General features: G+C 60.3%; 54 protein-coding genes. 29 read left to right on the top strand and 25 right to left on the bottom strand.

What is annotated here, in order from left to right; translation table 11 throughout:
* The 7 genes from QZW03_RS16075 to QZW03_RS16045 all read right to left on the bottom strand — a co-directional run.
* Positions 1-226, bottom strand: a 226-nt coding sequence (locus tag QZW03_RS16075; protein WP_296511041.1) for a tripartite tricarboxylate transporter TctB family protein, incomplete at its 3' end; no start/stop codon positions are given.
* A 53-nt stretch (positions 227-279) separates the two neighbouring features.
* The gene (locus tag QZW03_RS16070) at positions 280-2,070 is read right to left on the bottom strand and encodes a type II/IV secretion system protein (RefSeq protein ID WP_296511040.1); all 1,791 of its coding nucleotides are present in this window, start codon (positions 2,068-2,070) and stop codon (positions 280-282) included.
* Complete coding sequence (locus QZW03_RS16065) at positions 2,067-2,825, bottom strand: spermidine synthase (RefSeq protein ID WP_296511039.1); 759 nt, start codon at positions 2,823-2,825, stop codon at positions 2,067-2,069. The genes QZW03_RS16070 and QZW03_RS16065 overlap by 4 nt, the downstream gene beginning before the upstream one ends.
* 6 nt (positions 2,826-2,831) lie before the next feature.
* Complete coding sequence (locus tag QZW03_RS16060) at positions 2,832-3,677, bottom strand: TatD family hydrolase (RefSeq protein WP_296511046.1); 846 nt, start codon at positions 3,675-3,677, stop codon at positions 2,832-2,834.
* Positions 3,678-3,693: 16 nt separating this feature from the next.
* Positions 3,694-4,872: an ABC transporter substrate-binding protein gene (locus tag QZW03_RS16055; RefSeq protein ID WP_296511045.1), complete on the bottom strand. Its 1,179-nt coding sequence runs from the start codon at positions 4,870-4,872 to the stop codon at positions 3,694-3,696.
* Positions 4,873-5,020: 148 nt separating this feature from the next.
* Entirely contained in the window at positions 5,021-5,689 is a 669-nt protein-coding gene (gene lolD, locus QZW03_RS16050; RefSeq protein WP_366481820.1) for a lipoprotein-releasing ABC transporter ATP-binding protein LolD, read from the bottom strand.
* Between the two features lie 97 nt (positions 5,690-5,786).
* Entirely contained in the window at positions 5,787-7,043 is a 1,257-nt protein-coding gene (locus QZW03_RS16045; protein WP_296511037.1) for a lipoprotein-releasing ABC transporter permease subunit, read from the bottom strand.
* Between the two features lie 60 nt (positions 7,044-7,103).
* Here QZW03_RS16045 and QZW03_RS16040 point away from each other — a divergent pair, with 60 nt between their 5' ends.
* The 8 genes from QZW03_RS16040 to QZW03_RS16005 all read left to right on the top strand — a co-directional run bounded on the left by QZW03_RS16040 (position 7,104) and on the right by QZW03_RS16005 (position 16,555).
* Positions 7,104-8,048 carry a phosphoglycerate mutase gene (locus QZW03_RS16040; RefSeq protein ID WP_296511036.1) on the top strand — a complete coding sequence of 315 codons (945 nt, stop codon included), beginning with the start codon at positions 7,104-7,106 and terminating at the stop codon, positions 8,046-8,048.
* A 4-nt stretch (positions 8,049-8,052) separates the two neighbouring features.
* Positions 8,053-9,762, top strand: a complete 1,710-nt coding sequence (gene recJ, locus QZW03_RS16035) for a single-stranded-DNA-specific exonuclease RecJ (RefSeq protein WP_296511035.1) — start codon at positions 8,053-8,055, stop codon at positions 9,760-9,762.
* A gap of 71 nt (positions 9,763-9,833) precedes the next feature.
* Positions 9,834-10,847, top strand: coding sequence for a transporter (locus tag QZW03_RS16030; RefSeq protein WP_296511034.1), 1,014 nt, complete (start codon positions 9,834-9,836; stop codon positions 10,845-10,847).
* 227 nt (positions 10,848-11,074) lie between these two features.
* Positions 11,075-12,223 carry a Gfo/Idh/MocA family oxidoreductase gene (locus tag QZW03_RS16025; protein WP_296511033.1) on the top strand — a complete coding sequence of 383 codons (1,149 nt, stop codon included), beginning with the start codon at positions 11,075-11,077 and terminating at the stop codon, positions 12,221-12,223.
* A gap of 95 nt (positions 12,224-12,318) precedes the next feature.
* Positions 12,319-13,395, top strand: coding sequence for a sn-glycerol-3-phosphate ABC transporter ATP-binding protein UgpC (gene ugpC / locus QZW03_RS16020; RefSeq protein WP_296511032.1), 1,077 nt, complete (start codon positions 12,319-12,321; stop codon positions 13,393-13,395).
* 57 nt (positions 13,396-13,452) lie between these two features.
* Positions 13,453-14,718, top strand: coding sequence for an ABC transporter substrate-binding protein (locus QZW03_RS16015; RefSeq protein WP_296511030.1), 1,266 nt, complete (start codon positions 13,453-13,455; stop codon positions 14,716-14,718).
* Between the two features lie 119 nt (positions 14,719-14,837).
* Positions 14,838-15,716, top strand: a complete 879-nt coding sequence (locus tag QZW03_RS16010) for a sugar ABC transporter permease (protein ID WP_296511029.1) — start codon at positions 14,838-14,840, stop codon at positions 15,714-15,716.
* The gene (locus QZW03_RS16005; RefSeq protein WP_296511027.1) at positions 15,713-16,555 is read left to right on the top strand and encodes a carbohydrate ABC transporter permease; all 843 of its coding nucleotides are present in this window, start codon (positions 15,713-15,715) and stop codon (positions 16,553-16,555) included. Before QZW03_RS16010 ends, QZW03_RS16005 begins: the two co-directional genes overlap by 4 nt.
* 40 nt (positions 16,556-16,595) lie before the next feature.
* On the opposite strand, the gene QZW03_RS16000 is transcribed toward QZW03_RS16005, so the two are convergent.
* From QZW03_RS16000 to QZW03_RS15985, 4 genes are read right to left on the bottom strand one after another with little or no spacing between them, the layout of a single operon-like run.
* Positions 16,596-17,375: a sulfite exporter TauE/SafE family protein gene (locus QZW03_RS16000; protein WP_296511026.1), complete on the bottom strand. Its 780-nt coding sequence runs from the start codon at positions 17,373-17,375 to the stop codon at positions 16,596-16,598.
* Entirely contained in the window at positions 17,372-17,902 is a 531-nt protein-coding gene (locus tag QZW03_RS15995) for a flavin reductase family protein (protein ID WP_296511025.1), read from the bottom strand. The genes QZW03_RS16000 and QZW03_RS15995 overlap by 4 nt, the downstream gene beginning before the upstream one ends.
* 24 nt (positions 17,903-17,926) lie before the next feature.
* Positions 17,927-18,838 carry an aldo/keto reductase gene (locus tag QZW03_RS15990; RefSeq protein WP_296511024.1) on the bottom strand — a complete coding sequence of 304 codons (912 nt, stop codon included), beginning with the start codon at positions 18,836-18,838 and terminating at the stop codon, positions 17,927-17,929.
* A gap of 25 nt (positions 18,839-18,863) precedes the next feature.
* On the bottom strand, positions 18,864-20,018 hold the full coding sequence (locus QZW03_RS15985) for an LLM class flavin-dependent oxidoreductase (protein ID WP_296511023.1): 1,155 nt from the start codon (positions 20,016-20,018) through the stop codon (positions 18,864-18,866).
* A 100-nt stretch (positions 20,019-20,118) separates the two neighbouring features.
* On the opposite strand from QZW03_RS15985, the gene QZW03_RS15980 reads away from it, so the two are divergent.
* Both QZW03_RS15980 and QZW03_RS15975 read left to right on the top strand, forming a co-directional pair.
* Positions 20,119-20,838 (top strand): GntR family transcriptional regulator, encoded by a 720-nt coding sequence (locus tag QZW03_RS15980; RefSeq protein WP_296511022.1) that lies wholly within the window; start codon positions 20,119-20,121, stop codon positions 20,836-20,838.
* Between the two features lie 89 nt (positions 20,839-20,927).
* Positions 20,928-21,692 (top strand): SDR family NAD(P)-dependent oxidoreductase, encoded by a 765-nt coding sequence (locus QZW03_RS15975; RefSeq protein ID WP_296511021.1) that lies wholly within the window; start codon positions 20,928-20,930, stop codon positions 21,690-21,692.
* Here the strand turns inward: QZW03_RS15975 and ppk2 are convergent.
* A complete protein-coding gene (gene ppk2 / locus QZW03_RS15970; RefSeq protein ID WP_296511020.1) occupies positions 21,689-22,627 on the bottom strand; it encodes a polyphosphate kinase 2 in 939 nt (312 codons plus the stop codon). The two genes, QZW03_RS15975 and ppk2, sit on opposite strands and share 4 nt — an antisense overlap.
* Positions 22,628-22,765: 138 nt before the next feature.
* Between ppk2 and bktB the strand changes: the two genes are divergently transcribed.
* A complete protein-coding gene (gene bktB / locus QZW03_RS15965; protein ID WP_296511019.1) occupies positions 22,766-23,953 on the top strand; it encodes a beta-ketothiolase BktB in 1,188 nt (395 codons plus the stop codon).
* Between the two features lie 23 nt (positions 23,954-23,976).
* On the opposite strand, the gene QZW03_RS15960 is transcribed toward bktB, so the two are convergent.
* Positions 23,977-25,014, bottom strand: coding sequence for a GGDEF domain-containing protein (locus QZW03_RS15960; protein ID WP_296511018.1), 1,038 nt, complete (start codon positions 25,012-25,014; stop codon positions 23,977-23,979).
* 158 nt (positions 25,015-25,172) lie between these two features.
* Between QZW03_RS15960 and QZW03_RS15955 the strand changes: the two genes are divergently transcribed.
* On the top strand, positions 25,173-26,375 hold the full coding sequence (locus QZW03_RS15955) for a nitronate monooxygenase family protein (protein WP_296511044.1): 1,203 nt from the start codon (positions 25,173-25,175) through the stop codon (positions 26,373-26,375).
* Here QZW03_RS15955 and QZW03_RS15950 read toward each other — a convergent pair whose 3' ends face one another.
* Both QZW03_RS15950 and QZW03_RS15945 read right to left on the bottom strand, forming a co-directional pair.
* Positions 26,376-27,197: a methyl-accepting chemotaxis protein gene (locus QZW03_RS15950; RefSeq protein ID WP_296511017.1), complete on the bottom strand. Its 822-nt coding sequence runs from the start codon at positions 27,195-27,197 to the stop codon at positions 26,376-26,378. It abuts the gene before it with no gap.
* A 15-nt stretch (positions 27,198-27,212) separates the two neighbouring features.
* On the bottom strand, positions 27,213-27,950 hold the full coding sequence (locus QZW03_RS15945) for a 2OG-Fe dioxygenase family protein (RefSeq protein WP_296511016.1): 738 nt from the start codon (positions 27,948-27,950) through the stop codon (positions 27,213-27,215).
* A 97-nt stretch (positions 27,951-28,047) separates the two neighbouring features.
* Between QZW03_RS15945 and QZW03_RS15940 the strand changes: the two genes are divergently transcribed.
* The 7 genes from QZW03_RS15940 to QZW03_RS15910 all read left to right on the top strand — a co-directional run bounded on the left by QZW03_RS15940 (position 28,048) and on the right by QZW03_RS15910 (position 33,735).
* Positions 28,048-28,554, top strand: a complete 507-nt coding sequence (locus QZW03_RS15940; protein WP_296511015.1) for a hemerythrin domain-containing protein — start codon at positions 28,048-28,050, stop codon at positions 28,552-28,554.
* A gap of 13 nt (positions 28,555-28,567) precedes the next feature.
* Positions 28,568-29,179 carry a YitT family protein gene (locus QZW03_RS15935; RefSeq protein ID WP_296511014.1) on the top strand — a complete coding sequence of 204 codons (612 nt, stop codon included), beginning with the start codon at positions 28,568-28,570 and terminating at the stop codon, positions 29,177-29,179.
* 49 nt (positions 29,180-29,228) lie between these two features.
* Positions 29,229-29,834 carry a DUF1003 domain-containing protein gene (locus QZW03_RS15930; protein ID WP_296511012.1) on the top strand — a complete coding sequence of 202 codons (606 nt, stop codon included), beginning with the start codon at positions 29,229-29,231 and terminating at the stop codon, positions 29,832-29,834.
* A 98-nt stretch (positions 29,835-29,932) separates the two neighbouring features.
* Positions 29,933-30,979, top strand: coding sequence for an NADP-dependent oxidoreductase (locus tag QZW03_RS15925; protein WP_296511011.1), 1,047 nt, complete (start codon positions 29,933-29,935; stop codon positions 30,977-30,979).
* 134 nt (positions 30,980-31,113) lie between these two features.
* Complete coding sequence (locus QZW03_RS15920; protein WP_296511009.1) at positions 31,114-32,040, top strand: chromate resistance protein ChrB domain-containing protein; 927 nt, start codon at positions 31,114-31,116, stop codon at positions 32,038-32,040.
* A gap of 14 nt (positions 32,041-32,054) precedes the next feature.
* Positions 32,055-33,404, top strand: a complete 1,350-nt coding sequence (gene chrA / locus QZW03_RS15915) for a chromate efflux transporter (RefSeq protein ID WP_366481818.1) — start codon at positions 32,055-32,057, stop codon at positions 33,402-33,404.
* A gap of 10 nt (positions 33,405-33,414) precedes the next feature.
* Positions 33,415-33,735: a rhodanese-like domain-containing protein gene (locus QZW03_RS15910; RefSeq protein WP_296511007.1), complete on the top strand. Its 321-nt coding sequence runs from the start codon at positions 33,415-33,417 to the stop codon at positions 33,733-33,735.
* 104 nt (positions 33,736-33,839) lie between these two features.
* Here the strand turns inward: QZW03_RS15910 and QZW03_RS15905 are convergent, their stop codons facing one another.
* Genes QZW03_RS15905 through QZW03_RS15895 form a run of 3 tightly spaced genes read right to left on the bottom strand, consistent with a single transcriptional unit; the run spans position 33,840 to position 36,937 of the window.
* A complete protein-coding gene (locus tag QZW03_RS15905) occupies positions 33,840-35,015 on the bottom strand; it encodes a serine hydrolase domain-containing protein (protein WP_296511005.1) in 1,176 nt (391 codons plus the stop codon).
* Between the two features lie 2 nt (positions 35,016-35,017).
* Positions 35,018-36,040 (bottom strand): methionine synthase, encoded by a 1,023-nt coding sequence (locus QZW03_RS15900; protein WP_296511003.1) that lies wholly within the window; start codon positions 36,038-36,040, stop codon positions 35,018-35,020.
* A gap of 24 nt (positions 36,041-36,064) precedes the next feature.
* Positions 36,065-36,937 (bottom strand): ion transporter, encoded by an 873-nt coding sequence (locus QZW03_RS15895; protein ID WP_296511001.1) that lies wholly within the window; start codon positions 36,935-36,937, stop codon positions 36,065-36,067.
* Between the two features lie 265 nt (positions 36,938-37,202).
* On the opposite strand from QZW03_RS15895, the gene QZW03_RS15890 reads away from it, so the two are divergent.
* The 5 genes from QZW03_RS15890 (at position 37,203) to QZW03_RS15870 (ending at position 41,693) form a co-directional block, all read left to right on the top strand.
* On the top strand, positions 37,203-38,231 hold the full coding sequence (locus QZW03_RS15890) for an amino acid ABC transporter substrate-binding protein (RefSeq protein WP_296511043.1): 1,029 nt from the start codon (positions 37,203-37,205) through the stop codon (positions 38,229-38,231).
* A 116-nt stretch (positions 38,232-38,347) separates the two neighbouring features.
* Positions 38,348-39,523 (top strand): ABC transporter permease subunit, encoded by a 1,176-nt coding sequence (locus QZW03_RS15885; protein ID WP_296511000.1) that lies wholly within the window; start codon positions 38,348-38,350, stop codon positions 39,521-39,523.
* Between the two features lie 9 nt (positions 39,524-39,532).
* Complete coding sequence (locus QZW03_RS15880) at positions 39,533-40,636, top strand: amino acid ABC transporter permease (RefSeq protein WP_296510999.1); 1,104 nt, start codon at positions 39,533-39,535, stop codon at positions 40,634-40,636.
* A gap of 9 nt (positions 40,637-40,645) precedes the next feature.
* The gene (locus QZW03_RS15875) at positions 40,646-41,389 is read left to right on the top strand and encodes an amino acid ABC transporter ATP-binding protein (protein WP_087494649.1); all 744 of its coding nucleotides are present in this window, start codon (positions 40,646-40,648) and stop codon (positions 41,387-41,389) included.
* A gap of 4 nt (positions 41,390-41,393) precedes the next feature.
* Positions 41,394-41,693: a hypothetical protein gene (locus tag QZW03_RS15870; protein ID WP_296510998.1), complete on the top strand. Its 300-nt coding sequence runs from the start codon at positions 41,394-41,396 to the stop codon at positions 41,691-41,693.
* A 12-nt stretch (positions 41,694-41,705) separates the two neighbouring features.
* Here QZW03_RS15870 and QZW03_RS15865 read toward each other — a convergent pair whose 3' ends face one another.
* Positions 41,706-42,440 carry a M14 family murein peptide amidase A gene (locus tag QZW03_RS15865; RefSeq protein ID WP_296510997.1) on the bottom strand — a complete coding sequence of 245 codons (735 nt, stop codon included), beginning with the start codon at positions 42,438-42,440 and terminating at the stop codon, positions 41,706-41,708.
* Between the two features lie 189 nt (positions 42,441-42,629).
* Between QZW03_RS15865 and QZW03_RS15860 the strand changes: the two genes are divergently transcribed.
* Complete coding sequence (locus tag QZW03_RS15860; RefSeq protein ID WP_296510996.1) at positions 42,630-43,148, top strand: flavin reductase family protein; 519 nt, start codon at positions 42,630-42,632, stop codon at positions 43,146-43,148.
* Between the two features lie 5 nt (positions 43,149-43,153).
* Positions 43,154-44,491 (top strand): TAXI family TRAP transporter solute-binding subunit, encoded by a 1,338-nt coding sequence (locus QZW03_RS15855; RefSeq protein ID WP_296510995.1) that lies wholly within the window; start codon positions 43,154-43,156, stop codon positions 44,489-44,491.
* Here QZW03_RS15855 and QZW03_RS15850 read toward each other — a convergent pair.
* Genes QZW03_RS15850 through QZW03_RS15840 form a run of 3 tightly spaced genes read right to left on the bottom strand, consistent with a single transcriptional unit; the run spans position 44,481 to position 50,780 of the window.
* Entirely contained in the window at positions 44,481-46,883 is a 2,403-nt protein-coding gene (locus QZW03_RS15850) for a DUF1631 family protein (protein ID WP_296510994.1), read from the bottom strand. The two genes, QZW03_RS15855 and QZW03_RS15850, sit on opposite strands and share 11 nt — an antisense overlap.
* Positions 46,884-46,912: 29 nt before the next feature.
* Complete coding sequence (ettA, locus tag QZW03_RS15845; RefSeq protein ID WP_296510993.1) at positions 46,913-48,574, bottom strand: energy-dependent translational throttle protein EttA; 1,662 nt, start codon at positions 48,572-48,574, stop codon at positions 46,913-46,915.
* 58 nt (positions 48,575-48,632) lie between these two features.
* Positions 48,633-50,780: a DUF1631 family protein gene (locus QZW03_RS15840; protein WP_296510992.1), complete on the bottom strand. Its 2,148-nt coding sequence runs from the start codon at positions 50,778-50,780 to the stop codon at positions 48,633-48,635.
* A gap of 287 nt (positions 50,781-51,067) precedes the next feature.
* Between QZW03_RS15840 and QZW03_RS15835 the strand changes: the two genes are divergently transcribed.
* Together QZW03_RS15835 and QZW03_RS15830 are read left to right on the top strand one after the other, a co-directional pair.
* The gene (locus QZW03_RS15835) at positions 51,068-52,849 is read left to right on the top strand and encodes a DEAD/DEAH box helicase (RefSeq protein ID WP_296510991.1); all 1,782 of its coding nucleotides are present in this window, start codon (positions 51,068-51,070) and stop codon (positions 52,847-52,849) included.
* Complete coding sequence (locus tag QZW03_RS15830) at positions 52,731-53,441, top strand: nucleoside-diphosphate sugar epimerase (protein WP_296511042.1); 711 nt, start codon at positions 52,731-52,733, stop codon at positions 53,439-53,441. Before QZW03_RS15835 ends, QZW03_RS15830 begins: the two co-directional genes overlap by 119 nt.
* Here the strand turns inward: QZW03_RS15830 and QZW03_RS15825 are convergent.
* Positions 53,438-53,818: a hypothetical protein gene (locus QZW03_RS15825; RefSeq protein ID WP_296510990.1), complete on the bottom strand. Its 381-nt coding sequence runs from the start codon at positions 53,816-53,818 to the stop codon at positions 53,438-53,440. The two genes, QZW03_RS15830 and QZW03_RS15825, sit on opposite strands and share 4 nt — an antisense overlap.
* A gap of 75 nt (positions 53,819-53,893) precedes the next feature.
* On the opposite strand from QZW03_RS15825, the gene gloA reads away from it, so the two are divergent.
* Positions 53,894-54,307 carry a lactoylglutathione lyase gene (gene gloA / locus QZW03_RS15820; protein WP_296510989.1) on the top strand — a complete coding sequence of 138 codons (414 nt, stop codon included), beginning with the start codon at positions 53,894-53,896 and terminating at the stop codon, positions 54,305-54,307.
* On the opposite strand, the gene QZW03_RS15815 is transcribed toward gloA, so the two are convergent.
* A complete protein-coding gene (locus QZW03_RS15815; RefSeq protein WP_296510988.1) occupies positions 54,304-54,738 on the bottom strand; it encodes an SRPBCC domain-containing protein in 435 nt (144 codons plus the stop codon). The genes gloA and QZW03_RS15815 overlap by 4 nt on opposite strands.
* Positions 54,739-54,886: 148 nt before the next feature.
* Positions 54,887-55,736, bottom strand: an 850-nt coding sequence (locus tag QZW03_RS15810) for a flotillin family protein (protein WP_296510986.1), incomplete at its 5' end; no start/stop codon positions are given.

Here is a 55,736-nt window from a genome sequence, read left to right as displayed (position 1 = left end):
CGAAGCGGCCAATCTTGTCGCCATCTTCGGTTTCCACCACCATCGAGGTGAAGGTGATGGCAACGCCCAGGATGGCGAGCAATACACCCAGCACCAGGGGGAAGTAGCCCGGGCCCATGCGGGCTCCAGTGCCTATGGTGTAGCCGTTAGCTCCAATAGCAAAGGCGCCACCGACCACGATAAACATGAGTCCCGAGAAAAAGTCTTTTTGGCTTTTTATATTCACTGTCTGTCTCCAAGTTAAACCAGCGGGCGATTCTGCCTCTAAATTAAAACGTTCTAACCATTGAGCGGTGGTGTGGCCGACATCACCTCCTCCATCACGGTGACGCCCTCCGCAACCCGGAGGGCTCCGGCCAGCCGGAGTGGTCGCATGCCATCGGCAATAGACTGGCGGCGCAAGGCATCGATACCCGGCTCACCGCTCACCCGCGATTTGAAACCTTCTGTGACCACAAGCAATTCGTACAAACCCATGCGGCCCATGTAGCCCGTCATCCGGCAGTCCACACAGCCGACCGCTTTGTAGGGCTTGTAGCCCCCATTGATCTGCCAGGGTTTGACCATGTCGCCCAGCGCCTCGCGGCTGGCATCTTCGTCGCGCACCTTGCACTGCTTGCACAGCGTGCGCACCAGGCGCTGCGCCAGCACGCCCAGAAGCGTGGCGTTGATGAGGTAAGGCGGAATACCCAGCTCCATCAAGCGCGTGACCGCCGAGGGTGCGTCGTTGGTGTGCAAGGTGCTGAACACCAGGTGGCCGGTGAGCGCGGCCTGCACGGCCATCTCGGCCGTCTCCAGGTCTCGGATTTCGCCCACCATGATGATGTCGGGGTCCTGCCGCATGAGGGCTCGCAGCCCCTGCGGGAAACCGAAGTCCAGCTGAGGCTGCACCTGGGTCTGGTTAAAGGACGGTTCGATCATTTCGATCGGGTCTTCCACCGTGCTCACGTTCACCTCTTCGGTGGCCACCCGCTTGAGCGTGGAGTACAGCGTGGTGGTTTTGCCGGAGCCGGTGGGGCCGGTCACCAGAATGATGCCGTGCGGGCGCTTGACCAGTTGCTCCCAGCGCGTGGCGTCGTGGCTACTGAAACCCAAGGCGTCGAGGTCTTTGACCGCGTTGTCGGGGTCAAAAATACGCATCACCATCTTCTCGCCAAACGCGGTGGGCAAGGTGGAGATACGCATTTCAATTTCATCACCGCGCGGGTTGCGGGTCTTGATGCGGCCGTCCTGCGGGCGGCGCTTCTCAATCACATCCATGCGGCCCAGCAGCTTGATGCGCGCGGTCATGGCGTTGAGCACGCCCATGGGCATTTGGTAGACCGGGTGCAGCACGCCGTCGATACGGAAGCGGATCACGCCCTGCTCGCGTCGGGGCTCCAGGTGAATATCGCTGGCGCGCTGGTCGAAGGCGTATTGCCACAGCCAGTCCACCACCTGCACCACGCCCTGGTCATTGGCGTCGAGTTGCTTGTTGCTCTTGCCCAGCTCCACCAGCTGCTCAAAGCTGGCCCCGTTGTTCACGCCCGATTTGCTGGCGGCGCGTACGCTCTTGGCCAACGCATAAAACTCGGCGGTGTAGCGGGTGATTTCTTGCGGGCTGGCCACCACGCGCTTGACACTGCGGCGGCTCTGGCGCTCCACCTCGGCAACCCAGTCGGTAATAAAAGGCTCGGCAGTCGCCACGGTAACTTCACTCGGAGTCACCACCACCGGCAGAATTTTGTGTCGCTCGGCGTAGGCCGCGCCCATGGCATCGGCCACCTTACCCACATCGACCTTGAGCGGGTCAATGCGCAAGTAGTCCAGCGCCGCCCGCAAAGACAGCCACTGGGTGAGCATTTCAATGTCCAGCGGCTTCTGGTCGGCTGCGCGGCGCATGGAGACCGCAGCCAGGCGCACTAACGGGTGCTGCGCGCTTTCGGCCTGTGCGCACCGGGCAATGGTGCGGATGGCCTCGTCCTCAGAAATCACCTTGTCTTGCTTGAGCCAGTCGACCAGCAAACGCCAGTCCACCGGGCCTTGGTGTGCTGCGGCGGAGGCAGCTGGCTTTTTGTGACTGGGGCTCATGATTTCACCGGCTTAAAAACGCGGACCCATTTGTCGGCGGGCAAGCCCCACTCGCTCTGGATGAATTCAGCGCGCTCCATCAGCACCGAGCGCTTGGGGCGACTCGGTGTGCGCTGCGCCAGCACGACCGTGTTGCCCTCGCGGGTGGCTTTGAAGGCCCAGATGGTATCTTCACCAAAGGCCTCGGCAATTTTGTCGACGCTGTTGTCGAAGCTGGACGAGCGGCCGAACAGGTTGACGGTCATGCAACCTTCTTCGGTGAGCGTGGCACGGCAATCGGCATAAAAGTCTGCGCTGTCGAGCACGGGTGCAGCGGCTTCTTCGTCGTACAAATCGACCTGCAGCGCGTCCACGGCGCCCAGCCATTTGTCTTGCTTGATTTCTTCAGACGCATCGGCCAGCACCACTTGCATGCGGCCGTTGTCGGCGGGCAACTTGAACCAACCGCGGCAGGCGTGCAGTACTTGCGGGTTGAGCTCAATGGCGGTGGTCTTCATCTTCAGCTCTTTGTGGCAGAACTTGGTGAGCGAGCCGGCGCCCAGCCCCAGCTGCAGGGCCTGGCGCTTTTTGAGTGAGTGCGGGTCCATAAAGAGCATCCAGGCCATCATGCGCTGGATGTACTCATGCACCAGTACGGTGGGTGCGTCCACCAGCATGGAGCCTTGTATCCATTCGCTGCCCAGATGCAGGTGGCGGATGGGGCCTTCTTCAGAGAAATTGACTTCGGGGAGGGTGATCGGTGCTTTTCGTGCCATGGGGATTTATACCAGCAGCGCCCCCAGCTTCGGCAGGGCCATCGCGCTGTTGTGCCGCACCGCCTGCGACAGCGTTTCCAAAGGTATGCCTCGCAGATCCGCAATGCACTGTGCAATACGCGGCAACTCTTCGGGGGCATTGCGCCCCTGCTCCACACCCAGTGCACGCTGCCCGGCCGTGGTGTAGAGCCAGTGGGGTTGGATGTCAGGGGCATCCGTCTCCAGCACCAGGGAATCCAGGGGCAGCGTGGTGGCGAGATGACGCAGCTGCAGGGCCCGCTCGAATGTGACAGCCCCACCAAAGCCCAACTTGAACCCGAGCTTGATGAACTCGGCCGCCTGCACCTCGCTGCCGTTGAACGCGTGCGCTATGCCCTGCCAGCGACCGGTGGGCCCGGCGACCTCCCGCAGATGTTTGAGCAAGCGGTCTGCCGATCTGCGCACATGCAACACCACCGGCAGCCTGTGCTTGCGGGCCAGCTTGAGCTGCTGGCGGTACACGGCCTCCTGCCGCTCGCGCAGGGGGCTTTTGCACAAAGCGGGCACAAAGTAGTCCAGCCCGATTTCGCCCACCGCCACCAAGCGCGGGTCCGCGGCGTGGGTGGCCAGCGCATCATCCAAGGCCTGTAGATCAGCATCTTGCGCACCGGCCACGTAGAGCGGGTGGATACCCAGGCAGTAGCTATCGCCTTCTGCGTGGGCCAACAAGCGCACCGTCTCAAAGTTGCTGCGCTCTACCGCTGGAATTACGCAATGCGACACACCCGCTAGGCGCGCCCGCTCCCGCATTGCGCTGCGGTCCGGGTCGAAGTCCGGTGCGTCGAGGTGGGCGTGGGTGTCTACCCAGCGCATGGCGGAATCAAACGGGTCATTGTTTGCGTTGGACAAAAAGGTTGCGGGTGCGGTCTTCGGGGTAGGCGAAGGTTATCGCACCATTTTTGACCAAACCCATCACCAGCATATTGCTGGTGATGGCGTCTTTATCGTCACGGCTGAAGGGGCGCTCGTGGGTGGCTGTAACGCCGTAATAGACCCTTGGCAGGTTCTCCAGTGCGCTTTTGACAGACGGGCCCGACAGGTCGCCACTGCGGATAGACAGGATCGCGTAGGCCAACAGGTAGACCGTGTCATAGGCCTGCGCAGCGGCCATGGGGACGGCGATTTTGCGGGTTCCGAACTTGCGGTTGTAAGCGGTAAGAAACGCGATGCGCCGCTCGTTACTGGGCTCGGCAATAAAGGTTTGCGCCATCAAGGCGCCTTCGGCGGCGTCTTTCGCTCCATCAAGAAAAAACGGGAACGACAGCGGCCAGGCGCCCACTTGCGGCACGTTCCACTTCAGGGCCTGACGGCCCTTGGCAATAACGGCGTTTTCCGGCCCGACCGTGTAGCTGAACACCACATTGGCACCGGCAGCCTGGGCGGCCTTGAGCTCGGGCTGCAGGTCTTTCACACCGGTGTCAAAGCGACCCACATACACCGGCTGCAGTTGTTTGGCGGCCAGCGCTTTGGTGACGTCTGCCAGGCCGCCCTCGCCGTAAGCGGTTTTGTCGGCCAGGATGGCCACCTTGGTCCAGCCGCGCGCCACGATGTCATTCACCACAAAAGGGGCCTGGATCGCGTCCCGTGCCGAGGTACGGAAGATGTAACTCTCAGCCGCCGGGTATTTGGCGGTAATGGGGCTGCCGGTGGCACAGGGCACGATCAAGGGGCTCTTGGCTTGTTGGTACACCTCCAGCGACTTCATGGCCACGCCGGTGTTGCAAAAGCCGATGGTGCCCACCACGCCTTCGCGCATGAGTTGTTGCGAGTGTTGCAGGCCGACGTCCGGGTTGGCTGTGTCGTCTTTGACCACCAATTCAATGGGGCGCCCGAGGTAGCCACCGGCGGCATTGATTTCGTCGACCGCCAGCTTGGCGCCGTTGAGCATGGGGTTGCCGAAATCTGAAGAAGGTCCGCTAAAAGGACCAATGATGCCTAGCAACAAAGGTTTGGGCTCTTGCGCCTGCGCTTGGGGAAGTAAGGCGTATGCCACGACCCACAAGCACATAACGGCCTGCAGTTTCCAACGATTTTTCATAGTGTGTTCCAACAAAGCTGGCGGGAGCTTAGGTGCCACCCCGGTCGCGGCCAATCCGCGACAACCCTTGGCTGCGCGCTGGCGCAGCCACATCGTCAGAAAACTGCAAGCGTGCTGATCAGTCCACCAGGCGGCCAGACACCAGCCGCAGCTGGCGGCTGCAGCGCGCAGCCAAAGTGGCGTCGTGGGTCACCAGCACGAAAGCGGTGCCCTGCTCCCGCGCGAGCTGCAGCATGAGTTCGAACACGCCGTCGGCCGTGCTGCGGTCCAGGTTACCGGTGGGCTCATCGGCCAGCACGCAGTCGGGCCGGGTGACCAGAGCCCGCGCAATCGCTACACGCTGCCGCTCACCGCCGGACAACTCGGCGGGCCGGTGGTTCAAGCGGTGTTCCAGCCCCACCAGTGCTAGCATTTTGGTAGCTGCTTGCGCAGATTCTGCGGGGACTACACGCCGAATTGTCAGTGGCATGGCCACATTATCGAGCGCACTGAACTCCGGCAGCAGGTGGTGAAACTGGTACACAAAGCCGAGGTGGCGGTTGCGCAGTTGCCCTTGCGCCGCAGGAGACAGCGCTGCCAAGCCCTGCCCCAGCAGGTGAACGCTGCCGCTGGAGGGAGCATCCAGCCCGCCCATGAGGTGCAGCAGGGTGCTTTTGCCGGAGCCGGAGGCGCCCACAATGGCCAGAGTTTCGCCCCGGTGGACCTGCAAATCGACACCGTGCAACACGGTGACATCCAGGCGCCCTTCTTGGAAACGCTTGGTCAGGCCACGCGCTTGCAGCACCACCTCGCCCAAGGGTGCCTCAGCCCGTTGCACGCCCGCCAGGTCGGCCACTTGCTGGTACTGCGCTGCGGCCAGGGCCTGCTCGACAGAAGACAGGGGGTTACTCATAGCGCAAGGCCTCCGCGGGGTTCACCCGGCTGGCGCGCCAGCTGGGGTAGAGGGTGGCCACAAACGCCATCAACAGAGAAATCAGGGCAATCGGCACGATATCGCTTTGCTGCGGCTCGCTAGGCATGCGGCTGATCAGGTAAATGTCTTTGGGCAAAAAGCTCGCGCCCAGTGCCTGCTCCAGTGCGGGGACGATCACATCAATATTGAACGCCACGCCCAGCCCCAACAGCAGGCCGGCCAGGGTGCCGATGACGCCCACCATGGCGCCCTGAACCACAAAAATGCCCATGATGCTGCCCGGGCTCGCACCCAGGGTGCGCAATATGGCGATGTCGGCGCGCTTGTCGGTGACCGTCATCACCAGCGTCGACACCAGGTTGAAGGCCGCCACCGCCACGATGAGGGTCAAGATGATGAACATCATGCGTTTTTCGACCTGCACCGCAGCAAACCAGCTGCGGTTCTGGCGGGTCCAGTCGCGGAGCACCAGGTCGCCACTCAGGCTGCGGGCGAGCTGGTCGGCCACCTCGCGGGCTTGGTGCAGGTCTTTGAGCTTGAGGCGCACACCGCTGGGCCCCTCCAGGCGGAAGATGCGGGCGGCATCTTCCCAATGCACCAGCACCAGTGCGGAGTCGTATTCGTAGTGGCCGGAGTCAAAGGTGCCCACCACCTGCATTTGCTTCAAGCGCGGCACGACGCCGGCAGGCGTTACTTGTCCGCTGGGTGCGACCAGGGTGACTTTGTCCCCGACCCGCACCCCGAGGCTGCGCGCCAGCTCGCCGCCCAGCACCACACCGAACTCTCCCGGCACCAGCTGGTTCAGCGCTTGCTGCTGCGCGCCGGTGGCGAAGTCGCTCACATCAGGCTCCAGCGCCGGGTCGACCCCACGCACGATGGCACCCTTCATGTCTTCACCCCGCGCAATCAGGGCCTGCGAGGCAATAAACGGGGCTGCCCCCACCACTTGGGGGTTTTCTTTGGCCTGGGCTAGGGTGGTCGCTACATTGGGCAGGGCCTGGCCGTCGGCGGCGTACACCTCGATGTGCGACACCACGCCGAGCATGCGGTCACGCACCTCTTTTTGAAAGCCATTCATCACGCTGAGCACAATGATGAGGGCCGCTACGCCCAACGCAATGCCCAGCATGGACACGCCTGAAATAAACGAAATAAAGCCGTTTCGCCGGGTGGCGCGCCCCGCACGGGTGTAGCGCCAGCCGATCGTCAGCTCAAAGGGGAGTTGCATGGAAGGTTACAAAGTGCTTCAACCGGCGGATTGTGGCATCCATGCGGGACAATCCAGCGCATGCACACCCTTATCCCTTTTGCTGCACCGGCAGGCCCCCAATGCCAGGAAGCGATGACCCGGCTCACACTGCCCTACCTGGCCGAGCTTCTGGAACTCCTGACGCCCACCCCCCCGCTGCTGGGTACCGAAGACTCGCTCTCCCCGCTGCATGAGCGGGTGCACGCAAAAAGCCTGAATCTTCCGGGAGCGGACGGCTTGCTGCCCTGGGCGGCGCTGGATGCCCGCCAGCTGGGCCTGACGCGGTCCTTCGGCGAGACCGGCTGGGCCTGGATCACCCCCTGCCATTGGCAGATCAATGCCGACCATGTGGCCATGGACCACCCCGACGCCCTGGCCCTGGACGCCCATGAGATCGACGCCTTACGCGCCGCCATGCAGCCCTATTTCTCGGAAGACGGCATCACCCTGCACCCCTTGAATCACAGCACCTGGCTGGCGCAGGGAGGCATCCTGCGGGATTTGCCCACGGCCTCGCTGGTGCGGGCGTGCGGCGCCAAGGTAGACCAGTGGATGCCGCGTGTAGCCCAGGCCCGCAGCCTGCGCCGCCTGCAAAACGAAATGCAAATGCTGCTCTACCGCCACCCGGTGAACGACGCCCGCGCCGCCGGGCGCAAGCCCACGGTCAACTCCTTCTGGATCAGTGGCACGGGCACGCTGCCCGCTGGCGCCATGGACAAGTCCGACACTATGTCGGTGCAGCACCTCCTGGAGGCTGCCGCACTGCGCGACGACGCGAACGCCTGGGCTGAGGGCTGGCAACAGCTCGACAGCACTCTGATGGCCACCCTGTTGCGCCAGGCCAAAGCGGGGCAGTCGCTGGAGCTCACCCTGTGCGGCGAGCGCATGGCTGCCGGCTTCGAGCTGCAGAATACGGCCTGGTGGAACCGCATTCAGCGCCGTTTCACCACCCCTACCCCTGCCGAACTGCTGCGGACCTTGTAAACCCATGAAAATTGTTCCCCGCGACATCCCTCCACGCGCCGCCTGGGCGCTGGAGCAAGCCGGATTGCACCCCTTGCTGGCACGGCTCTACGCCGCCCGCGGCGTGACCGGCAAGGAAGAGCTTGACGACGCCCTGGGCAAACTGCTCCCGCCCTCGGGCATGCTCGGCATCGACCGGGCGGCCACGCTTTTGGCCGACGCCATTACCAACAACCTCAAGCTCTGCGTGGTGGCCGACTATGACTGTGACGGTGCCACCGCCTGCGCCGTGGCCGTGCGCGGCCTGCGCCTGCTGGGTGGCCGCCAGGTGGACTATCTGGTACCCGACCGCGTGGTCGATGGCTATGGCCTGACCGCCCCCATCAGTGAGCGGGTCAAAAAGTCCGGCGCCGATGTGCTGATCACCGTGGACAACGGCATTGCCAGCGTAGACGGGGTGGCGCGAGCCAAAGCACTGGGCCTGCAGGTGCTGGTGACCGACCACCACCTGCCCGGCAGCGAGTTGCCCGACGCCGATGTGATCGTCAACCCCAACCAACCGGGCTGCACGTTTGAGAGCAAGTCCATGGCCGGGGTGGGCGTCATGTTTTACACCCTGCTCGCGCTGCGCTCGGAGCTGCGAGCCCGGGGTGTGTTTGACGCCGCCACCCAGCCCAAGCTGGATGTCTTGCTGCCCCTGGTCGCACTGGGCACCGTGGCCGATGTGGTCAAGCTCGATGCCAACAACCGCCGCCTCGTAGCTCAAGGCTTAAAACGGGTTCGAGCCCTCGCCATGCCTGCGGGTCTAGCTAGCCTTTTTATAGCATCAGGACGCAAAGCAGAAGTAGCCACCACCTTTGATTTCGGCTTCGCTCTGGGCCCGCGCATCAACGCGGCAGGCCGCTTGAGTGACATGACACTCGGTATTGAGTGCCTGCTGACCGACGACCCGGCCCGTGGGGACGAGCTGGCCAAGATGCTGGACAGCATCAATCGCGAGCGCCGTGAAATCGAGGGCGATATGCGCGAGCAAGCCTTTGCCATTGCCGAGAGCCTGTTTGACGAGGGCGATGAGCCGCCCCCGGCCATTTGCGTGTTCGACCCCGACTTTCACGAAGGTGTGGTGGGCATTGTGGCCAGCCGCATCAAAGACAAGCTGCACCGCCCGACCTTTGTGTTTGCGGCCAGCGCCGCCGAGGGCAAGGAGCACGAGCTCAAGGGCTCGGGGCGCAGTATTCCGGGCTTTCATTTGCGCGATGCGCTGGACCTGGTGGCCAAACGCTACCCCGACGTGATCTTGCGCTTTGGCGGCCACGCCATGGCGGCAGGCTGCACCGTGGCCGAGGAGTTTTTTGACGACTTCGAGAACGGCATGAACGAGGTAGCCCAGGAGTGGCTGGACGCGGCCACCCTCACCCGCCGCCTGGAAACCGATGGCCCCCTGGCCGCAGAGTACCGCCGCGTGGAGCTGGTGGACGCCCTGCACAAAGAGGTGTGGGGCCAGGGCTTTGCCGCCCCTACCTTCAGCGAGGAGGTCGAGGTGGTGTCGCAGCGCCTGGTGGGGGAAAAGCACCTCTCGCTCAAGCTCAAGCACCAGGGCCAGCCGGTGGACGGCATTTGGTTCGGCCACACAGAACCCCTGCCCCAGAAGGTCACGCTGGCCTTCCGGCTGGATGCTGATGAATGGAATGGCATGCGCCGGGTGCGCTTTCTGGTCGAGGGCGCGCAGACCTGAACACGGCATGGACACACGAGGGCACTACCATGTGCGCCTGCCCCGCAACGCACTTTCGCTAAGCCCCGCCAATGACACCTAACGCCCAGAACTATGGCGCTGACCCCAGTGGCCTGATTTACGGATTCACTTTCGATGCCAGCGGCACGGGCACTCCGGTCGGCACGGCGCAGGCGCTGCAGTGGCTGCGGGCCACTCCGAGCCCCACCGAGGGCTTTGTGTGGCTGCACTTCAATTTATCCCACACCGCCAGCGCCAAGTGGATTCAGGAGAACCTGGGCCTCTCGGACCTGTTTCATGAGTCCTTGACCGATGGCTCCCGCTCCACCCGCGTGGAATTGGACGACGACACCCTCATTGCCGTCGTGAACGATGTGCACTACGACTTCGCGTTTGAGCCCAGCGACATTGCCACCCTGTGGCTCTCGGTCGGGCCGCGCCTGGTGGTGACCGCGCGGCTGCAGCCACTGCGCTCCATTGACCGCCTGCGCGATGCGGTGCGCCGGGGCGAAAAGCTGATGTCTTCCGTTGCCTTGCTGGTGCACCTGATGCACGACCAGGGCGATGTGCTGATCCAGATCGTGCGCAACACCACTGCGCGGGTCGATGACATTGAGGACAAGCTGCTCGCCGGTCGGCTGGAGACCAAGCGCGCCAACCTAGGTGCGCTGCGGCGCTTGCTGGTGCGCTTGCAGCGCCTGCTGGCCCCGGAGCCGGCGGCCCTGTTCCGCCTGCTGCGCAAGCCACCCGACTGGATCAGCGAAGACGATATTGGCGACCTGCGCCAAAGCACCGAAGAATTCAACGTGGCGCTGAGCGACATGGCTGCGCTGCAAGAACGCATCAAATTGCTGCAAGAAGAAATTGCAGGCCGCGTAGCCGAGGCCAACAACCGCAGCCTGTTTGTCTTGACCATCGTGACGGTACTGGCCCTGCCCATCAACATCATTACCGGCCTGCTGGGAATGAACGTCGGTGGCGTGCCCCTGGCAGAGCACCCGCATGGATTTTGGTGGGTGGTGGCGATTGTGGTGACCTTTACCCTGATTGCGGGCTACATCGCCATCCGCAGGCACAAGGACTAAGCGAACGCTATTCAGTGCGGGCAGACATCCGCATTAACCCCGAGTGGGTAACGAGGTCAATTCCTCTATTATTCCTACACATGATCTTCACGTTTTTGTGAACCTGTGTCGCATAGTCTGCGTTGCGCAGAGTAATTCCCCTGGGGATCAACTAAAACGCCAGACAGTAGGCGCTTGTTCATCAAACGTAATGTCACAGTCAAAGTCTCGCCATAGAAAGTATCCAAATGAATAACGTCACCCAAGAAGTCAGGTACGGCATCATCGGCTGCGGCATGATGGGGCAGGAGCATTTGCGCAATATTGCATTGCTGCCGGGTGCACGAGTCACGCGAATTTTTGAGCCTGATGATGCTATGGCAGCCGGTAGCTTGGCATTGACAACAGGCGCGCTCCGGGCAGCCAGCCTCGCTGAAGTTGTCTCATCACCGGATGTTGATTGCTTGCTCATTGCCAGCCCCAATTACTGCCATGCAGACCAACTCAGGTTGATCGCCTCCATTCGGCCGCTACCTGTGCTCCTGGAAAAACCCGCATGTACCCAGCTTTCGGATGTGCGTGAGCTTGCGGAACTCATCACGAATTATCCGGCGCCTGTCTGGGTGGCCATGGAATACCGTTACATGCCGCCCGTAGCCCGTTTAACTGAAGAGGTTCATTGCGGGAAAGACATCGGAGGTTTGACGATGTTGAGCATCCGGGAACATCGTTTTCCCTTCCTGGTCAAAGTGGGCGACTGGAACCGCTTCAACCGATACACCGGTGGTACGCTAGTCGAAAAGTGCTGTCACTTTTTTGACTTGATGCGCCACATGGTGCGTAGTGAACCCATACGCATTTATGCATCGGCAGGCGTTGACCACAACCACCTTGACGAACGCTACCCTGATGGCACGCCTGACATTCTTGACAACGCCTACGTTGTCGTGGATTTCGCTGGCGGGCAGCGTGCACTCTTAGAACTCTGCATGTTCGCAGAAGGCTCGCGCTACCAAGAAGAAATCACAGTAGTGGGCCCTCTTGGGAAAGCAGAGTGTTTCGTGCCCGGACCAGGCCGCTTCTGGCCAGCCGACTTGGGTGTCCCGCCCGTTCCTAAAGTGATCATCAGCCCCCGTCATCCCAAAGGCCCACGCGAGCTTGAGGTACCCGTTGACCCCGTCGCATTAGCCGCTGGTGACCACAACGGATCTACCCTCTATCAGCACCAACGGTTCAATGCAGTTGTACGCGGAAAAGGAGTTATTGAAGTCAGCCTCGCTGATGGATTAGCCGCAGTGCTCATGGGCCTTGCAGCTCAAGAGTCTGCGAGAACCGGACAGGCGATGAGTCTTGTAGAGGGTGATTTTTCACTGAAAGGACTCTCCTCTAAGCATTAACCCCAAGACGTTCAGAACCACAAGTCCTCTATTATTCCTACACACTCTCATCAACGCGCTCTTTGATCAAACTCAGAGGTCGCTCCATTCTTCTCATGGCCTCAGTCCAGCTACGCAACGTTCAAAAAAACTACGATGGTAAAACGACCGTCATTCATGGGATGGACCTTGAAATCCGCCATGGTGAGTTTGTGGTGTTTGTGGGGCCATCAGGCTGCGGCAAGTCCACTCTTCTGCGGATGATTGCAGGCCTTGAAGACATCAGCGGCGGCGACGTGTTGATTGATGGGGTTCGCGTCAACGATGCACCGCCCCGACACCGCGACATCGCTATGGTCTTTCAAGACTATGCTTTGTACCCTCACAAAACGCTGTTTGACAACATGGCCTTTGGCCTGCGCTTGCGAAAAACACCGGAAGACGAAATCAAACGACGAGTGATGGATGCTGCACGTCTACTGCGCATTGACCACATGCTAGACCGAAGACCCGCTGCACTCTCGGGTGGGCAGCGACAGCGGGTGGCCATCGGGCGGGCGATTGTCCGGCAGCCCAAAGTGTTTTTGTTTGACGAGCCGCTTTCTAATTTGGACGCACAACTGCGCAATGAAATGCGCAGTGAAATCAAAAAACTGCATCAGCGTTTGGGAGCCACCATCATCTATGTCACGCACGATCAAGTTGAAGCCATGACCCTGGCTGATCGGATCGTGGTGATGAGTGGCGGACACAAAATGCAATATGCCACCCCAGATGAAATCTACAACCAGCCGGCAGCGCAGTTTGTTGCCGGCTTCACCGGCAGCCCGCCCATGAATTTGGTGCCGTGCACCCTTTCGGGAGGAGCGATTGATTTAGGTGGTACCTATGTGCAACTGCCACCAATGCTCTCAGCACGAGCTGGAGCCGGCAGTAAACATGTATTCGGCATTCGTCCAGAAAACATCTCGCCGCTGCCGAGGAATATGCCGGGTGAAATCAGTGTGCCGTCGACTGTTGTAATCAGTGAACCGCTGGGCGCCGAGACTTTGGTCACTTTTCAAGTCGGTCAGGTTGAGCTCGTCGCACGCTGCGCCGCCAGCTACAAAATGCCTGCGGGCTCTCTGCAACAGTTACACCTGGATTCGCAATCGATGCATTTGTTTGATGGGGACTCAGGGAAAGCACTCTGAGTCATTTGCGACCGCTCAACATAATTGAGTAATTTTCAACCGTGCTAGGAGACAACGATGAACAAAAAATGGGTCCTGAAACTCGCCGCTGCAGCTTTGACTGCCCCACTGCTGTCCGGGTTGAGCTGGGCGCAACAAACCACCCTTAGAGTTTTTGTCGGTCCGAACCAGCGGCCCGACTTGCAAGCTAAGCTGTTTGAGCAATACACAAAAGTCAATCCGAACGTGAAGGTCGAGATTGAAACCGGCGGCGCTACGTCTGAACTGCAGCGACAGTATCTGAGCACTGTCCTCAACGCCAAAGACTCCGCCATTGACCTTTTCATGATCGATATTGTGAATCCTGCACAGTATGCAAGTAAGGGGTGGATTGAACCCCTCGACAAGTACATGGGCGGAGCTGCCAGCCTGCGCAACGACTACCTGCCGGTCTACCAGCAGTCCAACATTGTTGATGGGAAGGTCATGGCATTGCCCAGCCAGGGTGACTCCATGTTTATGTACTACCGCAAGGACTTGCTGGCGAAGCACGGTATTGCAGAACCCAAGACCTGGGACGAGCTAAGCGCCGCTGCGAAAAAAATCACTGCCGCCGAAAACAACCCGAACCTCCAGGGCTTGTCCTTGCAAGGCGCACCGATTGAAGGTGCTGTGTGCACCTTTTTATTGCCGTACTGGGGCCAAGGCAAACAATTTAATGATGCAGCCGGCAAGCTCACCCTCGACAAATCCGCTGCAGTGAACGGCCTGAAAATGTGGCTAAAAATGATGGACGACGGCGTGGTCAAAAAGAACATAGCCGAAGTAACCACCCCAGTTACCGTGAATGAATTCAAAGCCGGTAATGTGGTGTTTGCCATCAACTGGGGCTTTGCATTCGACCGCTTCAAAGACGATGCAGACTCCAAAGTCAAAAACAATGTCGGCGTCATTCCCCTACCTGCCATGAATGGTGGCAAATCAGCGACCTGTATGGGTGGCTGGCAATGGGCGATGAATGCTTTTGGCAAGAATAAGGACGCGGCGGGTAACTTGATCAAGTTCTTGTCATCTAAAGAGGCCAGCGCATTTGTAGCCCGCGAAGGCTCTATCCTGCCGGTTTACCAAAGTCTCTATAGCGACCCTGCCGTTAATAAGGCAGTCCCTTGGTTTAAGGATGCACTCCCTGTGGTGTTGGGTGCCCAAAGCCGCCCCATGGTGGAAGACTATGGACAAGTGTCTGACATCATCCGGACAACCACTAGCGCAGTGCTGGCCCGTACCAAAACACCAGAAGCCGGAGTGGACGAAATTGCCACCCGTGTAAGTCGATTGATGCGCTGAATCGCGCAGCACCACAAGGCGTCACATTGAGAGTGCCGCCCGAGCCCCGGGTCAGACCTCATGACCCGGGGCTCATTTGAGAAATAGACTCTCCCGCAATCTCACCCCAAGTGCACGTAATGCTCTCCAAACTCAAGGATCCGAGTGAAAAAACGCTGGCGGCCCTACTCTTGGCGCCCGCCTTTTTGTTGCTTACGATGATCGTGGTGTATCCCATCGGCAAGTTGGTTTACAACAGCTTGTTTGATATCAATAAGACTGGGGCCTACATCGGCTTCTTAAACTACACCGACGTGTGGCGAGACCCTCAATTTTGGAACGCGACCAAAAACACCTTACTCATCACGGTGATCACCGTTCCCGGCGCACTGGTTGCAGGACTCGCGCTCGCACTGCTGGCAAATCTGCCTTTCAAGCGCAAATGGCCTGTGCGCCTATCCCTTTTGCTACCCTGGGCCTTACCTCTGTCATTCGCAGGCTTGATATTTGCCTGGTTTTTCAACACCGATTACGGCATTGTGAATGACGTGTTTTTGCGCCTGGGCCTGATGACTGAGTCAGTGAGCTGGCTCTTGAAGCCCAATTGGGCCTTTGCAGCCATTTGTTTGACGATCATATGGAAAACGTCGTCATTCATGGCTTTGATCCTGCTAGCTGGTTTGCAAATGATTCCCCGCTCGTTGTATGAGGCCGCAGAAGTAGACGGCGCCAGCAAATGGCAACAGTTTTGGCAAATCACGATACCGATGTTGATGCCAAGCATCATCGTGGCACTGATCTTTCGCACCATCACCGCGCTGCAGACATTTGACATTCCCTACACCATGACACGCGGAGGTCCGGGGGAAGCTACAGAAACACTGGCGATGTTGATTCACAAGTACACGATTGACTACTCCGACATAGGCTACGGCTCGACCCTGGCAGTGTTCATGTTTTTAATTTCGCTGGCAGTGTCTGGATTTTATTTGCACCACATTGGAAAGAACGCGTCATGAGCAAAGCAACACCGGCTATTTGGAGCTCCGCTGCGTTACGGTGGATCGCTGCAGGCATTGTGGTGCTCAACGGATTTTTTCCAGCTGTATGGATTCTGTTCACCTCGCTCAAAACGGAAACAGAGCTGGTGCAAAAGCCTATCACCTGGTGGCCAGATGCTCCCACCATGGACAACTACATCAAAGCATTTAGTGACCAGCCACTGCTGCACTACTTAAAGAACAGTGTCATTGTGGCCACAGGCGCCACAGCCCTATCATTGCTCGTCTCTGCATTTGCTGCTTACGCCATTGCGCGCTTGAACCTGAAACGCCGTCAGCTCATCCTGACTTGCATCGTGGCTTCCAGCATGTTCCCACTAGTAACTTTACTGGTACCAATCTTTGAGACCATGCGGGCGCTGGGATGGCTCAACACCTACGCCGCGCTCATCCTCCCTTATGTGGTGCTGAACTTACCCGTTTGCACGCTCGTTCTGGTGAGTTTTTTCCAGAGCATCCCTAGAGATCTGGAGAATGCTGCCATGATCGACGGATGCACACGCATGGGTGCACTCTGGCGGGTCGTAGTACCCCTGGCCGCCCCCGGTGTATTCACCGCGGGCATCCTGGCCTTTGTTAACGCATGGGATGAGTTTCTATTGGCCCTGTCACTAAACTCGAGCCCCGCAGTACGAACACTACCCGTTGGTATTTCGCTCTACCAAGGCGAATTCACTTTCCCATGGCCCATCATTTCCGCGGCGCTCATAGTGGCTATCGTACCGATTGCTCTGCTGATTGCTGCATTCCAGGAGCGCGTAGTAGGCGGGCTTACGCAAGGCGGATTAAAGGGCTGAGGCGTAGTCACTACGAGCGCATGCTGTCGAGTATCACCTCTTAGAAAAACAGCATGTGCGCTGCAACTAACGCCAGAAAGCCTGCAAACGCCTGCTGCAGGCGGCGTTTGTCCATGCGCTGAGATATGCGCGCACCCCAGTTCGCAAAAAACAAGCTCACGAGACTGATGCCCACGAAGGCGGAACCGTGGACATAGCCCCAGGTGACTGAGGTACTAGCACCAGTAATCCCCATGCCGATAGCCCCGATCGTCGATATCGGTATCGCTAAGGCTGAGCTGATCACCACCGCCTTGCGAACATCGGATCCGCGAAGCACAAAGTAAGGCACCGTCAGCGCGCCACCGCTCACACCCAGCAAGGTGGACACATTTCCGATCAAGGCTGCCACAACCACAAGTTCAAAGGAAGATGGGCGCGGCCGCTTTGCCGGCTGTGCGGACTGCCGCCACATGATGAAACCGGTCATCAGTGCAAAGAGGCCAAACGCCATCTTGAGCCACTCCGTAGACATCCAGCGGGCGAGCACGACGGCCGATAAAGCTCCTGTACTCACCGCAGCCAGGAGCCAAGGTGCGCGATCAAAGTGCAAGCGCCCGGCTCGCCAGTGGGTCCAGCTGCTGGTGATCGACGTCACCACAATGCAGGCCAACGATGTTGCAACCGCGAAATGCATCACATGCGACCCAAGCAATGGATCTTCGCGCCACAACCAATAGAGGGTGGGAACGATCACCAGCCCCCCACCGACGCCGAACAGGCCCGCAGTAAAGCCTCCTGCTGCGCCCACCAGCAGGAACAGTAGCCACAGGGGGATCATGGAGTATTCGCTTGAAAGTGTCCGAACTGGCTACGCCAGAAGCCAAGGGCCGAGGTATCGCGCCACCCGAAGTCTTGGACTTGCCCGATGAGGATGTGATGATCGCCAGCATCCACTAACTGATGAATCGAGCAATCGAACCAGGCCATAGCTTCTGTCAGGCACAGTCGCTCGCTACCTTGACGCTGTACAGGAACACCTGCAAAGCGGGAATCCATGTCGCCAGTCGCAAACTGTCGGGCGGTCGGTTCCTGCTCGTGGGAAAGTACGTTGACCGTAAAGCCGCCCGAGCGGGTAAACGCCTCAATGCTACTGGCCGCCTTACGGATACTCCACAGCACCAGCCGAGGTTCCAAAGAAACAGAGGCAAAGGAGTTACACGTCATTCCCCAATCGCTGCTTTGCCAGCGTGAAGTTACAACGGTTACACCGGTCGCAAAACACGAAAGTGCCTTTCGAAAATCTGCAGGATCTGACGACGCAGTTGCTTGGACATAGCCCGGCAAAGTCTCAGGTACGTGGCGCATAAAGTGACTCCCTTGGTGATTCGCTCAGGGCACTTCGTGCCCATTGGCCAACTCATAGAGTTCGTACCAGGTTTGGCGATCCATCGGAACAGTAAACGCTTGGTTGAACGCTTCAATACGCGGTATCTGATTGCTTCCCATCACCGGCAATACGCCCACAGAGTGATGCATCAACCAAGCTATCGCAACAGCGGTGGTATCTGTACCACTTGCCTGGGCTAAACGGGCCAAAATGGGTGACAAACGGGCTGCGGCTGTTCCTGCCTGACGAGCCTGCGAATGCAGCCTGCCACCCCCTAAGGGGGACCACGCCATCACGGGCATCTTGTGCTGCTGCGCATGGGCAATCTGGCCGTTGGTAAACGGTGCAGTTGACAGTAAACTGAGTTCAATCTGGTTGGTTTGAAGGCGGTGCTTCATGCGTGACTGCAACAAATCCACGTCCCAGGGCATGTAGTTGGAAACACCGATACCCCGCACCTTGCCGCAATCGACAAGGCCATCCAAGCACGCACCTAGCTCATCTGCATCGCACAGGGGGTCGGGCCGGTGAATCAGCAGCAGGTCCAGGACGTCAACCCCAATCCGTTGCAAAGACCTGTCCACGCTCGCCAGCACATGGGCGGGGGAGGTGTCGTAGTGCTTCACGCGAGTGTTTGGCCATTGTGCTGACAGAAGCATGATGTCCGTCTTGGTCACCACCTCGATAGCATCCCGCAGGCTGGGGCGCGCCTTGATGGCTTCCCCAAATAGTGCCTCACAGCGGTAGTCACCATAAATATCGGCATGGTCGAAGGTGGTGATGCCTTGGGCAAGGCATGCATCAATCCGCCCCAAAGTGGCAGTCACACTGGTGTCCTCTGCATCTGAGAGGCGCCAAACACCGTAAGCCATATGGCTTAGGGTTCGGGAGTTGGGCAAGGTAATACGGTTCATAAGAATATTGAAAATAGAAAAGGGGTTACCGGCGCACGCCAACCCCGAGAGGAGTGGGGGGTGTTTGAGAGGGAACGCGACCGTACTCTTGTGCCAACGACACGGTGCGGAGTTGGGGCAAGACTTTGGTACCAAAAATCTCGCACTCCTGGAGATGTGGATAGCCTGAGAAGATAAAAGCGCGAATGCCCATCTTCATATACTCGTGGATTTCACTCAGCACCTGGTCCACACTACCCACCAACGCAGCACCGCAGCCACTACGGGCACGGCCGATTCCGGTCCATAAATGGGGCTCGATATAGCCTTCTTCGTCGGCGATCTCACGGTTTGCGCTTTGCAAAGAAACGCCCAAGCTCTTGGCATCTAGAGCACGTTGCCGAATCTCGCGTCCCTTGTCGTCATCGAGCTGTGACACCAACTCCCGCGCATACTCGCGTGCCTCGGCTTCGGTATCGCGCACGATCATGTGCACTCGCAACCCATAGTCCAACTTCCTGCCATGTTGAGCCGCATGGGCATGGACATCGCGCATGCGCTGAGCCAACATCTCTTTGGGTTCAGGCCACATCAAATAGGTATCGCAATGGGCTCCACACAGCGCCAAGGCATCAGGGCTATAGCCACCGAAGTACAGCAAAGGACCGCCAGTTTGATAAGGGCGCACCGGGTCTGTGGAAAGGCCCTTGATGTTGTAAATCTGCCCCTCGTAGTTGATCGTGTCTTGAGTCCATGCCTGTTTGAGAATCTCTACGACCTCCCAGCTCCGCCGGTACCGGTAGGCACTGTCGGCAGTTTCACCCGGAAAGTCGGACGAAATCACATTCAGCGTCAGTCGACCTTCCAACATGTGATCGAGGGTTGCCACCGTGCGTGCGAGCATGGCTGGCTGCATTTCACCGCAACGGATGGCTCCCAACATATTCATGCGCTTGATCTGCGGCGCCATTGCCGCAACAAAACTCAGCGTGTCCTGCCCCACCTGATAAGACGACGGGCACAGAATGTTGCGAAAGCCCAATTGATCGGCGCGTAGCGCGATATCTCGGGTGTTACTCCAACTACTCCGCAGCTGCCCGTCAGGAACGCCCAATACCCGGAAGTCATCAGAACACAGTGGCGCAAACCAAGCCACCTCCGCGCCTTGAATGTCTGCGCCTTTTATGGGAACAACGCTCATGAGTCACCTCGCTTTGTACATGAATGAATAGTATATGAATTCGTTGAGATTCAGATGAGGGTTTCCACCGACGCAAGCGGCATTTGTCATACTGCGGGACATGCCCGAATCCATACCTGCCAAGCCGCTACCTATCTACCTGCAGATCGCTGAACTCTTGGCCCGCCAGATCAAAGCAGGCTATTGGCGCGAAGGAGAACGCCTCCCCACAGAAGCAGAGCTATCGGAAACTTTGAATGTGGCCGTGGGCACTCTGCGCAAATCGCTAGCGCTCCTCTCGGAACAAGGCGTTTTGGAGCGCAAACAGGGCTCTGGGACTTACGTCAAGCAAGTGGCTGGTACCCAGCAAATTTATGAGCTCTTCCGGCTTGAGTTGCACACGGGCCCCGGCTTGCCCACAGCACATATCCTGGATGTCAGCCAACTAGACAGACCAAAGCATGTCCCCGTTTTTGGGGGCAATCCGACTGGCAAGGTTTGGCGTGTGCGCCGATTGCGCTTTTTGAGTCAGGTGCCTGCCGCTCTTGAAGAGATCTGGTTTGATGCCAGTGATTGCCCTATGCTCACCGCGGAAAATTTAGGGGACTCGATGTACTTGTTCTACCAAGAGCGTTTTGGAACATGGATATCGCGTGTAGAAGACCATGTGAGCGCCGCCCCTTCGCCAGCGTGGTCCCTCCCCCCTTACGGTCGTTCAGCCGGCGACTATGCAGGTTTTATCGAACGTACCTCTTGGACAGCGACTAATTCGATGGCAGAGTTTTCGCAGACGTGGTTTGACCAAGTGGTGTGTCGCTACTCATCACGCTTGAGTCAATAGAACGTCAAGGCATTTAGTAATCAAATTGCGCTATAGCCCCCGCATTCACTGCACGAGTAGCTACAAATTAAATAGCAGATTTACTTTTCATGTCGACCTCAGTACAACACCTCACCATCCTGACAGGCGCCTCGCGGGGCATGGGCTTGGCCATGGCGCACCAGTTGCTGCAAGCCGGCCACCAGTTGCTCTGTATCTCGCGCCACAGCAACCCCGCATTGCAAGCCGCCGCTGATCAGGCCGGAGCCAGCCTGACCCAGTGGGCGGTAGACCTGGCAGACGGCGCAGCGGCTGCACAGCGTTTGCAGGACTGGCTGGGCACCCACGACCCGGCGCGCTTTGCCAGCGCCACCTTGATTAACAACGCTGGCGTGATTCCCGCGCTGGTGCCTCTGCGTGAGAGCGCCCCCGCCGACCTGGCCCATGCCCTGCGGGTGGGCCTGGAAGCGCCCATGCAGCTGTGCGCGGCATTCCTTGGAGCCACCCAAGACTGGGAGGGCGAGCGCAAAGTACTGAATGTGTCCTCCGGCCTGGGCCGCCGTGCCATGGCCTCGCAAGCGGGCTACTGCGCCGCCAAAGCGGGCATGAACCACTTTACCCGCTGCCTGGCCCTGGACGAAGCGCTGACACCCAACGGCGCAAAAGTCTGCTCACTCGCACCCGGGGTCATAGACACCGACATGCAAGTCCAGCTGCGCAGTGCAGACGCCGGGCAGTTCCCAGACCGCGGCAGCTTTGAAGGCTTGAAGACCCAGGGCCAACTCACCCGCCCCGACGAGGCCGCCCGCCGCGTGCTGGCTTATCTGGCCCGCCCCGATTTCGGGGAGCAGCCGGTGGCCGACGTGCGAGACTAGTAGATCGCCGGAACGTACATCTCGGCCGGCACCGGGTGGCGCTCGTAGTCCTGGTGGCGCACCCGCTCGGGCAAGTCCACCGGAGGGTGTGAGATTTCGGTGTACGGCATCTGACCCAGCAGGTGCTGGATGCAGTTCAGGCGGGCCTTCTTTTTGTCGACCGCCTGCACCACCCACCAAGGCGCTTCGGGGATATGGGTGCGCTCCAGCATGGCTTCTTTAGCATGGGTGTAAGCCTCCCAGCGCACGCGGGACTGCAGGTCCATGGGGCTCAACTTCCACTGCTTGAGCGGGTCGTGAATACGGCCCAGAAAGCGGGTGTGCTGCTCTTCATCTGAAATGGAAAACCAGTATTTGATAACCTGAATGCCTGAGCGCACCAGCATCTTTTCGAACTCGGGCACGGTGCGGAAGAACTCTTCGAGCTGCTCGTCATTGCAAAAGCCCATGACGCGCTCGACACCCGCGCGGTTGTACCAGCTGCGGTCAAATAGCACGATTTCGCCGGCAGCAGGCAAGTGGCTCACGTAGCGCTGGAAATACCACTGGGTTCGCTCCCGGTCGTTGGGCGCAGGCAATGCCGCCACACGGCAGACACGCGGGTTCAGCCGCTGGGTAATGCGCTTGATGGCGCCGCCCTTGCCGGCGGCGTCGCGGCCTTCAAAAATCACCACCACCTTATGGCCGGTGGCTACCACCCAGTCCTGCAGCTTGACCAGCTCGCCCTGCATGCGGAAAAGCTCGCGGAAATAGGTGCGGCGGTCCTGCCGGTGCTGTTCGCTGAGCTCAGGGCTCAGGCCATCGGCCAGTTCGTCCTGGTTGTGGTCGTCGAGCTCCATTTCCAGCTCTTCGTCATAGCTGTCCAACATGTCGCTGCGGATGCGACGGATCATTTCTTCTTCACTGGAACTCACGGGCAACTCCTGGGCGGGCATCGTTTTGACACCCTGAGGGTAGGCACCTCTAATGTCAATTTCATGACAAAACCATGACCACCTGAACCGTAAGATGCCTGTATTGCAAGCGGCGCACACTGCGGCTTGCACCTATTTTTATTTTTCGAGGAGCCTTGTATGTCCCGTGAAGTCGTCGTCGTCAGCGCTGTGCGCACCGCTATTGGAACCTTTGGGGGCAGCCTCAAAGACATTCCCCCCACCGACCTGGCCGCCCAAGTGGTGCGCGAATCCCTCGCCCGTGCCTACGTCGAAGGCAAAGACGTAGGCCATGTGGTGTTCGGCCACGTGGTGAATACCGAGCCTAAAGACATGTACCTCAGCCGCATCGCCGCCATCAACGGCGGCTGCGCCCAGGAAACACCGGCCTACAACGTGAACCGCCTGTGCGGCTCGGGCCTGCAAGCCATTGTCAACGCCAGCCAAAGCATTTTGCTGGGCGATGCCGATGTGGCCATTGGTGGTGGCGCTGAAAACATGAGCCGCGCGCCCTTTGCCAGCCTCAACATGCGCTGGGGTGCCCGCATGGGTGACACCAAGATGGTGGACATGATGATCGGCGCGTTGCACGACCCCTTCCACAGCATCCACATGGGTGTAACGGCCGAGAACATTGCCGCCAAATGGGGCATCAGCCGCGAGACGCAAGACGCCTTGGCGGTGGAGAGCCACAACCGCGCCCAGAAAGCCACTGCCGCCGGCTACTTCAGCAGCCAGATCACCCCCGTGATGCTCAAAAGCAAAAAGGGCGAAGTGACCTACGCCACCGACGAGCATTTCCGCCCCGACTGCAAGCTCGAAGACATGACCAAACTCAAGCCGGTATTCATCAAGGAAAACGGCACCGTGACCGCGGGCAATGCCTCCGGCATCAATGACGCCGCCGCTGCCGTGGTGCTCATGGAGAAGAGTGTGGCCCAGGCCCGTGGCCTCAAGCCCTTAGCCCGCCTCGTGGCCTACGCCCACGCCGGTGTGGACCCGAAATACATGGGTATCGGCCCGGTGCCCGCCACCAAACTGGCCTTGCAAAAAGCCGGTTTGACAGTGAATGACCTGGACGTGATTGAGGCCAACGAGGCCTTTGCCGCCCAAGCCTGCGCGGTGACCCAAGACCTAGGCCTGGACCCGGCCAAGGTCAACCCCAATGGCTCGGGCATTTCACTGGGGCACCCCATCGGGGCGACCGGCGCTTTGATTACCGTGAAGGCTTTGTATGAGCTGGAGCGTATCAATGGCCGCTACGCGCTGGTGACCATGTGTATTGGTGGCGGCCAAGGTATTGCGGCCATTTTTGAGCGCGACCGCTAAGCGGCCCACGCACGGGTAAGGGCTTAAAACAGGTCGACGTCCATTTCGTCGGCCTGTTGCTCCACCAGCTTGCCCTCAGAGACCAAGGTCTGGTAGTTGCAAACCTGGTTGCGCCCATGCTCCTTGGCGTAGTAGACCGCCTTGTCCGCCCGGCCAAAGGCACTGCTGGGGGTGTCGTTGGGCAGCAAGGTAGAAACTCCCATGCTCACGGTGATCGTCCCGACCTGGGGAAAGGCGTATTCCTGCACGCGCAAACGCAAGCGCTCTAAAGCGCCTTCGGCGTGCTCAGGGCAGTCGCAACGCATCAGAATCACAAACTCTTCACCTCCGAAACGGTACAGCTGGTCGTGAAAGCGGAAGTTGCCGCGCATCAGACGGGCCAGGAGCAACAGCACTTCATCGCCAATCAGGTGGCCGAAGTTGTCGTTTACGCGTTTGAAATGATCGATATCCAGCACAGCCAACCACACCCCAGCTTCGGAACTCTCATGCCGGCGATCCGGCATGCTGTCAGGAGGGCTGCTGGATTTGTCGGCAGTTGCTTTGAAAAAAGCGCCGTCAAAGGTCTTGCGGTTGAGCAACTCGGTTAATGAATCGCGCTCGCCGTAATCCAACAAACCCAGCAGGTTCTGGTAGGCCAACAGAATGCTTTGCAGCAAATCAATTGCATCGGGGGCCAAGGTATAGCGGGCGTCGATGTCGAGCAGGATCTGCAGTCCGTTCGTGTTGAGCATGGGCAACACCACGCTGCGCTCTCCGTTCGGACTGAGTGTAGCTCGACCTTTTTCAAGCGCCTTTTGACGTAAGGGGAAATCGGACACCCGCGGCAGCTGACTCCAATCGGACCACAGCAAATCGCGAGTCATTTGATTTTGCCCTGACTGCAAGGCACCGAGGGAGAGACAACGACGCTCATCCCCCTCCCCGACCACGCGGATGAGGTTGACACTCAAAACGTCGATGCCCGAACTGTTCACCAAAAGGCGAACTATTTCTGCATCCAACGCGTCTCTGTCACGCAAGCCCCCAAGGGTTGCAAGACTTTGCACCAAAGCATTCATGAAAATTGTCTACCTTGTTTTTGTCGTATTCGGCTTCCAACTACCGATTGCATCTTTGATTGACGCACCTCAAACCTGATGGACGCAGGCAAACCTATGCTCCGCGCTTGCTCACTGCTGCCATCTTAGACCACACCATGAACGATACCAAGCCTGATATGCATCATTTGCCGCAAGAATCCAACGCTTGGTTGAGCACAAGTGGCCTGAAAGCCATGCAAATCGCAGGGAAGCGCGTGCTCCCCATCGTCCAAGGCGGCATGGGTATCGGCATTTCAGGCCACCGGCTAGCCGGCAGCGTGGCCGCAGCGGGCGGTGTGGGCACCCTCTCCAGTGTGGACTTGCGTCGCCATCACCCCGATTTGATGGACCGGACCCGGGAGCTCACGCCCGGCGATGAAGCCAAGGCCGGGATCAACGCCGCGAACCTCGAAGCCATTGACCGCGAAATCAAAGCCGCGCGGGAGCGCACCGGTGGCAAAGGGCTGCTCGCCATTAACGTCATGCGCGCCGTGAGTGAATACGCGGCCAACGTGACCCGGTCCCTGGAGGCTGGCATCGACGCCGTGGTGGTGGGTGCCGGCTTGCCGCTGGACCTGCCCGATTTGGCCAAAGACTTCCCCCGGGCTGCCCTGATTCCCATCTTGTCCGACGCACGCGGGGTGCAATTGCTTGTCAAAAAATGGGAGCGCAAAAAGCGCCTGCCCGACGCTATCGTGATCGAGCACCCGCGCCTGGCCGGTGGCCACTTAGGCGCCGCCAAAATTGCCGACCTGCAGGACACCCGGTTCGATTTTGAGAACGTGATTCCTCAGGTGCGCCAGTTTTTCAAAGACGCGGGCTACGAACAGCACATTCCGCTAATTGCAGCTGGCGGCATTCGCAACTATGAAGACATTTCCCGCCTGCAGGCACTAGGGGCCGACGGTGTGCAGCTGGGTACCGCTTTTGCAGTCACGCAGGAGAGTGATGCCCATGCCGAATTCAAAAAGGTACTGGCAGAGGCTCGTGAGGAAGACATGGTGGAGTTCACCAGCGTCGCCGGCCTGCCTGCCCGTGCCGTGGGAACACCGTGGCTGCGAGCCTATATGAAGATTGAGCCCAAGCTGCAGGCTGTGGCACACGTGAAGAGCCGTTGCACCAAGAGTTTTGATTGCCTGGGCCAATGTGGCTTGCGTGACGGCCTGCAGGGCTGGGGCCAGTTTTGCATTGACAACCAGCTCGCCGCCGCCTTGCGGGGCGATGTGAAAAAAGGTCTCTTCTTCCGCGGCGCAGGGCGGCTGCCGTTTGGAGACCAGATCAAAACGGTGGCAGAGCTGATGCAGCGCCTGCTGACCCCGGGTCTGTCAGGCGCGCACTGATCAACTCAATCGCAGCGTCTGAAATTCAGGCGTAGTCAGGTGGCCGATTTTGAATCGGTTGATCGTTGTTTTGAGGGCCTGGACCTGGTCGTCCAGGTTCTTGGAGGCAGCCGCCGTTTCCTCCACCAGCGCCGCGTTTTGCTGGGTCATGTGGTCCAGCTGCGACACAGCTTCGCCCACCTGCACGATGCCGGTCTTCTGCTCGCCATTGGCAACCGTGACATCTGACACTGATTGATTGACCTGCTGGATAGACGCCACCACTTGGGTGACTGCCTGCCCGGCCTGCGAGGCAATGGCATTGCCGCGGTCCATTTTTTCGACGTTGTCCTGGATGATGGTTTTGATTTCGCGGGCCGCTTCGGCCGACCGCTGAGCCAACTGCCGGACCTCCGAGGCCACCACCGCAAATCCCCGCCCCTGCTCGCCGGCCCGCGCGGCTTCCACTGCCGCATTCAAAGCCAGAATGTTGGTCTGGAATGCGATGGCGTCGATGGTGCCGATGATGTCTTGAATACGCTTGGACGACTCATGGATGGTGCCCATGGTTTGCACCACGTCATTCACCATAGTGCCCACCTCCTGCGCCGACACGCTCACCGCCGCAACCAGGCGGTTGGCCGCCTCGGTGGACTCCGCGGTCTGCGCCAGGGTACCGGTCATTTCTTCCATGGCGGCAGCGGTTTGCTCCAGCGAGCTGGCCTGCGACTCGGTCCGGGCGCTGAGGTCAGCATTAGCCGCCGCGATCTGCTGCGATGCCGAAGCCACTGAGCCCGCACTCTGCTGGATGCGCATCATCACGTGCATCAAAAACTCTTTCATGCAACGACGAGGTTTTTATTCCTGAAAACCTCCCGACCTCAGTGTGACGACCAGCGTATCACGATGCCCCGCCACGTCAACCGGTTGAATAGGGGTGGATTCATGGATCACCCGCTCATCATCCAAAAGCAATAAAGACCAAGGCTCATTGAGCGTGAAGCGCTGTCCGTTGGGGCCATCCGCCTCAAAAACACGCGTTTCACCGCCCTTCACCCCGTGTCGACCCACCATGAAAACGGCTACCAGGTCCACGCCGTCACGGTGCGCGCCCTCGGGGGTCGGGCGACCAATGCCGTCGGTGGTGTCAATGCGGAACTGGTGGGCCTCGCTGTACCAGGTCCGGTGTCCTTTCAGGTCGTCCGCTACCTGTCCGAGCCAGCCCAGCAATTGAAGCCAGTGCGCTTGTTGAGTGAGCGAGGGCTCCATGGCCTCGAAATGCCGCTGCATCCCGCCGTGCAGGGCGTTGTAAGCCAGTGGCTGCCAGTGCGGCCGGTGCGGGGCTTGCTTTACCTGCGTGCCGTCGAGCACAAAGCAAGAGTGGCGCCTGCGGCGGTAGCGGCCCCCGTCTTTCAGGTAGTTGTCCGGCGGCAGGTCGTTCCACAAGTCGCACCACGAGAGCATGGCCGACAGCGGAACCCCGCTGAGGCCCGCCAGCTGAGAAGCCCCCAGAACCGCGTAGCCCTGCCGAAACAAGGTGGCCCCGAGGTCTGCGGGCCTTGCAATCAAGGGAGGCTGAAAGGCGATAGTCATCAAATTAGTTTATCAGCGAGACAAATGATTTGCTGGCTGATGTGGGTCAATACTGCAAATGAATGCGGCCTCTAAGCTAGCGCTACTTATGGAGACTGCAATGACCCCTACCCTGACGGCTCCCGCCACGCTTGCCTGGAGCGATGCTCTTGTGCTCGACATGCCAGTGATGGATGCGGTGCATGAAGAATTTGTGGAACTGCTTGCCCGGGTGGTACAGGCGCCTGACGGGGAGCTGCTGCCCCTGTGGTCGGCGCTCATTGCCCACACCCAGGAGCATTTCGACCGGGAGGACCAATGGATGCGCGCCACCGGTTTTGCCGCCGGCAACTGCCACGCCACCCAGCACAAAGTGGTGCTACAGGTGCTGCGCGAAGGCGAGGCCCGGGGCCACGGCGGCGACCTGGCTGTGGTGCGCCAGATGGCCGATGAGCTGGGCATCTGGTTTCCGCAGCATGCGCAGAGCATGGACGCATCGTTGGCATTGCACTTGCGTTCGGCCGGTTACGACCCGGAGACCGGGGCGCTCGCCCAACCCGAACGCTTGCCCCAGGCAGCGATTCACGGCTGCGGCGGCGCCACGTGCGCGGACACCGCCCTCGCCTGACTACACTCGCCCCATGCCCCCTACCCCAGCTGCACTGCGCCACCGCCCGTCCGAAGATTTACAAGCCCTGCTCACTGGCACCATTTTTGTTGCTCTGGGGGTATTGATGTTCAAAGAGGTGGGGCTGCTCACCGGGGGCACCGCCGGGGTGGCGTTCTGGCTGCACTACGCCACCGGCTGGAACTTCGGCCTGGTTTTCTTTTGCATCAACTTGCCGTTTTACGCCCTCGCCTACCAGCGCATGGGCCGGGTGTTTACCGCCAAAACCTTTATGGCGGTGGGCCTGCTCACAGTGCTCACCAATGTGCTACCCCTCTGGGTGGAGTTCAGCCGCCTGCAACCGGCCGCGATTGCGGTCATCGGCGGGCTGCTCATGGGCACCGGCATGCTGATTTTGTTCCGCCACAAGGCCAGCCTGGGCGGCTTTAACGTGCTGGTGCTATACCTGCAAGAGAAACGTGGATGGCGCGCAGGCCGCATCCAGATGGCGCTGGACTGCACCATTGTGATGCTGGCCTTCGGCGTGACCGACTGGCAACACGTACTGCTCAGTGTGCTGGGTGCCGTGACCCTGAACCAAACCCTGGCCACCAACCACCGCGCCGGGCGCTACATGGCGCACTGAGCGCACACTCGAGGCAACGGCGCCCCGTCGCCCAGCCCTGAAAGTCCCCATGCCCCACCAATCCGCCCCCGCTGCCAGCGCAGCCCTCGATCCCGCACCCGCACCGGCACCGGTAGACCAACACCAGCTCAGGCTGCTTAGGGAACACCGGCGCAAACACCGCCACACCCATCCGCCCAAGGTGGTGGTTCCGGCTGAGCATTTCGACCTGCCACCAGCCACCCGTGGCCAGCGCATGGCGGACGTGGTGGCCCGCACTGTGGGGTCGTGGCGCTTCATCCTGGTCCAGAGCGGGCTGATTGTGGTGTGGATCACCGGCAATGTGCTCACCGGCTCCCACGCTTGGGACCCCTACCCCTTTATCTTGCTGAACCTGCTGCTGTCGTTTCAGGCGGCCTACACCGCGCCCGCCATCATGATGAGCCAAAACCGCCAGTCGGAGCTGGACCGCAAACATGCCGAGAGCGACTACGAGGTGAATGTGAAAGCTGAGCTTGAGATTGAGCTGCTCCACGAAAAAATTGACCTGCTCAAAGACAAAGAGTTGCTCCTGCTGACCCAGGCCGTCAAGGAACTCTCCAGCCAGCTGGCGGAGTTGCGCAGCGCAAGTGCGGGCGCTCCCGCCGCTGGCGCACAGCCGCACCGCGGCTCATAAAGGCGCTGGCCGGGGCTTGTCACCTTGGCTACCAAGCCGAGGGCGGTAGAGCGCTACCATCCGCGACCATTGTTGCCCCCTTTCCCCCCGGAGTTCTTATGACCCAAGCCCTGTCTAGCCTGACCAACCACCAGATCCGCCTGGCGGCCCGCCCTGTGGGCATGCCCAAAGCCAGCGACTGGAGCCACACCAGCGAGCCCGTGGCTGAGCCTGCCGAGGGCGGTGTGACCCTCAAAACCTTGGCGCTAAGCCTGGACCCGGCCATGCGCGGCTGGATGAACGAAGGCAAGAGCTACATCCCGCCCGTGGGCATTGGTGAAGTCATGCGCGCCGGCGGCGTAGGCGTGGTGGTCGCCAGCAAGAGCGACAAATACGCCGTGGGCGACTATGTGAGCGCAGGATTTGGCGTGCAGGAGTACATCACCCTTGCCAAAGACGAGATGAAGCGCAACGGCCTGGTCAAAATCGACCTGCGCGCCGGCACGCTGACCCAGTGGCTCAATGTGCTGGGCATGCCCGGCATGACGGGTTACTTTGGCCTGATGGACGTGGGCCTGCCCCAGGCCGGTGAGACCGTGGTGGTGTCGGGTGCGGCCGGTGCCGTGGGCCAGACCGTGGGCCAGATGGCCAAGATCAAAGGCTGCCGCGTGGTGGGCATTGCCGGCGGTGCCGCCAAGTGCGACTGGGTGGTGAAAGAACTGGGCTTTGACGCCTGCATTGACTACAAGGCCGGGCCGGGCGCGGTGCGGGCCGGTTTGAAAGAACATTGCCCCAGCGGCGTAGACATCTACTTTGACAACGTGGGGGGCGAGATTTTGGACGACGTGCTCGCCCGCATCAACCGCAAGGCCCGCATCATCATCTGCGGCGCCATCAGCCAGTACAACAACACGACGGCCGTGCAAGGCCCCAAGAACTACCTGAGCCTGCTGGTAAACCGCGCGCGCATGGAAGGCATTGTGGTGTTCGACTACGCCGACCGCTACCACCTGGCCGTGGCCGAGATGGCGGGCTACCTGAAAGAGGGCCGCATGAAGAGCAAGGAAGACGTGGTGGTGGGCCTGCAGACCTTCCCCGACACCCTGCTCAAGCTGTTTAACGGCGAAAACTTCGGCAAGCTGGTGTTGGAAGTGGCCAAGGGCTGATAGCGCTCACCTCCGGGGAGAGCCGCAAGGGGTTAGCCGCAAGGGGGTAGCCGCCCTCAGGGGTCGGGACGGACTGGTAGACCCACAAACAAAATGTAGATAATTCTGCATATTTGTTGAATAATCTACATATTATGTGGATTACTCTCGTTACCAGCCTGCCTACCGAAAACGCCACGGCCCGCATGCGCGCCTGGCGAGCGCTCAAAGCCAGCGGCGCGGCGGTGCTCAAAGACGGTGTGTACGTCATGCCCGAACGCCCGGCTTGCCGGGCCGTGTTGGAGTCGGTAGCTGCCGACGTGCTGGCAGGCGGCGGCAGTGCCTATGTGATGACGGTGCAGGAGCCGGCCAACACAGTGTTCACCACCCTGTTTGACTGCAGCGCCGACTTTGCGGCACTGCTGGCCGAGCTGCCCCCCATTCAGGCCCTGCTTGCCAGCGGCGACCGGGCCGAGGCCACCAGACTTTGTCGCAAGGCCCGCAAAGCCTTTGGGCAAATCGTAGAGACCGACTTTTTTCCGGGCGAGGCACAGCGGCAGGTTGAAGCCGCCCTACAAACCCTGGAAGCCGCCATGGCCCGCGCGGCGGCACCCGACGAACCGAAAGCAGCCACCGGAACGATTACCCAGCTGCAGCGCGCCCACTACCAAGGGCGCACTTGGGCCACACGGGCCCGCCCCTGGGTAGACCGGTTGGCCAGCGCCTGGTTGATCCAGCGCCATATCGACCCGCAAGCCCGCATCCTGTGGTTGGCCAGCCCACAGGACTGCCCGGCCGATGCACTTGGCTTTGACTTTGACGGCGCCACCTTCAGCCACGTGGAAGGGCGCGTGACCTTTGAGGTGCTGCTGGCCAGCTTTGCGCTGGAGGGGCCGGCCCTACAGCGACTGGGTGCGCTGGTGCATTTTCTGGATGCCGGTGGCGTGCAGCCACCAGAGGCCAGCGGCGTGGAAGCCGTGCTGGCCGGCCTGCGCGCCAGCATTGCCGACGACGACTTGCTGCTGCAAGCCGCCAGGAGCGTGTTCGACGCGTTGCTCCAGCAATTTGACCCTACCCCATGACATCGCACCGCTCCATGCCGCATGACACCTTGAGCCCGACCGAGGCGCCCGCACCCATCAGCTTCTGGCAGGCGTTTGCCTTCTGGCTCAAGCTGGGTTTTGTGAGCTTTGGCGGACCCGCCGGGCAAATTGCCATCATGCACACCGAGCTGGTGGAGCGGCGGCGCTGGATCTCGGAAAAGCGCTTTTTGCACGCGCTGAACTACTGCATGCTGCTGCCCGGCCCCGAGGCGCAGCAGCTCGCCACCTACATCGGCTGGCTCATGCACCGCACCTGGGGCGGCGTGGTGGCGGGTGCGTTGTTTGTGCTCCCCTCATTGTTCATTCTGGTGGGCCTGTCGTGGGTTTACATTGCCTTTGGCGACGTGGGCTGGGTGGCTGGCATGTTTTACGGCATCAAGCCTGCGGTCACCGCCATCGTGCTGCAGGCGGCGCACCGCATCGGCTCGCGCTCGCTCAAAAACAAGGCCTTGTGGGGCATTGCAGCAGCCTCGTTTGTGGCCATCTTTGCATTGCAAGTGCCCTTTCCGCTCATCGTGCTGGGCGCGGCACTGCTGGGCTATGCCGGTGGGCGTTGGGTGCCCGCCCTGTTCAACAGCAGCAGCGGGCACGGCGGCGCCGCCAAGCACTACGGCTCAGCACTCATCGACGACCACACCCCCACACCGGCACACGCCCGTTTCCGCTGGGGCCGCCTGACTACGGTGGTGCTGGTAGGCGCCGTGCTGTGGGCGCTGCCCATGGGCGCGCTGACTTGGGGCTTGGGCTGGGACCACACTTTCACGCAAATGGGCTGGTTCTTTACCAAGGCGGCGCTGCTCACTTTTGGTGGTGCCTACGCGGTGCTGCCCTATGTTTACCAGGGCGCGGTGGGCCACTACGGGTGGCTCACGCCCACGCAAATGATCGACGGGCTGGCGCTGGGCGAAACCACGCCGGGGCCGCTGATCATGGTGGTGGCGTTTGTGGCCTTTGTGGGTGCCTACGCCAAAGCGGTGCTGGGGCCAGAGCCGTTGTTTATGGCCGGTGCCATCGCCGCCTGCCTGGTGACCTGGTTCACGTTTTTACCGTCTTTCCTCTTCATCTTGGCCGGTGGGCCGCTGGTGGAGAGCACGCACAACAACCTGAAATTCACCGCGCCGCTGACCGGCATCACCGCCGCCGTGGTGGGCGTGATCGTCAACCTCACACTGTTCTTTGGCTACCACGTGTTGTGGCCGCAAGGCTTTGCCGGCAAGTTCGATACGGTGGCTGCGCTCATTGCGCTGGCTGCGGCTGTCGCCCTGTTTCGCTACAAGCGGAATGTGATGCACGTCATCGCCGCCTGTGCACTGCTCGGTTTGCTTTTGTCATTTTTTCGCTAGGAGACACCCCATGCACGCCATTGCCGCCACCGAACTCGCCCAGCTGCAAGCGCAGGGCCAGGCCTTCACACTGCTGGACGTGCGGCGCGACAGCGCACGCGCGAAGGACAGCACCCAGATCGCCAACGCCCAGTGGCACAACCCGGCCCTGTGGCTGGAGTGGAAAGATGAGGTGCCCAAGGACAAGCCCGTGGTGGTGTATTGCGCCCACGGGCACGAGATCAGCCAGGGCCTGACCACCGTGTTGCGTGTCATGGGCCTAGATGCTCGCTACCTGGAGGGCGGTATTGCCGCCTGGCAGGCCGCCAGCATGCCGACGACACCGCTGTAATCACGTGTAACCTTGGAGAATTCGCTATACTTTTAGTAGCTACTCGCGCATATTTTGCGAGGGCCAGAGGCCGATTTGACCCCTAAACCGCCCCCAAGAGCCTCTTAGTCCGCCAGCGCGGCGTACACCAGGTTACGGAACAGCGGGCGGTACCAGCTGCGCTGGTTGGGGGCCTGGGTGAGCAGGATGGCGAAGAAGTCTTTGGCCGGGTCCACAAAAAACACGGTGCCCGAGATACCGCTCCAGTAATACATGCCTTGGCTGCCGAGTTGGCTGCCCACACCCGCTTGGAGCCGCACCGCAAAGCCGAGGCCGAAGCCGTGGCCGGGGGGCAGCAGGTCGGCGCCACGGCCGGTGCGGTTGATGGGGGTGTCGCCCAGGTGGTCGGCCGTAATCAGGCGCACCGAGGCGGGGCTGAGAATGCGCGCCCCGTCGAGCGTGCCGCCGTTCAACAGGCATTGCAAAAACCGGGCGTAGTCGGCTGCGGTGGAACCCAGCCCCGCACCGCCGGCTTGCATGGGGGTGGTTTTGCGCAGGTCCATCAAGGGCATTTGCTGGCCGCCGTCCGGGTCGTGCGCAAAGGGCTCGGCCATGCGGTGCTGCTTTTCGGGCGGCACCACAAACGCGGTGTCTGCCATGCCCAGCGGCCCCAGGATGTGTGCCTGCAGGTAGTCGCCCAGCGGCTGGCCGGTGACCCGCTCCAACAAGGCGCCCAGCAGATCGGTAGCGCGGCTGTATTGCCAGATGCTGCCCGGCTCGTAGCGTAAGGGAATGGCAGCCAAGGCGTGCGAAAACCCCGCGTTGCTGAGCATGCGGGTGCCCAGGCCGGCTTGGGCGTAGCGCTGCTGAATAGCGTCGTCGCCCAAAATCTCATAGGTCAGGCCGGCGGTGTGGCGCAGCAGGTCGTGCACCGTGGGGGGCCGGGCGGGTGTGCGCGGGGCGGTTGTGTGGCCATCGTCCACCTGCACCGCAGCAAACTCGCTCAGGTGCTGGCCCACGGGGTCGCTGAGCAAGAGTTGCCCGCGCTCCAGCAGTTGCATGATGGCCACCGACACCAGCGGCTTGGTCATAGAGTAAATGCGGAAGATGCTGTCTGCCGCCATGGGCGTGCCGGTGGCCGGGTCTTGCTGGCCCCAGGCCTGGTGCAGCACCGTGCGGCCGCCGCGCGCAATGTAGGCCACTGCGCCGGGGAGGCGGCCTTTGTCCACCTCGGCCTGCAGCACCCGGCTCAGGGTGTGCAGGGCGGGCGCGTCAAACCCCGTGTCAGGCACGACCACCATGCTCAGGCGCCGTAGCGTTGGCGGGCCAGGGCCGCACCCTGGGCCAGGGCTTCGAGCTTTTTAGTGGCCACCTCGCGGCTCATGGGTGCCAGCCCGCAGTTGGTGCAGGGGAAGATGCGGTTGCGCGGCACGTGTTGCAGCGCGATGCCAATGGTGTCGGCCACCTGCTCAGGGGTTTCGATCACGTCACTGGCCACATCAATCACGCCGACCATCACGTCTTTGTCTTTGAGCAGCGCCATCAGATCCGGCGGCACGTGGGACTGGTAGCACTCCAGGCTCACCTGCTGGATGCTGCTGGCCGCCAGCGCGGGGAACACCTGCGCGTATTGCCGCCACTCCTGGCCGAGGGTTTCTTTCCAGTCGGTATTGGCCTTGATGCCGTAGCCGTAGCAGATGTGCACGGCGGTGGTGCAGGTGAGGCCACGGGCCGCAATTTCCAGCGCCTGCACGCCCCAGTCCACCGCGTCTTGCATGTAGACATTGAAGCCCGGCTCGTCGAACTGAATGATGTCCACGCCGTCGGCCTGCAGGGCCAGGGCCTCTTGGTTCAGCAGCTCGGCAAAGGCGAAGGCCATGGCTTTTTTGTCGCCATAAAAGCGGTCGGCTACGGTATCCACAATGGTCAGCGGGCCGGGCAGCGTGAACTTGAGCTTCTTTTTGGTGTGGGCGCGGGCCAGTTGGGCCTCGAAGGAGTGAACCCGGCCTTTGAGCTTGAGGGCCGCAATGACCTGCGGCACCTGGGCGTCGTAGCGGTTGTTGCGGATACCCATGGTGACTTTGTTCTCGAAGTCGATGCCGTCCACCTGCTCCAGAAAGCCGTGCACAAAGTGCTGACGGCTTTGCTCGCCGTCGCCCACCACGTCCAGGCCCGCGTCTTCCTGCGCCTTGATCCACAACAACGTGGCGTCTGCCTTGGCTTGCTGCAGTTCGGGGCCAGCGAGCTTCCACTGGGGCCAGAGTTTTTCAGTCTCTGAGAGCCAGGATGGCTTGGGCAGGCTGCCGGCGATAGCGGTTTCGAACATGGTGTCTCCTTGTGGTTTTGATGCTCAGGGGGTCTCGCGGAAATACGGTGACAAGTGTGCCCCACAGTGCAAGCAATAGCGCGCCTCGGGCAAATGACCCTCCGTCAGGCACTCATGACAAGTGCGGGTGGTAGAGAGCGTGTTCAGCCCCCGCAGCGACGCCATTTCCGAGGTCACGATACCGGTCGGCACCGCTAGGGTGCCCCAGCCGAGTAACATCATGCAGGAGGCAATAAACCGGCCGAGGTCGGTTTTGGGCGTAATGTCACCAAAACCCACCGTGGTCATGGTGGTCACGGCCCAGTACACCGAGGTCGGGATGCTGGTGAAACCATTCACCGGGCCTTCGACCACGTACATCAAGGTGCCCATGACCAGCACAATCATGAGCACCGCCGACAAAAACACCGAAATCTTGCGCCGGCTCGCTGCCAGCGCGCGGGCAAGAGACTGGTATTCCTGCACATAGGCCGTGAGCTTGAAGACCCGGAACACCCGCAGCAAACGCAGCACCCGCACATCAATCAGGGCGGAGACCTCGGGCACCAGCAGTGCAATGTAGGTGGGCAGCAGCGACAAAAGATCGATCACGCCATAAAAGCTCAAGGCGTATCGCATGGGGTGCCGCACGCACAGAAGGCGGGCCACGTATTCGGCGGTGAACATGAGGGTGAACACCCATTCGAGTACATCGAACCAGTGGCCCACCTTCTGGTCTATGGCGCTCACACTGCCGAGCGCGACAACCCACACACTCACCAGAATAGCTGCAATGAGCCACTGGTCAAACAGGCGGCCGGCACGGGTATCGGCCTCGAAAATGATGGTGAAGAGCTTGAGGCGCCAGCCCTGTAGGGGCTTACCGAGGTGGGATGAGGCTTCTTGTGGCGTGGTCATGGAACAATAGTTGCGTGGCAAGACTGGATGGCACTGTAACGCGCCACCCACCACGGTCGCAGAGTGGCATGCTTTCTGCTTGCTGCTCGACACTGGACGCGAGGTAGGCGGCGAATCAGGTTATTACTTTTCCGCATACCTTTCGATGGTAAACCCCGATGAGGGCGTGGGCCCACAAGGCTACAGTTCAGCGTCAGAATCGGGGCGCAGACACCAATCTGGTGCACCCTGCTGATTCAATTCTTTGGAGTAATGATTTATGAGCATGAAGAAACTGAAAACACTGGCAACCGTAGTTGCTGCTCTGGGCGCCGTCGTTGCAGCGCCTGCCCACGCTGGCAAAACACTGGACGCCGTAAAGGCCCGTGGCCAAGTGGTTTGCGGTGTAAACACCGGTTTGGCGGGCTTCAGTGCTGCGGATTCCAACGGTAAGTGGACAGGTCTGGACGTGGACGTGTGCCGCGCCGTGGCTGCTGCTGTGTTGGGCGACGGCGAAAAGGTGAAGTACGTTCCCCTGAACGCGCAAGCCCGTTTCACCGCACTGCAATCCGGCGAGATCGATGTGCTCTCCCGCAACACCACCTTCACCCTGACGCGCGATGCTTCTTTGGGCCTGTCCCAAACCGCCGTGACTTACTACGACGGCCAAGGCTTCATGGTCCCCGTGAAGAGCAAGCTCAAGAGCGCCAAGCAGCTCAAGGGCCAGACCGTGTGCGTGCAATCCGGCACCACCACCGAAAAGAACCTGACCGACTTCTCCAAGGCCAACGCGCTGAACATTAAACCTATCGTGTTTGAAAAGCTCGAAGCCGCTGAAGGCGCTTACTTCTCCGGCCGTTGCGTGGCTTACACCACCGACGCTTCCGGCTTGGCCTCTACCCGTAACAAGGTTGCCAAGAACCCTGCTGACCACATGATCCTGCCTGAGCTGATCTCCAAAGAGCCCCTAGGCCCGATGGTTCGCCGTGGCGACGACGAGTGGACCGCCATTGTGAAGTGGACTGTCTACGGTCTGTTGGAAGCTGAAGAAGCCGGCATCACCGCTGCCAACGTGGACGACCTGAAGACCAGCAGCCAAGACCCCGTGGTCGGCCGCTTGTTGGGCTCCAAAGAAGACACCGGCAAGTTGCTGGGCCTGGACAAAGAGTGGTTGGCACGCGCTGTCAAAACCACTGGCAACTATGGCGAAATCTTCGAACGCAATGTGGGCCCCAAGTCCGCACTGCAATTGCCACGTGGTTTGAACAACCTGTGGAGCAAGGGCGGCGTGCAGTACGCACCTCCAGTGCGTTAATGAGAGTTAACGGAAGGCTCTAACCCGGCGTTCCGTTACCGAAAAGGGCAGCAGCATTCAACTTGCGCTGCCCTTTTCAATTGATGAGTGTTTTTCCAGCGAACCCAAGGGCTGACATGTCCACACCCTCCTCCCCTCCTAAAAAGTCCTGGTCCTGGCGCAGCCAGGCATTCCGCGGACTGCTGTACCAGGCCATTGCCATCGTGGTGGTGCTGGCAACCGTGCTCTACCTTGCACACAACACCACCACCAACATGAAGTTGCGTGGCATTCAAAGCGGATTTGACTTTTTGTCGAGCCCAGCCGGCTTTGATATCGGTGAAAGTTTCTTTGCCTTTGACTCTGGCGAGTCTTACTGGCGCGCCTACCTGGTGGGCTTTGTCAACACGCTGCGCGTTGCGGTGGTGGGCATCATCCTGACCACCATTCTGGGGACCTTGATTGGTGTGGGGCGGTTTTCGCGCAATGCACTGGTGCGGGGTCTGTGTGCCGCCTATGTGGAGTTCTTCCGCAACATTCCGGTGCTGCTGCAGTTGCTGATGTGGTACCTGATGTTCACCGAGGTTCTGCCCGCGTCCAACGAACCCTGGGTGTTCGGCCCGTTCTTTCTGAGCAAGGGCGGTATCAACTTCCCCATCCCGGCGTGGGCACAAGGCCACATGTGGGGCGCTTGGGGCCTGTTGCTGGGGGTTTTAGCCGCTTGGGCCTATCGGGTCTACGCCTACAAAGCTTTCGAACAAACTGGCAAGGCCAAGAGCATGGTGCTGGTGCCTTTGGGCATTGTTCTGGCCACGGGCGTGCTCGGTTGGCTGCTGGGTGGTGCGCCCACCGCCATGAATATGCCGGTGCAGGGCGAGTTTGCTATTGAGAATGGCGGCGCCTTGACTCCCGAATATTTGTCGGTTCTGCTGGGCTTGACCATTTACACCGCCGCGTTTGTGTCGGAAGTGGTTCGTGGCGGTATTCAGTCGGTAGCCTTGGGTCAGTCCGAAGCGGCTGCCGCACTGGGCTTGAGCCGCGGCCAGACCATGCGTTTAGTGATGCTGCCGCAGGCACTGCGCGTGATCATTCCGCCAGTGACCAACCAGTACCTGAACCTGACCAAAAACTCGTCGTTGGCAGTGGCCATCGGCTACCCGGATGTGGTGTCGATTGCGAACACCGCCATCAACCAGACTGGCCGTGCTGTCGAGTGCATTGCCATCATCATGCTGGTGTACCTGAGCACATCGCTGTTCACGTCCATCACCATGAATTGGTACAACACCCGCTCCGCCATCAAGGAACGCTAAGGCCTATTTATGAGCGCAACTACTTTTGAACCTATTCCCGCCCGCCCCGCCCCGGTCAAGACCGAGGGAGCTGTGGCGTGGATTCGAAGCAACCTGTTCGGCAGCTGGCAGACCACGATTGGTACCCTGATCATGGGTGCCATCCTGCTCTACATCGTCCCGCCGCTTTTCGGCTGGGCTTTGATCGATGCCAAATGGGCTGCCAACGCTGACGCCTGCAGCACCAACCGCGCTGGCGCGTGCTGGGGCGTGGTAACGGAAAAATTCCGCATCATCATTTTTGGTCGCTACCCGTTTGAAGAGCAATGGCGCCCACTGGTCGCCACCGTGCTGCTGTGCGGTTTGCTGGTCGCCAGCTGCATGCGCATGTTCTGGAAAGCATGGCTGGGCCTCGCCTGGGTTGTGGTGCTGGGCTTGTTCTTTGTGCTGATGCACGGCAACGTGATAGGCCTCTCGCTGGTGGAAACCGACCGCTGGGGTGGCCTGCCTTTGACACTGCTCTTGTCTTCGCTGTCCATGGCCATGGCTTTTCCGCTGGCCTTGATGATTGCTTTGGGCCGGCGTTCCAAGCTGCCTGCCATCAAGACCTTCTGCACCATTTACGTGGAGCTGATCCGTGGCGTGCCCTTGATCTCGGTACTGTTCATGGCGTCGTTCATGTTCCCCTTGCTGATGCCACAGGGCTTCAATATTGACGTGCTGGTACGCGTGCTGGCCGGTATCACCTTGTTTGCTGCGGCCTATATGGCTGAAGTGATTCGCGGTGGCCTGCAAGCGGTGCCCAAGGGCCAGATTGAAGCCGCCGCCACACTAGGCCTGAGCTACTGGCAAACCCAGCGCAAGATTGTGCTGCCCCAGGCCCTAGCCATGGTGGTGCCCGGCATCATGAACAACTTCATCTCCACCTTCAAGGACACATCGCTGGTAACCATCGTGAGCTTGTACGAGCTCACAGGTGCCATGAGCCTGGCCCTGAACTCGGACTCCGATTGGCGCCCCTTCAAGATTGAAGGCTACATCTTCATCGCTCTCATTTACTTTGCGTTTTGCTTCTCCATGTCGCGCTACAGCCTCTGGATCGAAAAGCAAGTCAACAAAAGCAAACTCCGCTAAGGAAACAATATGTCTGAACCCATCATCACCTTCAACAAAGTCAACAAGTGGTACGGCAACAATTTCCACGTACTGCGCGATATTGACCTGACCGTCACCAAAGGCGAACGCATTGTGGTTTGCGGCCCATCAGGCTCCGGCAAGTCCACCATGATCCGCTGTATCAACCGCCTCGAAGAGCATCAGCAAGGCAACCTCATCGTCGACGGCGTGGAACTCACCGACGACGTGAAAGCCATCGACGACGTGCGTAAAAAAGTCGGCATGGTGTTCCAGCAGTTCAACCTGTTCCCCCACCTCACCGTGCTGGAAAACCTGACGCTCTCCCCCATGTGGGTTGGCAAAATGCCAAAGAAGGAGGCTGAAGAAAAAGCCATGATCCAGCTGGAGCGTGTGCGCATTGCTAACCAGGCCAACAAGTACCCGCTGCAACTCTCCGGTGGCCAACAGCAGCGCGTGGCGATTGCCCGCGCCCTATGCTTGAAGCCCAAGATCATGTTGTTCGATGAGCCCACCTCGGCGCTCGACCCGGAAATGATCAAGGAAGTGCTGGACGTGATGATCGAGATGGCCAGCCAGGGCATCACCATGATCTGCGTGACCCACGAAATGGGCTTTGCCAAAGCCGTGGCCGACCGTGTGATCTTCATGGACCAGGGTCAGATCGTGGAGCAGAACACGCCGCACGAGTTCTTCAACAACCCGCAAAACGAGCGCAGCCGGGACTTCTTGTCCAAAATTCTCGGCCACTAAGCCCATGCACGCCGCTGCAAACGCACACTCCGCCGAACTACAGCTCCAGGCCCTGCAGGCGGCTTTGGAGCAGTTCCGGGCGGGCGGGGCAGCGGCCCATGGGCTTTCGGAAATGGCGCGCGGCCAGACGATCCTGTTGGCCGCGCTGCCCGAAAAATTTACCGTGGTACTCCACCAGCTCTTAGACCGGCTGGAGTCCAGCGCCTTATTCAGCGAAGAAAGCTGCTCGTTCAGCCAGCGGGACCTGATCGACAGCCTTCAGCTTTGGCTCGACAAGGCCAAAGAGCGCCTGAGCACGTCTTAAACAGGAGCCCGCTCAGGGCTTCGCAGAGGCCACCGGCCCCAAGCGGTCGTGGGTCCAACGTAAAAGGTCTATCCACATCTGGCGCACCTCGCCATCTTGCGGCATGCGGCTGGCACTCGGCAGCTCAATGGTCACCACCGGAATGCGCTGGTGGACACCTGCATAGTTGCCCAAAGAGCCCGGGAAAATACCCACCTGGTCCAGGTACAGGCGCCCAAGCTTGCTGGGCGGCACAGAAGGCCCGTCAAAGTCCAACACGCCGTAGGGCGCATGCACGCTGACAATCAGGTTGGGCTTAAAGCTATCCATCTGCTCCAGCAAAAAGCGGGATTCAGGCTCAGACACCGGCCTGTTGCCGGGCCAACGACGCGGGTCCCGCTTGGTGCGTTGCTCCCAGTACACCTTGGCGTCTCGGGCCCAGTTCGGCGTCGGGAAGTTGCGGTTCAAATCAACTCCGTTGCCATTGGTGCGGCGAGCAGGCTTTGCGAACAGGCCGTCCGGATTCAAGCTCGGTATGAACCGCCAGTGAATGTTCAAGGACGACTCGGCGGGAGGCGTTGCCGCAAGACCCAGCCAGTGATAGACGAGGGACACCGAAGACATTTCGTCGCCGTGGATACCACCGATCACCAGCACCTTGAAATTAGCTTCCGGCGCAACAATGTCGCGCCCCCAAACCACACGCCCCTGGCTCGATCGTGCCTTGAGGTCCTGCAGACCCGCTGCCTCGCACATTGCGGGGGTCACACTGGGTATTTTTGAAGAATAATCGCCGCAAGCCCTTACCATATCTGCGCAAGTAGCTACAGAATAGATAGCAAAAGCAACTGTGACGAGTGATTTTTTAAGCATGTAAGGCATTGTAAAGGTCGCCTTCAGCCAAGGTTTTGGCGAACCCGGAGGTCTGCCCGGTCTAAAGCACGGTAAATTCCGACCATGACGCCCCCCGCACGAGCACGATCTGCCACCCCCCCCGACTTCTCCAGCCAGCAATTCCGCCAAGCCCTGGGCATGTTTGCAACCGGCGTCACGGTCGTTACCGCACAGGCCGCCGACGGCACCCTGGTGGGCCTGACCGCCAACTCCTTCAACTCCGTATCGCTGGCACCCCCCTTGGTGCTGTGGAGCTTGGCCCAAAAGGCCGGGTCCATGAGTGCCTTCAGCCGCGGTGCCCATTACGCCATCAACATTCTCGCGGCAGACCAGCAAGCCTTGGCCATGCAGTTTGCAACCAAAGACATTGACCGGTACGCCGGTGTCGATTTCACCCGCGGCTCCCACGGTGCACCGCTGCTGACCGGCGCTGTGGCTCACTTTGAGTGCTTTAACCGCAGCCAATACGAAGAAGGTGACCACGTGATATTCGTCGGTGAAGTAGAGCGCTGCAGCCACCGCGCGGGTGCCGCGCCACTGCTCTACCATGGCGGCAAGTTCTACACCGAGCATCCGCTCTAAACCCCATGTCTTTTCACCTGCCCCAGCCGGTCAAGGCAGCGCTGCTTGGCTTTTGGGATCTTTTCACCTCGGCAAGCCCGCTGCTGTTCGCCGGTGCAGGACTGATTTGGCTGGCCTACTGGTGGCTGAACCCGATGCCGCCCAAGCACCTCACCCTGCTCACCGGGCCTGAGCAAAGCGCCTACGCCGAGATGGGCGGGCAATACGCCAAACTTCTGCGCGAACAGGGCATTACCGTCGAACTGATACCAACCGAAGGATCTGCTGACAATCTGCGACGCCTGCAGGCAGGGGAAGCCGATGCCGGCTTTGTGCAAGGCGGGTCTGCCAGCGCTGCGCCCGGCGAGGAGACCGAAGAACTACTCACCCTGGGCAACCTGTTCGTCGAACCCATCTGGCTGTTTTATCGGGCCCAGGCCGCCGCCGGCGTGTCGGAGTCCGGCCGCCTCCAGTCCCTGAACCAATTGGGCACCTTGCGAATCAATGCGGGCACTGCGGGGAGCGGTGTACCTCCCTTGATGGACACCTTGCTGGACATGCATCGCATGGAGCCCAAGAAGCTCCGTATCTCGCACCTGGAGCAAACCCCCGCTACGGTTCAGCTACTGCAAGGCAAACTCGACGCCGTGATCTTTGCATCGGCACCCCAGGCTCCTATGGTGCAGATGCTGCTGCAAACGCCCGGCATCCGGCTGATGGACTTCCCGCAGAACGAGGCCTACGCAAGGCGCCTGCCGTTTATTACGCCGGTGACGCTTCCGCGCGGCGTGGTCGATCTGGCCCGCAATATTCCCACGCAAGATGTGCACTTAATTGCCACAACCACCAGCATGCTGGTGCGCGAAGGCTTGCATCCGGGGCTGCGCCAACTGCTTTCACAGGCCACGGTGCAAACACATGGCCAGCCGGGTTGGTTTCAGCGCTTTCGCGAGTTCCCTAACGCGTCTAACAGCGAGTTTGCGTTGGCACCGGAAGCTGAGCGCACCTTGAAAAACGGCATTCCCACCCTGCAGCGCTATATCCCCTTTACCCTTGCCAACCTGGTAGAGCGCATGTGGCTTGCACTGGGAATCATTGTTGCGGTTCTGCTACCGCTGGGAAAAATCGCGCCGCCCCTGTATGCCTACCGTGTGCGCTCCCGCGTGTTCCGCTGGTACGGGCAACTGCGCGACATAGAGAGCCGTTTAGAAGCTACCCCCAGTGCCAGAGAGGCGCTTCTGGACGAACTCAACGCCATTGAGTCCAAGGTAGAAAAAGTGATTCTGCCCCTGTCATACGCGGATGAGTTGTATGCGCTGCGCAACCACATCGGGCTGGTGCGCCAGCGCTTGCTTACAACGTAGAGTCCAGACTGTTTTTCATGGCCTGCTGGGCCACAGCGTCCAGCGCACCATCCACCACGGTTTGCGAAGAAATCACGCGTAGGTGGCCTGCAGCGACCAGCTTATCGTGGGTTCGCCGTGTCATTGACTGGGTATTCCCCGCCGCACTGGTAAACAAGAACAATGTTCCATGCGGGCTGGCCCAGGTCAATTGCGTGCGCACCCAGTCGCCCTGGGTTTGCAACTCCACCCACGAGCCCAAGGGCAAGCTATCGACACCGGTGCCGGGCGCGGGCGCGGCAACCATCGGGGCGAGAATAGTGGCCGCCACACTCGGGGCCGTAGCGGGAGCTTCGTCCGGAATCTCCAGGAAGTTCGAATCTTGAGCCTCGGAGGGGGCCACCCATGGGTTCCCGTCTTCCACCGGACGGTTGCGCACCGGAGTGGGGGCAGGCGTCGCCGCAGGTGTGGGTGGTGGCTCGACTTTGACGGCAGCCACCGGCCCCCGTGTCTGCACCATCTTGAAAATCGCTTGATGAATACCCATCAAGGCCTCAAGAAAAGCACTGGTTTTAGTCGCCGGATATTGAATGGTTTCCAGCCCGTCTCGCATGGTCGCCAGCAGCAGCGGCACTAATTTCGTCAGCTTCGCAATATTTTTGGGAGCCAACTCAGGGTGAGTGCTCCACAGCAGCGCGGAAATCAAGGCCTGGTACTTATCCGCTGCCGCGGAGCCGCTTCCACCTGACAGGCGGGCCTGCGCTACGACCTGGGCCCATGGCCCGCACAGGAAGTTCAACACCACCTCGGGCACCTGGGGCGCATCCGGGTGGGTATCAATCTCGCGGGCAATTTTCTCAGCCAACAAGTTGCGCTGCTCGGCTTTCTCCAGCGCTTTTACCGCCTGATTGCGAGATGGAATCTGTTTGGCCGCCTCTTCCGCCCAAAGCACCTGCAATTCGCGCAAAGCTTCGTCAAACAGTTCCGGGCCCTCCACCGCCGCGTTCACCAAAGGCGCAATGGCTTCGCGCGCTTCGTCCAGAAAAGCCAGGAAACCCGGGCTTTGGACATTCGCATAAGCCAGGCTGCGGTGGGTGAGCTCTTGCACCAGCATGCGGGCTGCATGGTTCTTGTCGGTGAACAGGCGGGGGTCGGCCAAGGCCAGGCGCATCAACGCGGGCTCCAGCTCACGGACCAGCGCTTGGACTGGTGCGAGCAGCCGGGGATCGCGCGCGATGTTGTCCACCATAAGCTCCACCACCTCAAGGCTCAGCGCCTGGGCAATGCCTGTTGCACTGCGGCGAATGCTCTCGCGCGCTGCATCCAGGCCTTGCGCACCGCCCGGACTGGGCACCGCATTACGCCGCTGCTCCAATCGCTGGACCACGCGGTCCACCTGCTTCATCTCGGTCAGTGCCTCAAAGGCCGCGGGAACGGTGGCCGCGAAATCTGCGGGCCCTTCTACCGGCTCGGAGACAACAGGGTGCGGATAGTCGAACTGCCGCGCGAACTGCTGGGCAAAAGCGGCAACGCGATGCTGGGTGCCCATTTGATCCAGCTCGCCGGACAGGAGCTTGCGAAGGCGGTCCAAGGTTAGAAGCCCGGGGTCGACGGCAGGTCTCGAAACACGGGACTCCCGCGCCTCACGTGCAATCATGGCTTCGCGCTCGGCGCTACCAGGAGCTCCGTATCGGCTTGCCTCGGTGAAGTCATTGGGTACGACCTCTTTGCCGCGCCCTCCTCCGCCGGATGACGCTGCGCTCTGGGTGACTGCGTAGCCCGCAGCTTCAACGCCTTGGGTTCGCAAGCGCCCGACCAACTCGGTATAGAGCGTTTTGAGCTCGCCACCCAAAACAGTGCCCATGGTGGTGAGCCAGTCCAGCCGGGTTGCACTGGGCACCGGTGTCCGCTCTACCGTATTGCGCAAGGCATTGATATAAGACTCAGGGCGCAAGGGGTTGCGCTCCGGGCGCACCGTGGGCAGGCCCAGCGTTGTGCAAATCAGCGTGTTGAGTTCGGCAAGGCTGACCTCGGCGGCCAACATGGCCATTTGCTGTGCCCGCGCCATGTTGACGCTTTCCTGCACCTGCACCTCATCCATGAGTTCGAGCTGATCGAACTGCACCTCGGCGATGCTGGGCATTGCAGCTTTAGGAGCTGCCACAGGGCGCGTGAATTGCTCCATGAGCGCCAACTCAAACCCTTGGCGCAAGGTGCCTTCGTGGGCCAGCAGCAGTTTGAGCGAATCAGCATGGACTTCACGCTCCCGGAAATCGCGCGATGCGCTCTCCCGGACGAGCAGCGCCTGCCGGAGCGTTGCCACTAATTTGCCCATCATGGCAGGACCACCCGCCGCCGCGTCCTTCAAAGTCGATTGATAAAGGGCCGCGTAGTGCGTGGGTTGGTCTTGCATAGGATGATGAACCCTTGGGCTGCAATCGATTACTTGAGTGCCTTGTAGCGAACGCGCTTAGGTTTGGCGCCCTCTTCACCCAGGCGCTTCTTCTTGTCCGCTTCGTACTCCTGGTAGTTGCCGTCAAAGAAGGTCCACTGGCTATCGCCTTCCGCCGCCAGAATGTGGGTCGCAATACGGTCCAAGAACCAGCGATCGTGGGAGATCACCAGCATGGTGCCGGCAAATTCCAACAATGCGTCTTCCAGGGCGCGCAGGGTTTCCACATCCAAATCGTTGGACGGTTCATCCAGCATCAGCACGTTGCCACCGGCAATCAGTGTTTTGGCCAGGTGCAAGCGGCCACGCTCACCACCGGAGAGCATGCCGACTTTCTTTTGCTGGTCGCCACCGTTGAAGTTGAAGCGGCCACAGTACGCACGGCTGGCCATCTGGAACTTGCCGACGTTCAGAATGTCGAGTCCGCCGGACACGTCTTCCCACACGGTTTTTTCGTCGGAGAGAGCGTCGCGGTGCTGGTCCACGAAAGCCATTTTCACGGTCGAGCCGATCACGACTTCGCCCGAATCCGGCTTCTCACGACCGGCAATCAGTTTGAACAGTGTCGATTTACCGGCCCCGTTAGGACCGATGATGCCGACGATAGCGCCCGCAGGAATGTTGAAGCTCAAGTTGTCGATCAACACGCGGTCGCCAAACGACTTGCTCACGCCCTTGAATTCAATCACCTGGCTACCCAAGCGGTCGGCCACGGGGATAAAGATTTCGTTGGTTTCGTTGCGCTTTTGGTATTCGAAGTCGCTCAATTCCTCAAAGCGGGCCAGACGGGCCTTGCTCTTGGCCTGACGGGCCTTGGGGTTCTGGCGCGACCATTCCAATTCCTTCTTCAAGGCCTTGGCGCGGGCTTCTTCGCCCTTTTGTTCGGCTTCCAGACGGGCACCCTTTTGGGTCAGCCAATCGGAGTAGTTGCCCTTGTACGGAATACCGGAGCCGCGGTCCAGTTCCAGAATCCACTCCGCCGCGTTGTCCAGGAAGTAGCGATCGTGGGTGATGGCCACCACAGTGCCGGAGTAACGCTGCAGGAATTGCTCCAGCCAATCCACCGATTCAGCATCCAAGTGGTTGGTGGGTTCGTCGAGCAGCAGCATGTCGGGCTTGGAGAGCAGCAAGCGGCACAGTGCCACTCGGCGCTTTTCACCCCCGGAGAGCACGCCAATGTTGGCATCCCATGGGGGCAGGCGCAGCGCGTCGGCGGCAATTTCCAATTGGTGCTCGGAATCGGTACCGGCAGTTGCAATGATGGCTTCCAGCTCAGCCTGCTCGGCAGCGAGAGCATCAAAGTCGGCGTCTTCAGCGCCGTAGGCCGTGTAAACCTCTTCCAAGCGCGCCTTGGCGGTGAACACTTTGCCCATGCCGCTTTCGACGGCTTCACGCACGGTGTGGGTAGGGTCCAACTGGGGTTCTTGGGGGAGGTAACCGATGTTCAGGCCCGCCATCGGGATGGCTTCGCCTTCAATCTCCTTGTCTACGCCGGCCATGATTTTGAGCAAGGTGGACTTGCCGGACCCGTTGGTACCCAGCACGCCGATCTTGGCGCCGGGGAAGAAGGACAAGGAAATGTCTTTAAGAATGTGCCGCTTGGGCGGCACGATCTTGCCGACGCGGTTCATGGAGAAAACGTATTGGGCCATTGCGATTCTGGTTATTCAGCGGTAAAGCCATATTATCGACTGCGCGGCAGCCGGAGCCTCATCGATTCCGGCCGGAAGGGGATTCGAAGGCGTTTTTTACGTCGTTGAGCAACGCCTCCCGGGCCACCGCGTCGAGTGCGTTGTCCATCACATGGCCGTCTGACACCAGCCGCATCAACCCCAGGCCCCGCAAGCGATCCATGGTGCTGCGGGACATGGAGTGCGTCATGCCGCTGGAAGACAGGAACATGAACTGTGTCCGGTGCGGGCTCGCCCACGAGAGCTGAGCCCGGATCCACTCGCCCCCCAATGCCATGTCCACCCAAGACCCGGTACGCAGACTCTCCACGCTCCAGGCCTCCTGCAAAGCCGGGTCCGCCACCTCAGGCACCTCGGCCGGAGATGCTTTGGGCGACTGCATGTCTGCAAAGAACTCAGAGTCCTTGGCATCCCGATGGGCTACGTATTTGGCGTTGTCAAAGGCTTGTTCGTGAATGTCGATCAACCCGTCAAAAAATGGCGGGATCTGGTCTTCCGGGTAATCCACCAAAAGCAAGCCCTGCCGGATCTTCACCAGCATCAGTGGCACCAGCTCCACCAGGCGGGCGCGGTTTTTCCGCACGAGGCGGGGCTGGACGCTCCAAATCAAGTCATCGACCAGCGCGAGGTAACCGTCCGCATCTTCCACACCGACCGGACTGCGCAGCTGGGACTCCGCCACCACCTGCGCCCAAGGATCACGCAGAAATGCAACCACGATATCCGGCGCATTTTTAAAGGTCAGGCGCTGCAAAAACTCCTGCGCCAAGCGGTGGGCCAGCATATTGCGCTGCTCGGCGTGCATCAGACCGCGGGCCGCCTCTGCGGCAACTTGCTGGTGCTGGTGGTCCTCTTGTGCCCATGATGCTTCCAGGGTGCGCACCAGCTGCTCAAAGGCGGGCGCATCCCCCTCACCGCCCGTGAGTACGCTGATGGCGTTCTCCAGCGTTTTCTGGAACCGCTGATAGCCGGGGTCTTCTTCCGACTGAAACCCCAGGCTACGGTGGGTTGTTCGATCCAGGAACATCCGCGCGGGGTGCTTGCGATCCGCAAAAAACCGGGGGTCTTGGAGCGACAAGCGCTGCAGCACAGGCTCCAGCTTCAAAACAGATTGACGTACACCCGGCAGCAAGCGCCGGTCTTGCATCAGGTTCTCAAGCATCAGGCGCACCACTTCCTGCCCCAGCTCTTTGCCCAGCGCCTTGCCCTGCAGTGTTTCTCCGGCCTTGCGCCGGCTTGGCACCACGGGGCGCCCGGTTTCTGAATCCAGCTGTTGGGCTTGCTGCGACAAACGCTTGAGCATGGGCTCCACCAGCTTCATGTCCTCCAAGGCCATGAAAGACGCCGGCACGGTGTGGGTGAAATCTTTGACACCCGCCGCCGCAGGCCGGGGATCGAGCTCGCCCGAGAGCAGGCGGCGCAGTTTATCCAGCGTCAGCAAACTGCGCGAGACGGCAGAGTCCGGAGCCTTGGCCGCCAGGCCGAAGGGATGCGCCGCGCTTGCGTAGCTGGGTGCCGGCTCCACGCCCTGCGATTTCAACCATTCCACCAACTCGCGGTACATGCTGTCCAAGGCAGACCCCAACAGCCCGGCCGCCGGAGTCATGATGGAAGAGCGGGCATCATCTTCAGGCACCACCTGCCCGAAAGCCTCCCGCAGAGCGTGCACAAAGGCCTCTGGCTTGAGCGGGTTCAATGGAGCTTGCACACTGGACCAGCCCATCAAACTGCTGATCAAGGCATTCAAGCCCGGCAGTACCGCTTCGACCGAGCGGTGAACCTCTTGCTCAGTCACTGCCAGCTCTATGTTGGCATCGATCTGCTCTTCTTCCAAAAACTGGAAATCATCAAACCTAACTTGGCTTACCTGCGTTTTGCGGAAGGCGCCGCCGCCGTACACGGCGCTGCGCAATTCGACCCGGAAAACCGCTTTGATTTCGGCCATGCGCGCCACCAGCCGGGCCACCGTCGCTTGCCTAATGGGCTGCAACTTGGCATCCATGGCTTTGCCGCGCGACACCTTGAGCATGGACTGCAGGCCTTCGACGACATCTTCTATGAGCGGGTCAGACTGCTCCAGCACCACATCAATGCAAGCAGACAGCGTGGGTTTGGAGTTGCCGATTTCATGCGCAACACCCAAGCGCCGCAACAAATATTTCTTCATGATGGGGTATTTTCGATGCCGCCGATGGGCCGTGCCAGTGTATTGACAGATTGTTACCCGCCGGTAAAGCGAAGACCTGATTCCGTGTCGATAAACCGACACTCTCCAAGCCGTGCGACAATGCGGGCCATTGCAGCTATTCAGTTGCCTGCAATATCAGCAACTTGCTGGGGACCGCTACGTGACAGGGCGTCCCACTTTTGAATCCATCTGCCTTTGACTGACTGCGCGCCCTGTGCCTGCAGAACGGCCGATTCCCAAGCGTCCCGGACGGACGCATCTATCCAATGAACTTTGAAGAATTGAAGCTGGCTCCCGCCATCGTGAAGGCCGTGCGCGAGCAGGGTTACGAAACGCCCACCGCCATCCAGGAGCAAGCGATTCCCCTGGTGCTCGAAGGCCACGACCTGCTGGGCGGCGCCCAGACCGGTACCGGCAAAACCGCTGCCTTCACCCTGCCCTTGCTGCACCGCCTCTCCATGAGCCGCAGCGCGCAAAACAAATTCGGCGGCACCGGCATTCGCGCCCTGGTGCTGACCCCTACCCGCGAACTCGCCGCCCAGGTGGAAGAGTCCGTGCGCCAATACGGCAAATACCTGCAACTCAGCTCCACCGTGGTGTTCGGCGGCGTGGGCATGAACCCGCAAATCTCCAAGGTCAAAAAAGGCGTGGACATCTTGGTGGCCACCCCCGGCCGTCTGCTGGACTTGGCCCAACAAGGCATGTTGGACCTGGGCCAAGTGCAAATGCTGGTGCTCGACGAAGCCGACCGCATGTTGGACATGGGCTTCATCCATGACGTGAAAAAGGTGCTGGCCCTGGTGCCCAAAGAAAAGCAAAGTCTGCTGTTCTCCGCCACCTTCAGCGACGAAATCCGCGAGCTTGCCAATGGCCTGCTCAAGAACCCGCAAAGCGTGCAAGTCACACCGCGCAACACCACCGTGCAGCGCATCACCCAGGTGATCCACCCCGTAGGCCGCGGTAAGAAAAAGGCCCTGCTGGCCCACATCATCAACGAGCAAAACTGGAGCCAGGTGCTGGTGTTCACCCGCACCAAATTCGGCGCGAACAACGTGGCCGAGTTCCTGGAGAAGAACGGCATCACGGCCATGGCGCTGCACGGCAACAAGAGCCAGGCAGCCCGCACCCAGGCTCTGTCCGGCTTCAAGAGCGGCGATGTGCGCGCGCTAGTGGCCACCGACATTGCCGCCCGCGGTATCGACATCGACGACCTGCCGCACGTGGTGAACTATGAAATCCCGAACGTGAGCGAAGACTATGTGCACCGCATCGGCCGTACCGGTCGGGCCGGTGCCGATGGCGCTGCCGTCAACCTGGTGTGCCTGGACGAAGAAGGCTTCATGCAAGACATCGAGCGCTTCACCAAGCAAAAGATTGACGTCAAGGTGATCGAGGGCTTCGGTCCCGAGCCGGGCGAAAAAGGTGAACCCATTGCCATGGGTCGCCAGACCATTTGGGGCGGCGCAGGCAAGCCCCCGAGCCGCGATGTGATGCAGGCAGCCGCCAAGGCCGCCCGCACCGAAATGCTCCAGCGCGTGCGCGACAGCAAAGCCGCTCAAGGCGGCGGCCGCTCTGCGGGTGGCCAAGGCGGCGGTGGCAATGGTGGTAACGGCGGCGGCCGTGGCGGCCAAGCACCTCGTGGCAACGGTGGCGGCAATGGCGGCGGCCGTGGCCCGGACCGTGGCGGCGATTTCCAGCAACCCCGTTCGCAGGGCCCACGACCCGCGCAAAATCGCGGTCCACGCCGTGAAGGCGGCAGCGCTGAGTTCCAGCCGCCTGCAGGCTTCACCCACGAAGGCCGCGCTCCGCGTCCATCCACCGCACAACCTGACCCCATGCGCACCAGCGTCGATATGATGGCCGGTCGCGGTGCTCGCCGCGGTGGTGGCGGGGGCTTTGGCGGCGGTGGCCGCAGTGGAGGCGGCAATGGTGGCGGATACGGTGGTGGTGGCGGAGGCTACGGCGGCGGTGGCCGCTCGGGTGGCTTTGGTGGCGGGGGCAACGGGTCTCGTGGGCCGCGAGGTTCTGGCGGTTCTTCTAGCCGATAAGCACACCAGCGCGGTGCACACACTGGGGCGGCGCAACCTGCCCCACGCTCACCCCAAGCTGACCCAACACATCGTCGACTTTGCGGCGCTCCCGGAGCTGCCGCAGATCGACGATGTTTTTATTTGTCTGGGCACCACCATCAAGGTGGCGGGCAGTCAGGCAGCCTTCCGGCGTGTGGATTTTGATGCAGTTATGGCTGTAGCCCAGGCAGGTATTGCGCGAGGCGCTACAAAATTAGGAGTAGTCAGCGCCATGGGGGCCGATGCCCAGTCGCGTGTGTTTTACAACCGCGTCAAGGGGGAAATGGAGGCTGCACTCAGTGAACTGGGCTACACCAGCATCAGCGTAGCCCGCCCTTCCCTGCTGGTGGGCAACCGTGGCCCGCTGGACCAACCCGTGCGCCCGGGCGAGCACATCGGTTTGGTAGTGAGCCGGCTTTTCAAGCCGCTGATTCCCGTGGACTACCTGCCGGTCCAAGCAGCCGACGTGGCTGCGGGACTGGTCCAAGCCGTCAAAACCGGCAAACCCGGCGTGCAGCGCATTTTGTCGGGCGCACTGCAAGGTTCTGCAGCTCGCGCTGCTGCCGCTTAGCCTCGCACAAACAGGGTGACCAAAGGCTGGTCACCCACCTGACGGCTCCAATGGCCGTGAATGGCGGGGTCAAACGTGGCACCCTCGGGCAGCAAATCTGCCGAATAAAAGTGCTGGCCGGGCCCGAAGACGCGCGAGCTACCGTGAACTCCGATCTCCATCTGCCCCTGCAAAATAAAACACCATTGGGTGTGTCCTGAGCAGTGAAACTGGCTGCGAAAGCCCACCGGGCTGGTGCGCAACTGGTAGCCACCCGACGCAAACACCGCTGAGAGCATGGACTGCGGATTGCCCTCGTTCAGGGGAATAGACTCCTCACGGAACTTGGCAAAACCGTCGGTGTCGGTGAACAAAATGACTTGGTTGAAGGTGCTCATGGTGGGCCTTTGAATGGTGGCCGGATTATTCACCATGCCCAGACAGGGCAAAGGCCCTGATGCACAATTTGCCGCATGCAATTCCTCCACACCATGCTGCGCGTTGGCAACCTTCAACGCTCCATCGATTTCTACACCCAAGTGCTAGGCATGCAATTGCTGCGCACCTCGGAGAACCCGGAATACAAATACAGCCTCGCCTTCCTCGGATTCGATGGCGGCAACCCCGCTCAGGCCGAAATCGAGCTCACCTACAACTGGGGCACCGAGAGCTACGACTTGGGCACCGCATACGGCCACATCGCGCTGGGCGTGCCTGATGCTTATGCTGCCTGCGAGAAGATCAAAGCCGCTGGCGGCAACGTGACCCGCGAGGCAGGTCCCGTCAAGGGCGGCAGCACCGTGATCGCCTTTGTGACCGACCCGGACGGCTACAAGATTGAGTTGATCCAGAAGGCGGCCCAAGGAACAGGTGTTGGCCTGCGTTAACGCAGCACCTCGGCGGCCAAACGCTCCAGATTTTGTTGATTGGCCGAGGCCACAAAAGTGGCCAGACCCTGATAGTGCGCCACGGTTTCAAAGGTCTTCCGCCAGCACACTTCAGTACCTTCGCCTGAGGGCTTGAGCTCCTGGGTGAGCGTGAAATGGTGGCCGTTCAAATGCTCGATTTCCCAAAGTTCATCGGGAACAATCCGGGCAAACTGACTTTCATTCGGGTAGTCCGCGCCGTCCGGGGCATGCATGGTGAGCACCCAGCTCCCACCGGGCTGGAAATCAAACACATGCATCGTGCTACTGAACCCATCCGGCCCCCACCACCGGGCCACCCGGTCCGGACTATTCATCGCGGCAAATACGGTGGATGGCGATGCAGCGATGAAGTGGCTGCGGATGTCAGAGCGGTGATCTATGGATTCCATATCATGGTCCTGTCGCTTAGAAAGCAATAGTTTAGGCTGTCGACATTTGAGCCACCCTGGCTGCCCGGAGAGTTAGTCGCGGCAGATGCGCTACACATTTCATAGCTGCTCGCACAATGAGCATGGGCGCCAGAGCGCCCTTTCTCATCTATCTTTCAGCGGAAGTTACACCATCTGGTGACACCGCGACTGGAGCAGCCGTAACCATGCCCGCGATGGTCTGCGCAATCCCGGTGAGGGACGGATTGCTCAATCCCGCGTCTTTCATGATGGCATCCACAATAGGTTTGGCTACCTGGTAGTTCAGCGCTGAATTCACCACCTGTTCAGGCAGGGTGCCGCCTCCGGATCCACCGGACTCGCCACCTCCGGCGTTTCCCCCCATGGGCATGCCATTTACCTGAAACAAGCGGATGGAATCAATCTTTTCCAACGGCTTTGATGCGCTGTCGATGATTTGTGGCAAGGCTTGGATGAGTTGCATGCGCACGGCCAAGTCAATTTGTGCGGCGCCCAAACGGTTCTTTGCCTCGTTGATGGCCGCGATACCTTCTGCCTCTGCCAAAGAGGCCGACCTCTGCGCATCAGCTTCCACTTTGATGGCGGCGGCTCGGTTTTCGGCGGCCTCCCGCTCAGCCTGTGCGGCCACCTTCACTCCAATAGCCTGCTGTTCGGCAACCTTAGTCGCATCAATCAGCTGGATAGATTTATTCCGCTCCGCAATGGCAATTTCTCGGGCTGTGTTCACGAGCTCTTCTGACTTGACCGCTTCAGACAAAGCTGTGTTCGCAGTGGCGTCCGCTTCGGATTGCTCTTGCGATTTGCGTGCGATCGCAATAGCTGCATCTTGGTTGGCAAGCTCCACTGCCTGACGTTGCTCTGCTTGTTTGATCTTGGTTTCGCGCTCTGACTCGATCTGCTTCTTTTGAATCACCAGATTTTTGTCAATCTCGGCGCTGTTCACAGTTCGGTCCGCTTCGATTCGCTTTTCCTTGACC

Source organism: Rhodoferax sp. (assembly GCF_013297935.1).
GTDB lineage: Bacteria > Pseudomonadota > Gammaproteobacteria > Burkholderiales > Burkholderiaceae_C > Allorhodoferax.
The sequence above is the reverse complement of the archived record's forward strand: the minus strand, read 5'-3'. Positions and strand labels throughout refer to the sequence as shown.

What these genes read in the sequence shown, in the direction of transcription:
- QZW03_RS16070 (WP_296511040.1), bottom strand. Translation starts at nt 2,070, where the DNA reads ATGAGCCCCAGTCACAAAAAGCCAGCTGCCTCCGCCGCAGCACACCAA.
- QZW03_RS15920 (WP_296511009.1), top strand. Translation starts at nt 31,114, where the DNA reads ATGTGGATTACTCTCGTTACCAGCCTGCCTACCGAAAACGCCACGGCC.
- QZW03_RS16065 (WP_296511039.1), bottom strand. Translation starts at nt 2,825, where the DNA reads ATGGCACGAAAAGCACCGATCACCCTCCCCGAAGTCAATTTCTCTGAA.
- QZW03_RS15960 (WP_296511018.1), bottom strand. Translation starts at nt 25,014, where the DNA reads ATGAATGCTTTGGTGCAAAGTCTTGCAACCCTTGGGGGCTTGCGTGAC.
- QZW03_RS15815 (WP_296510988.1), bottom strand. Translation starts at nt 54,738, where the DNA reads ATGGAATCCATAGATCACCGCTCTGACATCCGCAGCCACTTCATCGCT.
- QZW03_RS16000 (WP_296511026.1), bottom strand. Translation starts at nt 17,375, where the DNA reads ATGATCCCCCTGTGGCTACTGTTCCTGCTGGTGGGCGCAGCAGGAGGC.
- QZW03_RS15885 (WP_296511000.1), top strand. Translation starts at nt 38,348, where the DNA reads ATGTCCACACCCTCCTCCCCTCCTAAAAAGTCCTGGTCCTGGCGCAGC.
- QZW03_RS15835 (WP_296510991.1), top strand. Translation starts at nt 51,068, where the DNA reads ATGAACTTTGAAGAATTGAAGCTGGCTCCCGCCATCGTGAAGGCCGTG.
- QZW03_RS15900 (WP_296511003.1), bottom strand. Translation starts at nt 36,040, where the DNA reads ATGTTCGAAACCGCTATCGCCGGCAGCCTGCCCAAGCCATCCTGGCTC.
- QZW03_RS15930 (WP_296511012.1), top strand. Translation starts at nt 29,229, where the DNA reads ATGCCCCACCAATCCGCCCCCGCTGCCAGCGCAGCCCTCGATCCCGCA.
- QZW03_RS15825 (WP_296510990.1), bottom strand. Translation starts at nt 53,818, where the DNA reads ATGAGCACCTTCAACCAAGTCATTTTGTTCACCGACACCGACGGTTTT.
- QZW03_RS15935 (WP_296511014.1), top strand. Translation starts at nt 28,568, where the DNA reads ATGCCCCCTACCCCAGCTGCACTGCGCCACCGCCCGTCCGAAGATTTA.
- recJ (WP_296511035.1), top strand. Translation starts at nt 8,053, where the DNA reads ATGAAAATTGTTCCCCGCGACATCCCTCCACGCGCCGCCTGGGCGCTG.
- QZW03_RS15890 (WP_296511043.1), top strand. Translation starts at nt 37,203, where the DNA reads ATGAAGAAACTGAAAACACTGGCAACCGTAGTTGCTGCTCTGGGCGCC.
- QZW03_RS15875 (WP_087494649.1), top strand. Translation starts at nt 40,646, where the DNA reads ATGTCTGAACCCATCATCACCTTCAACAAAGTCAACAAGTGGTACGGC.
- QZW03_RS16030 (WP_296511034.1), top strand. Translation starts at nt 9,834, where the DNA reads ATGACACCTAACGCCCAGAACTATGGCGCTGACCCCAGTGGCCTGATT.
- QZW03_RS15950 (WP_296511017.1), bottom strand. Translation starts at nt 27,197, where the DNA reads ATGAAAGAGTTTTTGATGCACGTGATGATGCGCATCCAGCAGAGTGCG.
- QZW03_RS15880 (WP_296510999.1), top strand. Translation starts at nt 39,533, where the DNA reads ATGAGCGCAACTACTTTTGAACCTATTCCCGCCCGCCCCGCCCCGGTC.
- QZW03_RS16015 (WP_296511030.1), top strand. Translation starts at nt 13,453, where the DNA reads ATGAACAAAAAATGGGTCCTGAAACTCGCCGCTGCAGCTTTGACTGCC.
- QZW03_RS15925 (WP_296511011.1), top strand. Translation starts at nt 29,933, where the DNA reads ATGACCCAAGCCCTGTCTAGCCTGACCAACCACCAGATCCGCCTGGCG.
- QZW03_RS15980 (WP_296511022.1), top strand. Translation starts at nt 20,119, where the DNA reads ATGCCCGAATCCATACCTGCCAAGCCGCTACCTATCTACCTGCAGATC.
- QZW03_RS15855 (WP_296510995.1), top strand. Translation starts at nt 43,154, where the DNA reads ATGTCTTTTCACCTGCCCCAGCCGGTCAAGGCAGCGCTGCTTGGCTTT.
- QZW03_RS15975 (WP_296511021.1), top strand. Translation starts at nt 20,928, where the DNA reads ATGTCGACCTCAGTACAACACCTCACCATCCTGACAGGCGCCTCGCGG.
- QZW03_RS15850 (WP_296510994.1), bottom strand. Translation starts at nt 46,883, where the DNA reads ATGCAAGACCAACCCACGCACTACGCGGCCCTTTATCAATCGACTTTG.
- QZW03_RS15940 (WP_296511015.1), top strand. Translation starts at nt 28,048, where the DNA reads ATGACCCCTACCCTGACGGCTCCCGCCACGCTTGCCTGGAGCGATGCT.
- chrA (WP_366481818.1), top strand. Translation starts at nt 32,055, where the DNA reads ATGCCGCATGACACCTTGAGCCCGACCGAGGCGCCCGCACCCATCAGC.
- QZW03_RS15895 (WP_296511001.1), bottom strand. Translation starts at nt 36,937, where the DNA reads ATGACCACGCCACAAGAAGCCTCATCCCACCTCGGTAAGCCCCTACAG.
- QZW03_RS15955 (WP_296511044.1), top strand. Translation starts at nt 25,173, where the DNA reads ATGCATCATTTGCCGCAAGAATCCAACGCTTGGTTGAGCACAAGTGGC.
- QZW03_RS16005 (WP_296511027.1), top strand. Translation starts at nt 15,713, where the DNA reads ATGAGCAAAGCAACACCGGCTATTTGGAGCTCCGCTGCGTTACGGTGG.
- QZW03_RS15985 (WP_296511023.1), bottom strand. Translation starts at nt 20,018, where the DNA reads ATGAGCGTTGTTCCCATAAAAGGCGCAGACATTCAAGGCGCGGAGGTG.
- QZW03_RS16060 (WP_296511046.1), bottom strand. Translation starts at nt 3,677, where the DNA reads ATGCGCTGGGTAGACACCCACGCCCACCTCGACGCACCGGACTTCGAC.
- bktB (WP_296511019.1), top strand. Translation starts at nt 22,766, where the DNA reads ATGTCCCGTGAAGTCGTCGTCGTCAGCGCTGTGCGCACCGCTATTGGA.
- QZW03_RS15990 (WP_296511024.1), bottom strand. Translation starts at nt 18,838, where the DNA reads ATGAACCGTATTACCTTGCCCAACTCCCGAACCCTAAGCCATATGGCT.
- QZW03_RS16025 (WP_296511033.1), top strand. Translation starts at nt 11,075, where the DNA reads ATGAATAACGTCACCCAAGAAGTCAGGTACGGCATCATCGGCTGCGGC.
- QZW03_RS15840 (WP_296510992.1), bottom strand. Translation starts at nt 50,780, where the DNA reads ATGAAGAAATATTTGTTGCGGCGCTTGGGTGTTGCGCATGAAATCGGC.
- QZW03_RS15910 (WP_296511007.1), top strand. Translation starts at nt 33,415, where the DNA reads ATGCACGCCATTGCCGCCACCGAACTCGCCCAGCTGCAAGCGCAGGGC.
- QZW03_RS16040 (WP_296511036.1), top strand. Translation starts at nt 7,104, where the DNA reads ATGCACACCCTTATCCCTTTTGCTGCACCGGCAGGCCCCCAATGCCAG.
- QZW03_RS15905 (WP_296511005.1), bottom strand. Translation starts at nt 35,015, where the DNA reads ATGGTGGTCGTGCCTGACACGGGGTTTGACGCGCCCGCCCTGCACACC.
- QZW03_RS16055 (WP_296511045.1), bottom strand. Translation starts at nt 4,872, where the DNA reads ATGTGCTTGTGGGTCGTGGCATACGCCTTACTTCCCCAAGCGCAGGCG.
- QZW03_RS15870 (WP_296510998.1), top strand. Translation starts at nt 41,394, where the DNA reads ATGCACGCCGCTGCAAACGCACACTCCGCCGAACTACAGCTCCAGGCC.
- gloA (WP_296510989.1), top strand. Translation starts at nt 53,894, where the DNA reads ATGCAATTCCTCCACACCATGCTGCGCGTTGGCAACCTTCAACGCTCC.
- QZW03_RS16010 (WP_296511029.1), top strand. Translation starts at nt 14,838, where the DNA reads ATGCTCTCCAAACTCAAGGATCCGAGTGAAAAAACGCTGGCGGCCCTA.
- ugpC (WP_296511032.1), top strand. Translation starts at nt 12,319, where the DNA reads ATGGCCTCAGTCCAGCTACGCAACGTTCAAAAAAACTACGATGGTAAA.
- QZW03_RS15860 (WP_296510996.1), top strand. Translation starts at nt 42,630, where the DNA reads ATGACGCCCCCCGCACGAGCACGATCTGCCACCCCCCCCGACTTCTCC.
- ettA (WP_296510993.1), bottom strand. Translation starts at nt 48,574, where the DNA reads ATGGCCCAATACGTTTTCTCCATGAACCGCGTCGGCAAGATCGTGCCG.
- QZW03_RS16045 (WP_296511037.1), bottom strand. Translation starts at nt 7,043, where the DNA reads ATGCAACTCCCCTTTGAGCTGACGATCGGCTGGCGCTACACCCGTGCG.
- ppk2 (WP_296511020.1), bottom strand. Translation starts at nt 22,627, where the DNA reads ATGCCCGCCCAGGAGTTGCCCGTGAGTTCCAGTGAAGAAGAAATGATC.
- QZW03_RS15995 (WP_296511025.1), bottom strand. Translation starts at nt 17,902, where the DNA reads ATGCGCCACGTACCTGAGACTTTGCCGGGCTATGTCCAAGCAACTGCG.